Below are 56,431 nucleotides of genomic sequence, written 5' to 3' on the forward strand. Positions count from 1 at the left end.
ATCTCACTGCGTATCTCAGACTCTTCGAACTTCGCCGAGAAATCCTACGCAAACCCGGGCGAGACGCCCTGAAAGAGATTATTCGAACTGTTCTCTGACTCACCAACAATGTCCTTCACAAGAGCGTAACTGTATTCGAAGTTTGCATGTGGGTACGTTCCAGCCGCCACCCGGAATCGTGCCGTCGGGCGTGGTCGCTCCGTCGTTGCGCCTCGCCAGCGCGTGTTTCGGGACACGATCGAGCGCGACCGTCGAGCTCGAAACCGACTGCCGGCCGGAGGTCTCCGGTTCCCCGCTCCCGAACCATTACAGCTGTAGTACTGTAATTTCAGGACGGCTCACCCGGCGACTTTCCGCCTCAGACTCCTTCGAGAGCGCCAGCTTAGTGTAGAAAATTGAATCTTCACCGTCTGTACATCGTAGATTCCGAGCTTTCGCGTGTGCCGAACGACGAATCCGCACCCGACGACGGGACGCCCACCCCGTCGTCGACTCGATAGCGAGACGGAACTGCTCTCAGCAGGTCGGTTCCCAGCACACAGGCTCCCGGGGCGGACGGCGAGGCATCCGTTCCCGTCTCGTCTCCCGCGGTTCCGTCCGTCGAGACGATCTCACCTGTTCCTCTGTGGGGAACGAGACTGTATTACAGAATTCGAGCGATTCGTGCCCTGTACAGGCCATCAAACGTCGATCTCTGGATATTCCTCACCGATCCGATCGGCGGGGTCTCGGAGAGACGTCGGGATCCGGCTCCGATTCCGTTCCCGCTTCCCGAACGCTATCGCGTCGTGTCGTCACGCATGTTTTATGCTCGGCGGGGTGTGTGTACGCGCATGGACATCGCTGCAATCCACAGCTACGCGCTCTCGTCGCCGATCGAACCGCATCAGGACAGACGGTTCCACGGCGGGACGCGGCGGTTACTGAAACGCGACGTGGTCCTCGTCGTCGTCGAGACGGCTGACGGCGCTCGCGGGTTCGCCACCGCGGGCGCGAGCAGTTCGGCGATGACGGAGTACTTCGAGGGCGAATCGCAGGGGACGTTCGCCGACATCATGGAAGGGCCGGTGGCCGACGCCCTCGAGAGTGAGACGATCGAATCGATCCCGGAGGCCCACGAGTTGATCCGGGACTCGGACGTGCCCGCGGGCGACGTGACCGAGGCCATCTCGGCCGTCGACGTGGCGCTCCACGACCTGCGGGGGAAAGAACACGGCGTCCCGGTGTACGAGTTGCTCGCGGAGGAGTACGGCACCGAGCCGACGCTGGAACTACCGCTGTACGCGAGCGCGGGGATGTACATGGAGCCCGACGGGTTCGCCGAGCAGGCCGCCGTCATCGAGGACCTGGGCTTCTTCGGCTACAAGTACCGTCCGGGGATCGGCCCGGACGGCGACCGGCGGACTGTCGAACTGCTCGACAAGGTCCTGGAGGAGACGGAGTTCATGCTCGACACCCACACCTGGTGGAAACTCGGCGAGGCCTACGGCCGGGAGACGGTCCGTGAACTGGTGGCGTACGCGGGTAAGCGGGGCGCCTACTGGGTGGAAGAGCCGGTCGAGCCCGACGACTACGAGGGGTACGTCGACCTGGCGGAGACCGGGACCCCGCTGGCCGGCGGCGAGAGCGAGGAGTCGCCCGCGGGCCTCGTCGAACTGGGCGAGACGGGCGCGGTCTCCTATCTCCAGGGCGACGTGCGCCACCACGAGGGGTTCACGGGCTGTCGCGACGCCGTCGAGTACTGCCGGGGCCGGGACGTCGAGTTCGTCCCGCACAACTTCGGCACCTGGGTGGGGCTCGCCGCGAACGCCCACCTCGTCGCCGCGGCGCCGGAGGTCCGCCTCCTCGAGTACCCGGTGTTCGAGAACGACCCCGCGCTCGACGCCGGTTCCGTCGCGGGGATGTACCCGTTCGACCTCGCCTTCGACGTCATCGAGGGCGAACCCGACGTCGAGGACGGCGTCCTCTCGGTCTCGGACGACCCGGGCCTCGGAATCGACGTCGACCTCGACGTGGTCGAGGAGTACCCGTTCGTCGACGGGCCCTGGACCGAGTTCCACTACGACGACGAGTGAGAGCGGGTCGGGCGACCGGGAGCCGGGACGCTTCCCGGCCGGTGGTGACGAGAGAATTGCTTCGAGAACGAGCCGCAGAGAGACGTCAGTGCCGTAGCCGTCGCGGACTCACTCGATGAGGCGATTGATGTCGTCGTCGAGCTGATCGTAGAGATCGGCTGCGCGGTCGCGCTGGTCGGGCGTGAGCGGTCGGATCGGTTCGCGGACCGTGCCGTTGCCCCCGTTGAGTCCGGCGAGTTTCAGGCCTTCCTTGACGGCGGCGACGCTCGACGCGCCGGCCAGTGTGTTGTCCTGTCCCGTCTCGTCGCGGAACTCCTGGTACGGGAGACAGATGTTTCGGAGCTTCCGGGCGCGTTCCCAGTTCTCGTTCTGCAGCGCGGCGAACAGCTCCAGCCCGACCTCCGGGCGGAAGTTGCTGACGCCGGCGGAGAACCCCTCGACGCCTTCGGCCCAGAAGGCGACGGCGTAGGGCTCGGCGAGGCCGTCGACCCAGACCACGTCGTCGGCGCCGGCGGCGATGCCTGCGCCGAGCTTCACGCAGTCCTCGAGGGCGTACTTGACCCCGATGACGCCGTCGATCCGTGTGAGGTCGGCGAGGTAGTCGACCGAGGGCTCGAACCCGCGGACGTAGGGGACGAGCGGTCGGTCGCTCGCGTCGTCGAGTTCCCGGTAGTAGTCGAGCAGTCCCTGCTCGTGGAGATACGTGTGGTCCGGGGGCATGATCATCATCGCGTCCACGCCGATCTGGTCGTAGCCCTCGATCAGGTCGGTCGCGGTGGCGGTGCTCCCCCCGACGCCGGCGAGCACGCAGGCGTCGTCCGGGAGCGCGTCGACGCTCTGCTCCGCGACGGCGAGCCGTTCGTCCCGCGAGAGCGAGTGATATTCGCTGATGTTCGCAGTAGCGAGAAACGTTCGTATCCCCTCGTCGTAGAGCGCCTCCGCGTTGTGGGCGAGTTTGTCGTATTCGATTTCCAGGGAGTCGTCGAAGGGTGTCAAGAGGCCGACGGCAACCCCTCTGAGACGCTCCCGTATCTCGTCGGCTGACGAACGCATGGTGTGTAAATCCGTGTCCTCTGGTATAAACCCATCGTCTACTCGAACCCGCCGGCGGGCGTTCAGGGCTGGGACGGCGTCCAGGAGTCGAGGTGTTCGAAGTGCGTCTCCATTCGGTCGCGGTCGGACGGCCCCAGATCTGTCAGCGGCGGTCGAACGGACCCGCCCTCGTAGCCCGCGAGGTCGAGTCCGCACTTGACCACCGGGACGTTGTTGCCGTTCGCTATCGTACTCCCCGCGCCGGGTTCGTCTCTGAGGTCCTCCAGCGGTCGAAGGGCCTGCTGTATCCGTCGGGCGCGGTCCCACTGCTCCTTCTCGATGGCCTCGAAGAGCGCGAGCGTCACGCGCGGCACGAAGTTCCCGACCCCGGTCGTGTAGCCCGTCGCGCCCCCGACGGCGAAGGGGATGGCGTAGCGCTCGGCGATGCCGTTGACCCAGGTGACCGCGCCCTCGGCGTCCTCGACGGTCTGTGCGAACTCCTTCACGTCGTCGACGGCGAACTTGACGGCGACGACGGCGTCGTGTTCGGTCAGGTCGACGATCACGTCCCGGGTCAGCGTCGGTCCGCGCTTGTATATCACCACGCCGAGGTCCGTCCCGTCGCAGATCGCTCGATAGTACTCTTTCAGTCCCTGTTCGTGGACGTACGTGTGGTCCGGGTGCATGACCATCAGCGCGTCCGCACCGGCGGCCTCGTACGCGTCGGCCAGGTCGAGCACTTCCTGCACGTTGCCGGCGGCCCCCGCCGCGACGGTCGCCTCGTCGCCCGTCGCCTCGACGTGTGTCGCTGTGACGGCGACGCGTTCCTCGTCCGTTAATGCGTAGTACTCCCCGGTGTTCCCGCAGGCCACGAACAGCCGTGCCCCGGCGTCGTAGATGCCCGAGAGGTTGCCGGCCAGCGCGTCGTGGTCGACTGCGCTCCCCTCGCTCTCGAAGGGCACTGCAGTGGTAAACGCGACTGTCTCGAAGGCACTCCGCAGTCTCGTTCCGTCCATACGTTCGGTTGCACGACGGAGGTAATAAACGTTCACCGCGGTCCCGAACAGTGGGACGCGGCGCCGTCGCCTCGGACGAAAGGGCGGGTCGCGTCGAGTTCCGTCGCCCGTCGCAAAGTATATGCGCCGCGGGACAGGCCTGTCTGACATGGAGATCACCGATCTGGAGGTCGTCGGCCTCTCGCACACGCTCCCCGAGGGCGAGGGCCTCGGCGACGCGCGCGGGTTCGGCCACGACCGTTCGACCACGCTGATCAGACTGGAGACCGCCGACGGGACCGTCGGCTGGGGCGAAGCGTTCGCCCCTGGCCCCATCGTCGACGCCACGGTCGAGGAACTGTTCCGCGACGAGGTCGTCGGGATGGACCCCTTCGACTCGGAGTCGCTCGCCACGCGGTCGTACACCGATCCCTACCACTTCGGCGGGAGCGTCTTCGTCCAGAGCGTCGTCAGCGCCGTCGACGTGGCCTGCTGGGACATCCGCGGCAAGGCGGTCGGCCGCCCGGTCCACCGCCTCCTCGGCGGCACCGAGTGCGAGGAACTGCTCCCCTACGCGTCGACGATGTACTACACCGAGCGCGACCGCCCGATCGAGGAGCCGGTCCGCGAGGCCGTCGACGAGGGGTTCGAGGCGGCGAAGATCAAGATCGGCGCCGACCCGGCGACCGACGAGGAGCGCGTGCGGACGGCACGAGAGATCCTCGGCAACGACGCGCGGCTGATGGTCGACATGAACGGCAACTACCGCCCCGACCAGGCGATCCGGTCGATCCGCGCCATCGCCGAGTACGACCTCATGTGGGTCGAGGAGCCGGTCCCGCCGGAGAACCTCTCGGGCTACCGCGAGCTCAGACAGCGGACCGACGTGCCGCTCGCGGCCGGAGAGGCCCACTACGGTCGCTTCGAGTTCAAGCGGCTCGTCGACGACCGGCTCGTGGACGTCGTCCAGCCGAACCTCGCCCGGTGTGGCGGGCTCTCGGAGGCGCGACGGATCGCCGACCTCGCCTCGACGGAGAACGTCGGCGTGCGCCCGCACATCTGGAACAGCGCGGTCGGGCTCGCCGCGGCGGTCCAGTTCGCCGCCAGCGTCTCCGACTACCCGCACACCCGCAACGTCCCCGACCCGATGATGGTCGAGTTCGACCGCAGTCCCAACCCGCTCCGCGACGATATCCTCGAGACGCCGTTCGACCCGTCCGGTGGCTGCCTCGACGTCCCCCAGGAACCCGGACTCGGGATCACCGTCGACGAGGACGCGATCGAGCGGTTCCGCGCCGACTGAACGGGCGTCGCGGAATTCTCGGGTCGGGCCCACTCGGCGATCCACCAGGTTTTTGCCCCGGTTCGGTCATTGTCAGGGCATGTTAGACGAGAGCGACCGCGGCGACCAGCCGCGGGAGTCGCGTCGGCCGTCCCGCAGACGGGTACTGTCTATGACCGGAACCGCCCTGCTCGGGTCGATCGCCGGCTGTAGCGGCGGCGAGTCCGATGGAACTCCCACCGACGGCGCCGCGGCGCCGACCGCGACGCCGACGGACTCCCCGACCGCCACTACCACCGCGACGGCGACCGACACGCCCTCCCCGACCGCGACCGACCGCGACGTGGAGGCGCTGATGGCCGAGTACGGCTGTCCCGGTGACGGCGACGAGTACGACGCCGTCGTCGCGAAGGACGGCTCCGGCGACTTCGAGTCGGTCCAGGCGGCGATCGACGCGATCCCGGCGGGGACGTTCGACGGCTACCGCGTGTTCATCGAGGCCGGGCGATACAGGGAGAAACTCCGCCTCCCGCCCAACCGGACGGACGTCACCTTCGTCGGCGAGAGCGCGGCGGAGACGGTCCTCACGTACGACGACCACGCGGACAAGATCGGCGACGACGGCGAGGAACTCGGGACGACGGGTTCGTCGAGTTTCTTCGCCCGCAGGATCGACTTCACGGCGAGGAACATCACGTTCGAGAACGCGGCAGACGACGTGGCACAGGCGGTCGCCATCCGGATCGACGGCGACCGGTCGTACTTCGAGAACTGCCGGTTCGTCGGCAACCAGGACACCCTCTACAACTACGGCCGGGGCTCTCGCCAGTACTTCCGGAACTGCTACGTCGAGGGCGACGTGGACTTCGTCTTCGGCCTGGCGACAGCCGTCTTCGACAACTGCAAGATCGTCTGCAAGGACGAGGGGTACATCGCGGCCCCCGCGACGCCGGAAGAGCAGTCCCACGGGTACGTGTTCAGGGACTGCGAGATCACTGGCGACGCGCCGTCCCAGTCCGTGTATCTCGGCCGTCCCTGGGAGCCCTACGGGCAGGCGGTGTACATGAACTGCTATCTCGACGACGTGATCCGGCCGCGGGGCTGGGAACCGTGGGACGAACCGGAGCACGACGACAAGACGAAGACCGCCTTCCTGGCCGAGTACGGCAACGAGGGGCCGGGCGCCCGCCCCGACGAGCGCGTCGACTGGGCCCACCAGCTGAGCGACGCCGAGGCCGACCCCTATCGGTCGCTGGACACGCTGTTCGACGGGTGGGGGATCCGCGAGTGCATCGAGGGCGACGCCTAGCGGGCGGTCGACTCCGGATCCGATATTTTCATAGGGCGACGTGCCCCGGATCGGGTATGGACGTACTAGTCACCGGTGCGTACGGTCGGTGCGGGACGGCGCTGATCGACCATCTCCACGACGAGGACGACTACGACTTCACGTACTACAACCGGTCGGACCGCCCCGACGACCACCCCTACGGCGGCTACGACACGATCGTCGGTAACGTCACCGACGCCGACGCGCTCCGCGCAGCCAGCGAGGGCAGGGACGCGATGGTTCACATGGCCGCCTACCCGAGCCCGAGCGGGGACTGGACGGACGTGCTCGAACCCAACATCGTCGGGACCTACAACGCGCTGGAGGCCGCGAGAGAGGAGGAGGTCGAGTCGTTCGTCTTCCTCTCGACCAACCACGTGATGGGCCTGTACGAGACGGAACACGCGCCGGAACTGTACAGCCGCGACTACAGCCTCGTGGTCGACCACACGGACCCGGTGCGCCCGGACTCGTACTACGGCGCGTCGAAGAGCTTCGGCGAGGACCTGGCCCGCTACTACGTCGAGGAGTTCGAGTACCCGAAGCGCGTGTACAACCTCCGCGTCGGGACGGTCAACATGCCCGAGTACGATCACCCCTACGGAAACGCCGAGTCGGGCGTCGACGACGGCGACTTCGAACGCGGCGACCCCGAGTACGAGCGCGCCGTCGCGCGGATGAAGTGCACCTGGCAGTCCCGCCGGGACTTCGCTCACGAGGTCGAGTGCTGTCTGGCCGACGACGACGTGGAGTACGGCATCTTCTACGGGGTCAGCGACAACCAGCGCCGGTGGTTCGACCTCGAACACGCACGCTCGCGGATCGACTACAACCCGCAGGACGACGGCGACGAGTGGGACGAACCGCCGGCCTGAACGGCCGACACGCGTCTCTTTGTGCGGTAGATGTCCGGTAGAAGTCGGGACGATGCCTCGCGCAGACGCCGACTCGGGCGAGTGGCACAGACCACGGCCGGGTCGGCGTCGGGTCCCGACTCTCGGATCGGGTTCGATGTGGGGTGGTCGACGACGAGGCCCGCGTCGGCCGGAGTGACGGTGGTGGGGTGTATCCGGCCGGCGGGCCCGTGGTCGGGGGATGACAGCAGTGCCGCAGGTGGATCTGTATCGAGTGGATCTGTTGTCTGACAGTACAGTTCTGTCCCGTGTTGCCTCGGGACGTAGATGGCTTCGTGGCAACAGTATATATTTCTATTGAACGAAATATGATGTGTTTCGGGGAGACCGTGACCCAAACGGATAAGTACGAGTCCGCCGCAGATACCGATAATGGCTACCAGCAGTCAAGCGAGCGGCGCGAACAGGCTCTCGACGCGGGCGCTCTCGGAGTTGCGCGACTCGGTGATGGTGAAGCTAGCGACGATGGGCGTCGTCCTCGTCGTCCTCGCGATAGCGATCGAGGCGGCCATCCAGTCGGGCCTCCTCGTCCGCGGCGAGTCCGCGGTCTGGGCGACGATCTTCCTCCTCTGGGGGACCGGGCTCGTCGTCGCGGGCACGGTCGGACGCACGTTCATCTGGTGGCGTCGCCGGTAAGAAGGGACGGGTCGGCCGTTATCGCTCCGTCAGTTGCGAGACGTTGTGTTCTCCGGGCTCGCGCGTCAGCGAGAGCCCCTCGAACTTCTTGATCGTGAACTCGCCGAGGACGTTCACTTCACACCCCTCCTCCAGGTGACCGCCCACGGTCCGCTCGCCGTCGAACGCCGTGACGTGCAGGTGCGGTTCGCCGTCGGCGATCGCGCCGCCGACGTCGGTCACCTCCCAGGCACCCTCCAGTTCGAGGTCGACGTTCCGGTCGCTCTGGTCCTCCGGCAGGTCCGTCCGGTCGACGTAGTGGATGTTGAGGTTGCTGAACGTGCCGATACCGGACACGACCGCCCCGGTGTCGACGTCGTGTTCCTCGCAGGCCGCTTCGATCGATTCCAGCGCCATGTCGCCGCGGTCGAGACGGACCACGACGTGGCCGTCGTCTGATTCGAAGGTCTCCATACGCTCGACGGGAGGGCGGGAACGAGAATAAAACTGCCCCTCTCCGCGGCGAGGGCCCCCGTTCACTCCCGGGCGAGGAACGCGAGACAGGTCGGTTTTGGGACCGTGCGTCGCGCGCGTTCGGCGAGACGCCCGTCGCCCTCGACGGCGAAACTCGCGACGGTGAAGTCGTCGCGGTTCTCGACGAGCAGGTATCTGCCCGAGGGGTCGAGGGCGAAGTCCCGCGGGTTCGCTCCGCCCGTCGGTACGTGACCGAGCGACTGCAGGGTTCCGTCGTCGTCCACCGCGAAGCCGGCGATGCTCTGGTGGCCGCGGTTCGAGACGTACACCCAGCCAGCCGGATGGACGTGGACGTCCGACGGCGCGTTGTCGGCGGCCGCCTCGTCTGGAACTGTGCTGGCGCTCCCGTCGACGGTCAACGCGCCCGTCTCGGGGTCTCGTGACAGTGCGGTCACGGTCGAGTCGAGTTCACCGACGAGGTACGCCCGTTCCCCGTCCGGTCCGAACGCGAGGTGCCGCGGGCCGGTCCCTGGCGGGAGCGTCACGCCCGCGGACTCCGCGGGGACGAGCGAGTCGGTGTCGTCGTCGATCCGATACGCCTCGACGCGGTCCGTTCCCAGGTCGGGAACGTACAGGTATCGGCCGTCGGGCCCGGGAACGGCCGAGTGCGGATGCGGTTCGGCCTGACGGTCCGAGTCGGGACCGCTCCCCTCGTGGCGGACCACGTCGCTCGCCGGCCCGAGGCCGCCGTCGTCGGCCAGTGGATACATGGCGGCCGACCCGCCTCCGTAGTTCGCGACGAACGCGTAGCGTCCGTCGGCGTCGACGCTCACGTAACAGGGACCGAGGCCCTCGCTCGACCGGTCGGCTCGGCGGTCGAGCGACCCGTGGCTCCGGTCGACCTCGAACTCGGTGACGAGGCCGCCGTCGGTCCGGTTGGCGACGTACACGCGGTCGCGATCCGGGTGGACGGCGACGTACATCGGGTGTTCGACGGCGGTGTTCGCCGCGTCCGAGAGCGTCCCGTCGGTCGCGTCGAAGGCGTAGGCGTAGACGCCGGCGTCGCCGTCGCTCGCCGTCGAGCAGACGAGTGCCAGCCGGTCGGAGTCGGTCATCGCTCCGAGGTACGGCCGCCCTCGCCTTGATTCGACCGGTCGGCGCCGTCTCCGTTCGACCGGTCGGAACCGTCCCGGTTCGCTCGGTCGGTGCCGTCCCGGTTCGCCCGGTCGGCAGCGCTCCGATCCGCTCGGACACCGCCCCTCACGGTTCGACCCGGTTGGTTTCGATGTACGACCAGTCGAAGTCGTATCCGAGGCCGGGGGACTGTGGGACGCGGACGTGCCCGTCGTCGTCGAGCGGGTCTCTCGGCGACGCCAGGTACGCCGGGGTGGCGTCGTAGTCGTAGTCGGGGTGGAGCAGTCCGCGCTCGTAGTAGTCGCCCGACTCGGCCATCGCGCCGAGGAGGTGGAGGTTCGGGAGGTTCCCGCCGTGGAGCTCGCACTCGACGTTGAACGCCTCGTAGCAGTGGATCGCCTTCAGCGCGGGCGTGATCCCGCCGACGTCGTGGACGCCGACGCGTCCCACGTCCGCGGCGTCGCGCTTGAGCCACTCGGCACGGGTGTAGATACCGCCCTCGGCCGTCTCGGGGCCGACCACCGGCACGTCGACGTTCCGGGTCAGCCACTCGTACGACGAGACCGAGTGTTCGTCCATCGGTTCCTCGAACCACGCGAAATCCAGTTCCGCGAGCGCGTCCCCGATCCGCTTGGCCTCCGTCCGCGTGTAGAAGTGATGCGAGTCGAGCATCAGCGGCACGTCCGGTCCGACCCGCTCCCTCACGGCGCGACAGGCCGCGACGGTTCGCTCCGGGCCGGCGTCGTACGGCGGCATCCACCCGTGGAGTTTCACGGCCGGATACCCCCGGTCGACCAGCGACTCCGCGAAGTCCGCGTAGGCCTCCGGCGTTCCGAGGCCGTCGGGGTCGTCGTCGCCGACCATCGTGCTGCCGTAGGCCGGAATCCTGTCCCGGTGGCCCCCGAGCAGCCGATACACCGGTTCGCCGTAGTGCTTGCCCGCGGCGTCCCACAGCGCGCAGTCGATCCGCGAGACGGTCGTCTCGCTCAGCGTGTCGCGCCTGAGCCGTCCCATCCGGCGGAGCCTGCGGGCCACCCGCTCGCGCTCACGGGGGTCCTCGCCGGACAGCGTCTCCGACGCGAGGTCGTTCGTCGCACGGTGGCCGCCGAGACAGTGGCCGTCCGGGCCGCCGTCGACGGCCACGCGGGTGATCCGGCGGACCCGCTCACGCGGTGGTCCCGGGTGGGCGTGCCCCTTCTCGTCACTGGTCTTCGTCGTCTCACAGGTGAACTCGATCGTCTCGATATCCGTGATCTCCATCTGGACAGCGACTGTTGTTCCTGTGGCGTGTTAACAGTACGGGCGGACCGAACGAGCGATCCGGTCGAGCGCGCGCGACGGGGGGCATCGAAAGACCCTTACTGTGCCACGGTGACCCACGGGTATGGATCGGCGCGCGTTTCTCGCGACAGCAGCGGCAGTCACGGCCGGTTGCGGTCAGGGCGACTCGGGCCCGGACACCGCGACCGACTCGAACGACACGCCGACGGAGACTCCGTCGAGTGGGGGATCGACCCCGACCGAGACCGAGACACCGGCACCCGCGTCGGTGGCGGCGGTCGACGTCTCGGTCCCGTCGACGATCGAGATCGGGACGCCGGGCACGCTCTCGGTCACGCTCGAGAACACCGGCGGGCAGTCGGGGTCGTTCGAGTCCGAAGTCGAGGCGACGGTCGGGACCGGCGACTGGGAGGGGACCGGAGCGACCGTCGCGGAGACGGTCGACCCCGGCGAGCGCGTGACGGCGCAGGTCGAACTCCCGGCGAATCACTACGTCGAACCGGCGTCGTATCGCCTCGCGGACGCCGAACCGGTCGCGCGGACCCGTTTCGTCGCGCGTGAGATTGCCATCGGTGAGGACCACGAACTCCCGAACGGCGTGGTTCTCTCCGTCGGTGACGTGGCGATCGGGGGCTCGTACACCTACGAGGGGGACGACGGCGAGACGACCGCGGACCCACCGGGCGGCGACAAGTGGGCCGTCGGGACCGTCCGCGCCGAGAACACGAGCGAGGAGGCGGCGCGGGCGCCGCTGGTTTCGGACTTCGCGTTCTACCGGGGCGGAGAGGAGTACTCCTACCGGCACCTCGGCGACAATCGCGACCGCTACCGGGGCGGCGAACTCGCCCCGGGGGCGGTCAGCGAGGGCGACCTACCGACGAACGTCCCGGTCGACGCCGACCGGGCGGACCTCAGAGGCCAGTACAGCGAGGATCTCGAGGGGGGCCGCGTCACCGTCCACTGGCTGCTCGGCGAGTGAGTCCGTAGAACCGGCGACTGCGACTGTCGAATCTCTCTTTCTGTAGGTCGAGTCAGGGAGCGAACGCAGCGACGGAGCGAGAAACGGAACGAACGGTCGAACGGCCGCCCGTCAGTCGTCGGACGGGGCGGTTCCGGTATCGGCCGCCGAGTCGAACGAGTCCTTGGACTCGTCGACGATGGACTCGCTGTGCCAGTACTCGTGGTCGTCGACCATCCGGAAGCAGGTCCCGCGATGGGACGGTGCGTCGGTGTCGGCGGAGTACGACTCGGGCGTCTGTTCGGTGCACACCTCGCGCGCCTCGGGACAGCGGGTGTGGTAGCGACAGCCCGACGGCGGGTTCGTCGGGTCCGGGACGTCGATCTCGCGGATCGGCGACTCCTCGGCGCGCTCCTCCGCGGGGTCTAGCTCCGGCGTCGCCCATCGCAGCGCCTGCGTGTAGGGGTGCTGCGGGTTGTTGATGACCTGTTCGGGCGGTCCGATCTCGACGAGTTCGCCGAGGTAGAGGACGCCGATGCGACCGCCGGTCCGCTCGGCGATGTACCGGGCGTTCGCGAGGTCGTGGGAGATGAACAGGTACGACGTGTCGAACATCTCCTGCAGTTCGATGAGGAGATCCATCATCTCCACGCGCAGGCTCACGTCGAGCGCGCTGACCGGTTCGTCGGCCAGGATGACCTCCGGGTTCATCAGCATCGCGCGGATGAGCGCGACGCGCTGCTGTTCCCCGCCGGAGAGCTGGTGCGGGTAGCGCTCGTAGTAGTCCTCCGGCGGCGTCATCCCGACGTGTTCGAGCATGCTCATGACGCGCTGGCGGCGGTCGTTGCCGTCGAGCTCGTCGTGCCAGCGCTTCAGCGGCGCTTCGAGGATCTTGCTGTTGCGCCGGTGGGGGTTGAGCGCGCTCCCCGGGTCCTGGTGGACGATCTGGAGCGAGCGCCGGATGTGGCCCCACGACACCGACCCGTCGCCGTCGCCGTCGCGGACCTTCCAGATGTCGTCGCCGCGGTACTCGACGCTGCCGCCAGTCGGCCGCTGGAGGCCGACGGCGGTCTTCCCGAGCGTCGTCTTGCCACAGCCCGATTCGCCGACCAGCACGACGACGTCGTTCTCGTAGATGTCGAGGTCGATGCCGTCGACGGCCTTGACCGCCGGCGGGTCACCGAAGAAGTCCATGAAGCCGGTGTCCTTCTCGAAGTGGACCTCGACGTCCTGCATGGACAGGACGGGCTCCTCGCCCTCGTGGTCGGGGGTCGGTTTCGTCGACCGACTCTCGACGCCTTCGTCGGCGAGGCCCGCCGTCTCGGACGCGTCCTCCATCGGGATCTCTTCCGCGGAGTGCTCCCAGTGGTGACAGTGGACGAACCGGCCCTCGCCGGCGTCGTACGGGCCGGGGTCGACGTCGATGCACTCCTCGTCGGCCAGCGGACAGCGCGGGTGGAACGAACAGCCCTCCGGGACGTTGACCGGGTCGGGCGCCGACCCCTCGACGGGGCGCATGTTCTCGATCGACGACTCGAGGTTCGGCGTCGACTTCAGCAACATCCGCGTGTAGGGGTGCGCCGCGTCCTCGAGGATCTCCTCGGTCGGGCCGAGTTCGACGAACTCGAAGGCGTACAGCACGCCGACGCGGTCCGCGATGTCCGCGACCAGCGGCAGGTCGTGCGTGATGAAGACGATCGTGAGGTCGTAGCGCTCCTTGAGGTTCTCCAGCAGCGAGATGATAGAGCGCTGCATGAGGAGGTCGAGCGCGGCCGTCGGCTCGTCCATCACGAGCACTTCCGGTTCGAGCACGAGCGACAGCGCGATGAGCGCCCGCTGTTTCATCCCGCCCGACAGTTCGTGCGGGTAGGAGTCGAGCACCCGTTCGGCGTCGAGGTACAGGTCCGAGAGGATCTGTTTCGCCCGCTGCATGCCCTCGCGGACGTCGTAGTCGTGGGCCTCCAGCGTCTCGACGAAGTGCGTCTCGATGTCCCTGACCGGGTTGAACGAGCTCATCGCGCCCTGGAACACCATCGACACCTCCTCCCAGCGGTACTGCTTGCGTTCCCGCTTGCTCATCTCGAGGACGTCGACCGACTCGCCGTCTCCGGGGTTGTAGGTGATGTCCCCTCTGAGGTAGCCGGGGTCGACGACTGCGTCGAGGAGGGCCGAGGCGAACATCGACTTGCCCGACCCCGACTCGCCGACGACGCCGAGCACTTCGTTGCGCTCGATGTCCATGTCGACGTTGTCGAGGACGCGCGATTCGCCCCGCTCCATGTCGAACGAGACCGTCGTGTCCCGCATCTGCAGGATCGGGTCGCTGTGCGCCACCGTCCGTTCGTAGTCCGTTTCAGATACTGTCATCTCAGACACCTCCGACCGTGGCTTCGGCGGTCATTTCGTCGTCCTCGCCGTCGGCTTCGCTGCCCTCGGACCGCTTCTCGTGACGGGCGCGGACTCGCGGGTTGAACACGCGGTCCAGCGACTGCCCGAGGAGGATCAGTCCGACGGAGAAGACGATGATCGCGATCATCGGCACCAGGAACCAGTGAAGCGCCCCCGGTCGGTAGTGGGCGCCCGAACCGTAGGCGAGGTTCAGGGTGATCCCCCAGTTCAGGTTCTCGAAGGGGAGGATCCCGAGGTAGTACAGCGCGACCGCCGAGAAGATGACCCGGCGGGCGGCGTTGGTCAGGTTGATGACCACGAACGGCATCAGGTGCGGGACGATCTCCTTGAAGATGATCGCCCGCGAGGAGATGCCCATCGCCCGCGAGGCCTCGACGAACGACTCCCCGCGCAGGGTGAGCATCTGCGAGCGGATCGCTCGCGCGAGTCCGCCCCACGCGGCGATGCTCAGCAGGAGGCCGACCACGTACGGGTTGTTCCCGATCGGGAGCAACAGCGCCAGCACCATCACGGTCGGCAGCCCGGGGAGGTTGATGAAGATGTCCGTGATCGAACTGAGGACGGTGTCGATCCATCCGCCCTTGTACCCGGCGATGGCGCCGACCATCGTCCCGACGCCGACGGTCGCCAGCGCGCCGGAGGTGACCATCTTCAGGATCTCCGTCGTCGAGAACACGACCTGTGACAGCAGGTCCCGACCCATGTCGTCCGTCCCGAGCGGGTAGTCCATGTTCTGGAAGGGCTTGGCGAGCGCACCGGCCTCGCCGACCTCCGTGGGCTCGATGATGTGCGGGCCAACGAGACCCATGAAGAGGTACGTGAACACGATCGTGAACCCGATCCGCGCTCGCCAGTCCGTCCAGATGATCAGGAACGGCGCCCGGATGTAGGTGTCGTAGAGCTTCCGGAACCGGTCGAGGCGTGTCTCCTCGACCTGCGAGACGACCTCGAACGGCGAGTCGACGCCGACGTTCCCGCCGTCGGTCCGGGCGACGCCGTCGGCGTCGCTCGTCGACCCGTCGCGGTCCGGGATCGCTTCCAGCGCGTCCGCGTGGTCCCGCTCGCCGGGTCCGTCGTTCGGGTCACTCATCGGTCGATCCCTCCGTTCGCCGTCTCGGTCGCTCCGTGGATGTCCATCGTATCACTCTGTTCGTGTCCGCTCCGTGACGGGACTGTCCCGTCGTCGTGGCCGCGAGCGGCCGTCGACCGCACCGACCGGCCGCGGGACGAGCGCGCGCCCGTCCGCTGGGTCTCAGTACGACTCACTTTCCTGCCCCCGTGCTCGCGGGTCGAGATAGCCGTACGTGAGGTCGGCGATCAGCAGCGCGATGACGACGGCGAGCGTGATGACCACGAACCCGCCCATCATCAGCGGGTAGTCCCGCTGGTACGTCGCCGACAGCATGTACCATCCGACGCCCCGGTACTGGAACACCTGTTCCAGGACGATCGACCCGCCGAACATCTCGCCGATCCCGATGAGCAGCGTCGTGTACATCGGGAGAATGGCGTTGCGGGCCACGTACTGCGTCGAGATGGTCACGTCGGAGAGCCCGCGGAGTCTGGCGACCCGCAGGTAGTCCTCACCGAGCACCCGGATGGCGTTGCCACGCATCCCCAGGGACGCCACCCCCGAGGCGACGATCATCGACAGTATCGGTAACGCCGCGTGGTGTATCACCCCCGATATGAACGGCCACGTCAGTCCGGGTTCGATGCCGGTCGGTCGCTTGCCGCCCGTCGGGAAGAACCCCCATCGATACGACATGAAGATGAGCAGCATGATCGCGAGTACGTAGAACGGGATCGATCCCATGAGGATCGCCCACGACGTCAGTCCCACGTCCAGTTTCCCACCTTCCCAGTACGCCATCAGGGCGCCGACGGAGATACCGATGAAGAAGCTGATGAACGTCGCCCAGCTCAGCACGAACAGCGTCCAGGGCAACGACTGCGCGATGATGTCGACGACGGACTCCTGGTAATACACCGACTGGCCGAGGTTCCCCTGGACCATGTTTACCATGTAGTCGACGTACGCCGCAGGTATCGGTTTCGTCGGGTCGATGCTCAGACGGAGTTCGACGAGTTGTCTCGCCCGCACCGGATCCATCCCGCGCCGCTCGAGCTGCTGGATCATCGCCCCCATCGGGTTGCCCGGCATCATCCGGACGATTACGAACGAGAGCGTGATAACGGCCCACGCGGTGAACGCTGTCTGCCCTAGCCTGCGCAGACGCCAGTCTATGTTTACCATGATCCTACTACTTGATGAGTAGCGATTCCGAGTAACTTGAATCTGTCTCTCCATTGCCCGTGCGCGCGAAGGCACCCTGCCCACTGCGGGCAGTTCCTGTCGCCCGTTCGTCACCCCTGGGGCCTCAGAACGGTTCCCAGCCCGTTCGGATGACGACGGCGCTGGCGACGAACGAGAGGAGCGTCGGGACGAGCGTCAACTGCGCGACGACGTACGGCGCGCTCCCCGGTTCGAGATAGTAGAAGCAGAACGCCAGCAACAGCAAGAAGAGGATGTCGATCCCGAGGATCACCTTCGCGGCGGATTTGAGTAGTCCCATACCGGGCGTCTGACGCCGCGCGGACATAAGCGTTCGCTCGGGCCGTCGATACGCGGTGTCTCGGGCGACACGGCGACCGCTCGCCGTCGTGGAGTCAGCCGAAGAAAAAACGTGAATCGGGGCCGTCGCGGCGTCAGTTACCGGTGTAGCTGATCCCGTCGCCGACCTTCGTGGCGATGAACAGCGCGTCGTCGATCCCCTCGGTGATGGCCGAGTCCGCGTTGAGCTCCCAGTTCGCCGTGTTGAACGCGCCCGCGTCGGGCTCGTACATGTTCTCGTGCTCCGGGACGTGCTGGTTCCACCACCACATCAGCTCCTTGTGGTACTGGCTGTCGCCGGTCGTCTGCCAGCTCTGGATGTGCTCGGCGACGTTGATGTCCTTCGTCCCGTTCTCCCCCTCGGGGTCGCCGATGGGCATCGGGATGGTCTGGTCGAGCGAGAACTGCGCGAGACTGGACAGCCAGTCGACGACGAGGCCCGGCGCCCACATCGCGGTGATCCCGTTGGCCGAGGAGCCGTCGGGGATCATCTCGTACTCGCCGTTCTGTCGGCGCTCGTCGAACGTCGCGGAGTCGACGGAGTTCTGCGTGACGCTGATCCCGAAGTTCTCGAGGTTCTGCTGGAGCACCTGGAAGTCGACGCGCTCCGTCGCGTTCAGGAACTCGAGCTCGAACTGCTCGCCGTCGGGGGTCAGCCAGTTACCGTTGCTGTCCTGCTCGAAGTCCGACCGGCGCAGGTACTCGGCCGCGCGCTCGGTGTCGTTCTGCCCGTACAGCTCGAAGTCCTGGACCCACTCGGTGGACTCGTGCTCGCCGAGCTCCATGATACGACCGGGGACGCGGCACGGCGCCCACTCGAAGCGTCGTTTGACGCCCTGGAGCAGCGGGTCGACCGACTGTCGGTCGAAGACGTGGCAGATCGCCTTGCGGACGTTCCGGTCGTTGACCGGCGTGTCGTAGTCGTTGTTCGCGCCGCAGTTGAACGTGAACAGGCTGTTGGCCGACCGCGCCTCGCGGTACAGCGAGTGCGTGTCGGGCAGCTGCGCCTTGAGGTCGTCCTGGACCGGGAAGCCGCCCGCGGTCGCGTCGACCTGGTCGTTCGAGTACGGCTGGACCGGCTGGTTCGTGTTCGGGAAGTTGCGCATCGCGAACTCCCGGAAGTTGATGTTCTCCGCGTTCGGGTGGTCCTCGTACAGCTCGCAGACGATGATGTTGTCACCGACGTTCTTGATCTGGAAGGGACCGTGACCGATCGCGTTGTCCCCGTTGATCTTCGGGTAGTTCGAGGTCGTGATCTCCTCGATGACCGCCGTCAGCTCGTCGCCCGACGAGTCGCGAAGGCGCCCGTGCCAGTCGCTCCACTGGTCGTCGTCGTGTTTGGTGAAGACCCCACGCGCGAGGTTGCCGTGGTAGTCCGCGATGGTGTTCTGCATCGCGAACTTCGGCGCGTACGGCGTGTGGAGGTTGACGCGGACGAGCTGGTCGTCGACCGCCTCGATGCTCTCCATCGCGACGTGCGCGTTCTCTCCGTCCTCGGCCTGGGCCTTCAGGATCTCCAGTTCGATCTGCTGTTCCATCACGTAGTCCTGGGCGACGAACTGGTCCCCGTTGTGCCACGTGTAGTCGTCGCGGAACGTGGCCTCGAGGGTCGTGTCGTCCGTCATCTCCCAGTCCTCGATCATCACGTTGATGATCTCGTCTGCCGAGGGGCTGTAGGCCGCCGGGCGGTCCATGATCGCCGCACCGGGCCACCAGCAGCCCGTCTGGGCCGGGTTCCACGGGTTCAGGTGCCGCTCGGGCGGCGCCGCGTCGGCGTGGTCGAACAGGCGGAATCGCTCGTCGCTGACGCCGGACATCCCGTCGCCACCGTCGCCGCCTCCGCCTCCGCCACCGCCATCGTTCCCGTCACCGTCGCCCCCGCCGCCGTTTCCATCGCCGTCGCCGTCTCCCGGGGTGGGCGTCCCGTCGTCCCCCGAGCAACCGGCGAGAAGGATGACGCTCCCTGCCGCACCAGCCCTGATGAACTCACGTCTCGTACTCGCTTCTGATCGCCAGTTGTCAAAGTCTGGCATACCCCGACTTTGCACATGACCATATATATAATTAACCATCTTTCAGGCCAAATCTCGCCCTGAGCGGTGCGATCGGTGCTCGAAGACGGCTCGATCACGGCGCAGTCCGAACGTGACGGGGCCACGGGGTCGACTGTCGCCCTCACGGCTGCCGGTCCGGCAAGTTTAACGGATCGTACACCCTCGAAGCGGACATGACGGAGGAGAGCGGAGCGAACAGTGGTAGTGATCGGACTCGCGACCGACCGTCGCGACGGCGCTTCCTGACGCTCGCCGGACTCGGCGGAGCGGCGCTGACCGCCGGCTGTAACGCCATCGGCGGCGACGGATCTGACGGTCCGACCGACGAGCTGACACCGTCCCGATCGGAGACTCCGACGCCCGAACCGACGCCGACAGCGACGCCGGAACCGACGCGGACGGACACGGAAACGGCCGTCGCGCCCGGCTTCGACGCGTCGGTCCTCGCCGACTCGCCGAGTTCGCACGTCGCGCCGACGGACGGCTTCGCCGACGCGTCGTGGCTGTCGGGCGCGATGCCGGAGGTCGTGAAAGTCACGACCCTCGACGCGTCCGGGGAGGGGTCGCTCCGATGGGCCCTCGACCGGCCGGGCGCCCGGGTCGTCGTCTTCGAGGTCGGGGGCGTGATCGACCTCGGTGGCGACTCCCTGACCGTCTCGCGGCCGAACGTCTTCGTCGCGGGCCAGACCGCGCCGTCGCCCGGGATCACGCTCGTCCGCGGCGGTCTCCACGTCAACGCCGACAACGTGATACTTCAGCACCTCCGGGCGCGCCCGGGAGACGAACTCTCGGGCCCCGTCGATGCGATCGGGAACGACGACGGGTCGAACGTGATAATTGACCACTGTACCGCGAGCTGGGGGACCGACGAGGGGATGTCGACGAACTCGCCGGGCGCGCCCGACGTCACGCTCAGCAATAACCTCGTCGCCGAGTGCCTCGTCGACTCCATCCACCCGAAAGGCGACCACTCCATGGGCTCGCTCGTGATGAACAACAGCGACAACGTCACGCTCGCCGGCAACCTCTGGGCGCACAACGTCGGCCGCCACCCGCGCCTGAAAGGCGGGACGAGTTCGGTCGTCGCGAACAACGTCGTGTACGACTTCGACCGCGGGACGAATCTCGGCGGCGGCGTCTCCGACGAGACGACGGCATCGATCGTCGGGAACTACTACCGGGGCGGGATGCTGACGGCCGACACCGAGCCCGTGGTCGGGACGACCTACACGGACGCGGAGGGGACAGTCACCGCGTTCGTCGCCTACAACGCGACCGACCCGTCCACGATGCCGGTCGTGGCCGACGGGACGCGCATCGAGATAGCGAGTCAGCGACCGCTTTGGCCGGAGGGATTTACGGCGGTCGGAGCCGACGAGGCGTACGAGACGGTCCTCTCCTCTGCCGGAGCCCGTCCCGCCGACCGAACGCCGCACGACGAGCGGATCGTCGAGGACGTGCGCGACCGGTCGGGCGGCCCGATCGACAGCCAGGACGACGTCGGCGGCTACCCCGAACTCGAACCGACGACGCGTGAGCTATCCGTTCCCGAGGACGGACTCGGCGCGTGGCTCCGGGAGTTCACCGTCGCCGTCGAAGGGAACTAACCCCCTCGCGCGAACCGGCAGGACCAGCCCGGCGTTCCATTCTGTGAAACCCACGCGGTCAGCAGCGGCCGGTGTTCCACGGATATCCGGTTCTGGGCCACTCTCACGGACGTTTTCGACGATCTGACGACCGCGGTATCGCGCACGAGCCGACGAGGCGACACCTCGGCGTGCGATGTCGTTCGAAAAAATCGACTGCGTCGACCGAGTGGGACCGCCGGTCAGTCGCGGCGGCGTGCGACCAGCGCGGCCGCGAGCAGCGCCACGACTGCCGCAGCGATGCCGAAGCCGGGGCCGTCGCCGGAGGCGGTCGTCTCGACGTCGGGTTCGGGCTCGGTCGTCTCCGTGCCGTCACCGTCGTCGGGCGTCTCGGTCGGTTCGTCGGTCGGTTCGTCAGTCGGCTCTGCCGTGGCCGTCGGAGTCGGCGTCGCCTCGAGCGTGTACGCCGCGCTCGCGGCGACGGTCGACCCGTCGTCGTTCGTCAGCGGGTCGTCCGAGGCCGGGAAGTCGAACTCCTGGTTGTTGTTGGAGTCGACGTGGGCGGTCACGTAGAGGGTCGTGTCCCCGGAGACCGCCTCGTCGAGCGCGATCGAGAGGTCGGAGTGCTCGCCGGACTCGAGGTAGTCGCTCACGCCGATCGTGGGACCGGTCGCGCTCCCGGTGTGGACGGAGACGAACCCGCCGTCGCTCAGTTCGAGACTGTCGACGGTCACGCTCTCGCCGTCACCGGACTGATCGCTCATCTCGATCGACCCGCTGGGCGGGGCGCGGATGGTACCGTTGATCGTCTCGACGGTCACGACGTCGCGGTCGGGGACGTCGGCGACGATCCGGGCGGAGGCGGTGATCTCGGTGCCGACGGGCAGTTCGCTCGTGTCGAACGTCGCGGAGAGCGACCCCCACGGGTTCGTCATCCCGCCGTCACAGCAGATCTGCGGGCCGAGACCGCGGAGGCCCATCTCGCCCGTGTTCTCGTCCATGATGACCTCGCCGTCGTCGTTCCGGGCGACGAGGCGGATGCCCATGGCCGTGCCGCGGGCCTGCGTGGAGTTGAACGTGATCTCGGTCTCCTCGGACTGCGGGAGTTCGAGTTCGTCGGCGTTCGCGAGGACCGTCTCACCCTCGACGAAGCGGAACTGCGTCGACTCCTCGCGAGTGCCTTGCTCGGTCTCGATCGTCAGGGTCGCCTCGAAGCGGTCGCCCACTTCGGGTTCGACCGCTTCGCCGTCCTGGTACAGCACCATGTCGTTGGGGAGCATCGAGAAGAAGATGCCCGTCATCTCGGAGCTGTTGTAGATGCGCTGGTCGGACTCCTCGTCGTCCGGGGCGATGAACACGCCCGAAGCGTTGCGCGAGAGGTTCAGCACTTTGGGCTCACCGTCGGCGTTGACCTGCTCGACCTCGAGCGAGAGGGGCGAACTCTGGAACTTCGCGACCTGACTGCGACCGGGCGACCGGTCGATGGCCTCGAAGATCTCGTCGCTGGTCTCGAAGTGGACCCACATCTCGTCGAACATGCCGTGGCCGTCGACGTTCTTGGCGATCGACGGGTCGCCCGACGCGTGGCCGTCACCGACCTGTTCGCCGACCCCGAACGCCGTCTCGTGGTCGGGGTTGTGGTAGGCGATCGTCATCACCTTCGAGTCACGGATCGTCGCGTTCTCGATGGTGTACTCGGGGTCGATCACGTCACGCACTTCGCCGGACCCCTCGGCGACCTGGATCCGGTGTTCCTCGTCGAGGTAGTCGTCGTCGTCGCGGGCCGGTTCACCGTCGACCGTGGCGTTCTCCGGACCGGGCGCGTACGCGGTGACCGTGAACTCCTGGTTCTCCTTGCCGGAGAGGTCGAAGTTCCCTTCGACGGTCCCCCACGGCGCGGACGCCTTGGAGTCGCTGTCCATCAGCGTCTGGTCGCCCTCGACCTCGACGGTCGTGGACTGGGTCTCGCCGTCCTCCGTCTCGAGGACGAGTTCCACGTCGGTGCCACCGGCGAACGTCGACTCGCCGCCGACGGGCGTCCCGAATGTGTTGGCCGGGGAGAGGGAGTCGTTGAAGCGGACCTGACCGTCGACCATCTCGAAGGTCGTCGTGTCGGTCTCGCCGTCGACTGTGAACGTCGCTTCGAACTCGTCGCCCGGCTCGAAGCTGGCTTCCTCGCCGTTCTGGGAGAGAGTCGCCCTGTTGGGGTCGACCCAGACGAAGATGCCCGAGTCGGGTTCGCTACCGACCGTGAAGTCGTCGTCGATCTCCTCGGTGTCGGCGAAGACCATCACGGGCGGGATGTCGCGTTCGGTCCCCTGCGAGACCGGCGGGTTCTCGAACCCGTCCTGGTTGTCCTCGACGTTCAGAACCTTGTCGCCGTTGGTCTGGGTGATCTCGACGTCCCAGTTCTCGTTCTCGACGAAGTTCTGGGTGACGAGGCCCTTGTCCGGGCCCTCGGTGGGCGGGTTCAGGGCTTCGAGCCCGTCGGTCTCGACGTGGAGTGCGAGCATGTCCCACTGGCCGTTGGGGTTCCGAGCGGTCGAGTTGTCAACGCGCAACTGGGCGTCGCCTTCCGCGTTGGTGAACATCTCGATCCCCTCGGACTCGTTCCCGTCGTACTCGTTCGGCGGGACCGGGTACGGGCCGTTCGCGTCACCGTCGTCCCGGAACCACGATATCGTCAGGGGCTTGGCACTCCCGTTCTCGAGCGCCGCGACCGACTCGGCGCTGTCGACGGCCGACTGGTCTCCGGCGTCTGTGTTCGTCTGTGCTCCCGCGACCGCGACGGTCCCTGCACCGACCGACAGGACCATCACCATCGCGAAAAATACGGCTCCTATCGTATTGAGTCGCGTTGTCATGTCTGAACCACCTGAATATGCGTCCCAAAAATTGATACACCGGCATATATATGTTTGTGATCTTTACGCACGGATCCGACGGGATCGATGGCGACTCGTCGGCCGAGGGACCGTTCGGCACGCAAGCGGCGACTACTCGAAGACGCCGTCGAGGAACGGGAACTCGTCGACGATGGAGAGCCGTTCGTTCCGGCGGCCCGACTCGTAGGCCGCCATCGTCACGACCACGGCCTTGAGGCCGTCCAGCGCGGTCGCGGGCGGTTCGTCGCCGGTCTCGACCGCGTCGAGGAACGCGTTCCCCTTGCTCAGTCGGCGGTCGTAGCCGGAGTAGGGGTCGTGCTCGGTCCCGTCGGCGTCGATGGTCATCCCGGTGCGGTCGTCCCACTCACGACCTTCCAGATAGACGGCGCCCTCCTCGTCCCAGATGTGGACGTGCTCGCGCGTCCTGGCCACGATCCCCGTGTCCGAGACGTTCGCCATCGCGCCCTCCTCGAACTCGATGATGGTAGAGGACTGCCTGTCGAATATCTGGTCGTCGTCGTGGAAGTCGACGTAGGCGTTGACGTGCGTCGGCGTCAGTCCCGTCGTCCACAGGATGGCGTCGACGACGTGCGTCCCGACGTTGAGGAGGTGTCCGCCACCGGAGAGTTCGGGGTCCATCCGCCAGTCCTCCATCGTCTCGTAGTAGGACTGCCAGTCGTGCGTGATCTCGCCGGTGATGAAGCGCGGTTCGCGGTCGCCGAGCGCCCACCGCTCGCGTGCGAGGTCGTACGCCGGGTTGAAGTGGCGCTGGTAGCCGACCATGAACGTGCTGTCGCTCGCTTCGGCCCGCTCGTAGAGGGCGTGCGCGTCCTCGACGCTCGTCGCGAGCGGTTTCTCGCAGAGGACGTGCAGGTCGCGGTCGAGGGCCGCGGTCGCCTGTCGGTAGTGCAACCCGTTCGGCGTCGCGATGCCGACCGCGTCCAGCGGCTCGTCGTCCAGCATCCGCTCGTAGTCGAGATACTGCGCGGACGCGGGGACGGACAGCTCCTCCCCCGCCGCGGCGAGGCTCTCCTCGCTCACGTCGGCGAGCGCGACCAGTTCGCTCCCGGCCAGCTCCTCGAACTGCCGAGCGAGCCGGACCCCGAGACTCCCGACGCCGACGACGCCGACGGTAACCGCATCTGAACCTGTGACCATAGTGGCCGTGAGTAGACGCAAACCGACATTAACTGTTTCCCTCGAGGTACCGGCCCACCGTCGGGTCACAGCCCCGTGCGACCGCCTGAAACCGCCGATATCGGACGGCGACGATCGTTCGCCAGGGGAGAACGTAGAATCGTAGAAATAGCGTCCCTCCGAGACCTTAGTCCGTGAATTTCTGGAGTTGGAATCCCGAACCGAGGGTTTCGCCTCTCGGGAACGGCATCTGAGACGGGAGCCGACAGTCCTTGCATTTCAAAGCCGAAGTCGATCGGCGTCACCCAGCGCCACACTGTTGGCGAGATTCCGTCAGGGACGGAATAATTACAGTGGTAGTACTGTAATACTGCACGTTCGGGCCGGGTGGGACGTGGTGCGACCGCCGGAGAATCCGTCGCTCCTCGACGACGGGCGCCGAAGTTTGCCTCCGGGGTCACGACGGAGAGAGGCCGATCTCGGCGGCGAACCCGGCCGAACACGTTTCGACCTCGGGAACGGTCGCTGAGAGCGGTTCCGTCACGACCGCGTCGAGAACTGGGTCGAGAGCGGCGGAATCGGCCATCTCTCGATCGGAAGCGGGGAACGGGGACGACGGAGCCGCTCGTAGCTGTTCTCTTCTCGGGAACGGATTCCGGGTCGGGCGCGAAGCGCCGCCTTCGGAGGCTCTGCGCGCAGTTCTGTCGCGTCTAGCGCGACCAGCCCAGCGCCGGAGGGCCCCGGTCTCAACGGACGGCCCGTGTTCGAAACGGCGGCCAGCGGGGTGACGGCGGTCGAACGACCAAAACCGTTAATACGACCCATCCAAACTTCATATAACAGACGACATGAGCCCCGATAGACGAACCTTTATTCGGACGCTGGGAGCCGGCACTGTCGCCGGCCTCGCCGGCTGTTCGGCGTTCTCCGACGGCGAGGAGTCGACCCCGACGGAGGAGCCCGAACCGACCGATACCGACGGCGAGAGTACAGCGACACCGGACGAGACGGAGACGGAGACGGACGTATCGACCGACGCCGACGGATCGGCCGGCGGCGACGGGCCGACGATCATCACGCTGAAAGCGGCCGGTGCGGACATCTGGAACTCGACCGACCTCGGACACATCTACTACGCGGAGGTCAGCGGCGACTTCGACGCCCGCGTACACGTCACGTCGCTCGAGAACACCAATCCCCACGCGAAGGCGGGACTGATGGCGCGCGCGTCGCTCGAACCGGACTCCCGGAACGTGATGGTACGCAAGCGCGCTGGATTCGGGATCTCCCCGCAGTGGCGTCCACAGGACGGTGCGTCGACGACGAGTACGACCTCCGAGCAGGGCGCCCCGCTCAGCAGAGTCGAGGGCGGCGTCATGGAGGACGCGACCTGGCAGCGCCTCCAGCGTGTCGGTGACACGATCCGGGCCTACGGGTCCGAGAACGGTGAGGACTGGACGCTGATGGTCGAGCTCACCGCCGACCAGATCGAGTTCCCGGACACGGTCGTCCTCGGGCTGGCAGCGACGAGTCACGACAACGCTAACGCCACGACGGCCAAGTTCCGCGACCTCTCCGGCGTCGAACCGACGGACAACCAGGACCTCGGGAGCCCGATCATCTCCGGGAGTGTCTCGGTCGCGCAGGCCGCGGTGGTCTCCGACCTCGGCGCGGAGTCCTCCCCGGAGGCGGCCACGCTACAGGGGACGCTCGAGAGCATGGGCGGTGCAGACAGCGTCGACGTGCGCTACGAGTACCGCGAGGCGACGACCGACGAGTGGACCGCGACGGACGCGACGAGCGTCTCCGAACCCGGGTCTGTCGAAATCGACGTCTCCGGGCTCACGCCGCGTCGGTACTACGAGTTCCGCGCCATCGCGGACACCGGCGACGACGAGTTCGGTACCGTCGCCCAGCTGTTCTCGACGCCCAGCGGCTCGGACGGGAGCTCCGAGAGCGGGCCCGAGAGCGCCTCGCAGTTCGACCCCTCGGACGGGTTCGCCGACCTGGCGCCGTGGCTCGACGACGACACGCCGCTCGCCGTCGTCGACGAACCGACCCGCGAGTCGCTCGCGGCCGCGACGAGTATCCCCGGACCGCGCGTCGTCGTCTTCGAGACCAGCGGGACGATCGACCTCGGCGCGGAGGACCTCAACGTCCGCAACGACAGGTGCTGGATCGCGGGCCAGACCGCGCCGTCCCCGGGGGTCACCCTGACCCGGGGCGGACTCTGGTTCTACGGGAACGAGTGCGTCGTCCAGCACGTCCGCGTCCGGCCCGGAGTCGCCGGCCAGGAACAGGGCTGGCAGCCCGACGCCATCGAGGTGGCCGACGACACGACCGGCAACGTCGTCGACCACTGCACGGCCACGTGGGGCGTCGACGAGAATCTCAACGTCGGCTACGACACGAGCGACTCCACGATGACCAACTGTCTCGTCGCCGAACCGCTGAACGACGCGACGCACGCGAAGGGCGAACACGGTTACAACTCCATCATCGGCGACCGGGCGAAGAACGTCACCCTCGCCGGCAACGTCTGGGGGCTCGGGACCGACCGCAACCCGCGTCTCAAGCAGGGCACGGAGACTGTCGTGGTCAACAACTTCGTCCACCACTACCACGACGGCATGTGGGCCGACCCCGAGACGAACCACAGCATCGTCGGCAACGTCTTCGAGGACCCGCAGACCGACCAGCCCAACGTCTTCGGCGAGGGCAGCGTCTACGCCGAGGACAACGTCCAGCGCGACGACGCCAGCGTCCCGATGATCGGCGACGGCATCACGCAACTGGACTCCGAGCCGCTGTGGCCGGAGGCGCTCGAGGCCGTCTCCTCGTCGGAGGTCCGCGCGCACAACCTCGAGAACGCCGGCGCACGCCCGGCCGACCGCACCGAGACCGACGAGCGGATCATCAGGCACATCCGCAACGGCGAGGGCGGCGTCATCGACCACCAGGACGAGGTCGGCGGCTACCCCGACCTCGACGAGAACACCCAGTCGCTCGACGTGCCGACGACGGGACTGCGCGCCTGGCTCCGCGAGCAGGCTCGCGCCGTCGAACCGTAACGGCCCGCTGTCGCCGTTCTCCGCAGTTTGCGAACTCTTCTCCCGCCGTCGCCAGTCCGAAACCACCCAAAACACTAAGCCGGTGGCATTTCACCGCTCAGTCGGCATCGATCATGGAGCAAGACAGACGCGCGTTTCTCAGAGCCATCGGTATCGGAACGGCCGGCGGACTCGCCGGGTGTTCCGCGCTATCGGGCGGAGAGACGGCGACACCGGAGGAGAGCGAGAGCGACGAATCGACTGACCCAGGGACGGAGACGCCGACCGACGCTCCGGCGGCGACGGACACACAGGCCCCGACCGAGGCGGCGCCGGAGGCGTCGGGGGGTCAGACGCTCGTGACCGTCTCGGGCGGCGGCGAGGACATCTGGAACTCGAACGACTTCGGGCACTTCTACTACGAGTCGCTGACGGGCGATTTCGACGTCCGCACCGAAGTCGTCTCGATCCAGAACACGGACACGTACGCGAAGGGCGGGCTGATGGTACGGGCGAGCCTCGACAGCGGCTCGCGCAACGTGTTCATGCGCAAGCGGCCGGGAGACCTGCCCGTCTCGCCCCAGTGGCGCCCCAAAGACGGTTCGAGCTCCGCGAGCGTCACGTCGGACGCGGGCAAGGAACTCGCGCGCAACGGCGGGGTCTTCGAGGGGAACTGGCAGCGCATCGAGCGCGTCGGGGACACGATACGGACCTACGGCTCCGCCGACGGCGAGAACTGGACGCTCCTGCTCGAACTCGGGGCGAACACCATCGAACTCCCCGACGAGGTGCTGGTCGGGCTCGCCGTCACGAGCCACGACCGGGCGTCCGTCTGCGAGGGGCGGTTCCGGAACCTCGACGGGTTCTCGCCCGACCGGAACAACGACATCGGCGGTCCGATCATGAGCGGGGACGTATCCGTCGTCGAGGACGTCCCGGTCGTCGAGACCGGGGAGGTGTCCGACGCGTCCGCGACCGGCGCGACGCTCAGGGGAGACGTGACGAGTCTCGGCGCTGCGGACTCGGCGGATCTGACCTTCGAGTACCGCGAGATCCCCGACCAGGAGTGGTCGGAGGCGGCCACGACGACCGTCTCCGAGTCGGGGGAAGCGACGGTCGATGCGTCCGGCCTCACGCCCCGGCGCTACTACGAGTACCGGGTCACGATCGACAACGGCGAGGTGACCTCGACGAGTCCGCCGGGCCTGTTCTCGACGCCCGGCCCGGGGAGCGGCGACGCGGGCGGCGGCCCGCGCTCCGCCGCGGCGATCGACCCGTCCGACGGCTTCGCGGAGATGGCGTCCTGGCTCGACGACGACACGCCGGTCATCGTGATCGACGAGCCGTCGGTGCCGAAACTCAAGACGGCGTTCAACGTCAACGGACCGCGAGTCGTCGCCTTCGAGACCAGCGGGACGTTCGACCTCGACCAGTCGCATCTCGCGATCCCCTACGACGAGTGCTGGGTCGCCGGCCAGACCGCGCCGTCGCCCGGGATAACCCTGATCCGCGGCGGGATCCAGATCAACGGCGACGACTGCGTCGTCCAGCACGTCCGCGCCCGGCCGGGCGACGTCGGACTCGAAGAGACGTGGCAGAACGACCCGATCCGGACCGCCGACGGCTCCGAGAACAACGTCGTCGACCACTGTACCGCGACCTGGTCGACCGACGAGAACCTCTCGGTCGGTTACGACACGGACGGGACGACGGTGACCAACTGCCTCGTCGCCGAACCGCTCCACGACTCCATCCACCCGAAGGGACCCCACGGCTACAACTCCCTCATCGGGAACAACGCGAAGAACGTCACGCTTGCCGGCAACGTCTGGGCGTTCGTGACGGACCGCAACCCGCGTCTCAAGCAGGGCACCGAGACGGCCGTCGTCAACAACCTGATCCACCACCACAGCGACGGCATGTGGGCGGACCCGGACACCCGACACAGCATCGTCGGCAACGTCTTCGAGGACCCCCAGAGCGGCAAACCCAACGTCTTCGGTCAGGGCGAAGTCGCGGCCGAGGACAACGTCCAGAACGACGACGCCGACGTCCCGATGATCGGTGACGACGTCGCGCAACTGGATTCGCGCCCGCTGTTCCCGAGCGAACTGACACCGATCGCCTCGGGCGAGACGAAGGCGCACAACCTGGAGAACGCCGGCGCGCGTCCGGCCGACCGGACCGACCACGACCGCCGGATCGTCTCGAACATCCGCAACGGCGAGGGCGGCGTCATCGACAGCCAGGAGGAGGTCGGCGGCTACCCCGACCTCGCGGAGAACACCGACGAGATATCGGTTCCCGACTCCGGCCTCCGGGTCTGGCTCCGCGAAGAGGCTCACGCCGTCGAACCGTAACTCCGGCACTCCGTTTTCACCTTCCGTTCGTGAGCGGCTGTTCGAACCGGCTCGGACAGGTCGGGTAGAAAGCGGGACGGCGAGTCGGCGGGTCGGCGAGTCGGCGAGTCGGCGGCGCCTCAGTCGGCGTTTCAGTCGATGCTTCAGTGGGCGTCGACGGAGAAATTCTCGCTGTCCGGCGCGACGACGTGCTCGTTCAGGTCCCCGTGGTTGCCTGCGAACGAGACCCGTCCCGGGTCCTCGCCGCGGACGCGGAGGAACGCGCCCGAACCCTGCCAGTCACAGCCGCTGACGAGCGTTTCGTCGACGTCCCGGACGTCGAGCACCGGCGCCTCCTGATCGGCGTCCACGTGGAGTCCGTCGACGGAGACGCGACCGGTCTCCTCGAAGGCCAGCGCGGGTGCCTCGTCAGTCCGGATCCGCACGTCGGAGAAGGAGATGTCGTCGATGGACTTGCAGAACAGCCCGTGGCGCTGTTCGATCCCGTCGGCCATGGCCGGCGAGAGGTCCGTCGCGTCGAGCGACCGGGTGGCGTCGATCTCGACGTTCGAGAGGGTGATGTTCTCGAAGCGCTGTTCCGGGAGTCCGGCGAAGAACCCGGCCGTCTCGACCTCGCGGGCGGTGATGTTCGAGTAGTGGACGTTGCGGACCAGCGGCGTCCCGTCGTCGACCGGGATCGGCTCGCTGTCGATGTCCATGAAGTAGTAGCCGTTGATGGTGAACGGACAGGCGACCCGACGCATGACGAGCGAGTCGAAGCGCAGGTCCTCGACGCACCCCCCGCGGCCTCGCTGGGTCTTGATGCGGATCCCTCGGTCGGTGTCGGTGAACGTGCAGTTGCTGACGGTCACGTCGCGGACGTCGCCGGACATCTCGCTGCCGACGACGACGCCGCCGTGTCCGGCCTCGACGGTGCAGTTCGTCACCGTGATCTGCGAGGCGGGCCGGCCGACGCGTCGCCCCTCCTCGTCCTTGCCGGACTTGATGCAGATGGCGTCGTCGCCGGCGTTGATGTAGGTGTCGCTGATGCGGACGTACCGCGAGGAGTCGATGTCCATCCCGTCGCCGTTGGGGGCGTCGTGGGGGTTCTCGATGTTCACGTCGTGGAACGTGACGTTGTCGGAGAAGACCACGTGCGTGTTCCAGAACGGCGAGTTGCGGAGCGTGATCCCGGAGACGGAGACGTTCTCGGACTCGTAAATCTGGAACAGCGGCGGCCGGAGCGTGAAACTGCTCACGTCGTCGGACTTGTCGTTCTGTTCGTCGAAGTAGTCGAGCCGTTCGACGAGTCCGTCGGGGAGGTCGGCGTCGTCGACGCCGTAGAACTGCCACCAGTACTCGCCCTGGCCGTCGACGGTGCCGCGGCCGGTGATCTCGACGTTCTCGGCGTCCTCGACCAGCAGACAGGGGTGGAAGCCGGTCTTCGACCAGCCCTCCCAGCGGCTCTCCTTGGCGGGGAACGCCTCGTGGTCGCGGACGAACGACAGCGTCGCGCCGGCCTGGAGTTCGAGCGTCGTGTCGTTCCCGACCGTGAGCGGCCCCGTCAGGTACTCGCCCGGTGTGACGACGACCGTTCCACCCGTCCCGGCGCACTCGTCGAGCGCGGACTGGAGCGCCTCCGTATCGCGTTGCTCGCCGGTTCCAGTCGCACCGAAGTCTCTCACGTCGCGGCTCCCGTCGCTATCGGACATGGCTCGACTATCACCGACGCAGTCGATAAGTCTTCCCACTCCACGCCGCCTCGACGGCCGCCCGTACCCCGCCCGACATCTCGCTTACTCGCCCGACCCACTCGCCAGATTATAAATAAGATAAATTATGATTGGTTCGAACGGTACGATACTATACACCATCTGGAAACGGATTCGTCTGTTCGAGTGTGATTCGACGGACGAAAGGAACGGATTCGATTCAGGTCACAAATATGCAGATACTAGCCTTTGAAGCTGTAATTAGGGACATTTAGAAATGAGGGGTGCCGCAGGTAGAACCGGATAGCCAGTGGGACCAGTTCGAAGCGACTCTAGTTGCAGTGTCGCCCGATATTCCCCGATTTGCGCCCTTTACGACCATATTCCGCACGGAAGGTTCGTCGACATGCCGAGGAACGCGGACGAGATCGCGTTAGATCGCTGAGCAAATAGCATCGGAATACGATGTATTATTGAAATCCGATACAAATTCGATCGTCTCGATCTCGGCGGACGGTCGCGTCGCTACGGGGTAGCTCGTCGCGGCTTCGCGCTCGCCGGCGGGCGTCGGAAGAGAGTTAGTCGATGTGACCTTCGTCGCGCAGCTGCTCGGCGTCCTGCTCGTCGTAGCGCCACTCGATGTTGGCCTTCTCGTCCTGCCAGTCCCACGGTTCGACGAGGACGACGTCGCCCTCGCTGATCCAGGTGCGGTACTTCATTCGACCGGGGATACGGCCCATGCGGTCGACGCCGTCCTCGCACTGGACTCGGACGTGGTTTCCGCCGTTGTGCTGTGTCACTACCGCGAACAGTTCGTCGTTCGAGGGCATCCGAAGGTTCCGACGCCCGCTGTTGTCGCTCTCGCTCACAGGATAGGTACGTGCTCGCCACGTTTAAATTACCTGAGAATCGCGGTACCACGTGACACGACCATCGAAAGCCGCTGCGATCGACTCGCCAGCCCCGCAGACGCCGATCCGGAGGGCAAGGTGAGGTCAGACGTGTCGGGCGATTGCCGGGAGTTTCGACAGGTCGCTCGGGTCGAAGGGGTACAGGTCGAGGTAGTCGCCGACGGTCAGTTCGTACGCCTGCAGCCGCCCGACCTGTGCGTCGCTCAGTCGCCCCGCGCTGGTGACGAACCGGCGCTGTTGCTCGGGCGTGAAGTCGTAGAGCAACTCACAGACGATCCGCTGGATCCGCCACTGAAGCCCCTTCTCGTCGTTCCAGGCGTCCTCGTACACCGAGAGGCGCTCCCGAGAGGTGTCGCCGCGGTCGAGCGCCGCCAGGGCGACGTTCGCGGCCATCTCCGCGGACTCCATCCCGGGACGGATCCCCTCGCCGAACAGCGGGTTGATGCTCGACACGGCGTCGCCGACGGCGACCAGTCCGTCGGTCGCCCGCTGGTTGATGGAGTTGTTCGAGACGGCGTCGCCCGCGTGGACCGCCCGGCGGTCCTCGGCCTCCCAGCGCGGATCCCTCGTCAGCCACTCCGCGACGTACTCGTCGATAGTGCCGTCGTCGGGGGCGCGGTGAGTGTCGTAGAAGTCCTCGATCCAGCAGATACCGACCTTGAACACGTCGTCGCCGGCGGGGAACGTCCACGCGTACCCGCCGGGTGCGACCTCGTGGTCGAATCGGAACAGCATCGAGTCGAGGTCGTAGCGGCCCCTGACCTCGTACTCCTTGCCGATGCCCCGCTGTGCGCTAGCGGGGTCGAACATGTCCAGTTGCTTGGCGAGGACGGCCCGCGGCCCGGTCGCGTCGACGACCAGGTCGGCGTCGAATCGCCGCTTCTCCCCGTCGTCCCAGTACTCGACGCCGACGACCCGCCCCCGTTCGACGACGGGTTCGGCGACCCGCGCGCCGGTTCGGATCTCGGCGCCGTGCGACTCGGCGTCTTCCCCGAGGAACTCCAGGAACGCGGGGAAGTCGAGCACGTAGCCGGGGATCGGGAGCCGGGAACTCGCGCCGGGCGCCTCGAACACGACGTCCTCGTTCTCGGCCATCACCACGCTGTCGGGGATGCCGTAGCGCTCGATCACCTGGTCGAAGGTCCCGCCTGTCGACTTGTCGTTGTCCGAGAGGCGGTCGTTCGCTTCCAGGACGGTGACGGAATACTCGGAGCGTGACGCGATCTCGCGGGCGAACTGGAGGCCGGCCGGCCCGCCACCAGCGACGACGACGTCAGCGTCTGCCGACATGGCCGGCGCTATGGATCAGTGCGACTAATCCGTTCCGGTATCGCCGCACGGAGTCGAGGACGACCGGGAAACTACCACGTCAGTACTCGTCGAGCGGGCGCTGACGGATCTTCGTCCGGAGTTCGGCCAGCGACGGGTCGTCCTCGCGGGCGAAGGTCGCGAAGATGGTGGTGACCTCCGAGCGCGACACCTTGACGTTGCCCTCCTTGATCACGTCCTCGGGGCGCTCTTCGAGTTCGCGGATCGTCCCGACGGCGAGGAGGAAGGGGATCGCCCACGCCGAGAGCGTGTTACCGCGGATCTCTGGCATGGCTTCGAGCCAGGTCTGGGCGCCGTCGAGGTACCCCTCCGCGCGGTCGACGACACGGCGGATGACGGGGACGAACGCTTCGCTGTTGTCCTCGTCGGGGATGTCCGCGGTGTCGAGTTCCTCGGCATCGAGCAACTCCTGGGGAATGTAGACGTTGTTCTCCTCCTCGAAGTCGGTGGCCACGTCCTTCGAGACGTTGACTAGCTGGAGGAGCATCGCGAACGAGCGAGCGTTGTTCTGGAGGGTTTCGCGGACGGAGTCGTCGACGTTGCGCGAAAGGAGGCCGGTGACGAGCGTCCCGACGGTGCCGGCGGCGTACCAGCAGTACTCCTCGAGTTCACCGAACGTCTCGAGGCGCAGGCCACCCTGCTCGGCGTAGCGCTCGACGAACATCGCCATCCCGCCGACGAGTTCGCGCACGGGCGGCCGGATCGCCGCCTGCGAGTCCTCGTCGAGCCCCTCGAAGGTGCGGAACACCCGCTCGCACTCGGCGACGACCTGCCAGTCGTCGTTCGGGTCTTCGGGGATCCACTCGTCGATCGCCGCCCGGAACTCGGCGCTGGTCTCGTCGTCGTCCGGGTCGAGCACGCGGTCGTACTGCTCCAGGAGCGCCCGCTGCTCGGCGGGCGGGATATGCCCCGCGTCCTCTATCGTGTCGGCAACCCGACAGAGGAGGTATCCGACACAGATGTCGCGCGACATGGGCTCGTCTAACTCCGCAACCGTCAGGGCGAACGTGCGTGAGACGTCTTCGACGGCCTCGTAACAGTAGTCGAGGTCGTCCTGAAACACCTGTTCGGTCTGGTTTCGTGACATTCCCGATACAGTCCCTTAACCCTTCCACAAGTAAAAAGTTCGCCTACCGACCGCGCAGTCGGTCCCGCCGACACGTCCCTCGATTCCGAGCGGTTCCTGTCTCCGAACCGTCACCGGCCCACCACGTCGCTGTCGGAGGGGCCGGGACCGCCCAGCGACGACACGAACTCGTCGAGCAGAGCGGGGTCAGACGCGCCGGGGAGTTCCGTCTCGGCCGTTCGGCAGGGCTCGTCGACGCCGAGTCTCTCACAGACGGCGTCCGCGGTCGCCTCGGCCATCAGCCGGTAGGTCGTCAGTTTCCCGCCGACGACCGAGAGGAAGTTGTCGACTCCCTCGTCGGCGTGGTCGAGCAGGAAGAAGCCCCGCGAGATGCCGCGACCGCCGCGGTCGGCCTCGTCCGGTTCGTACAGCGGGCGGACGCCCCACCACTCCCGGACCGCCGCCGCATCACTGACGGCAGGATACATCGTCGCGCACTCCTCGCGAACGCGTTCGCGCTCCCAGTCCGCGCGCTCGAACTCGTCGGGGTCGTCGACGGGTTTACTGGTCGTCCCCAGCACGGCCTCGTGCTCGTGGGGTACGACGATGTCGCCGTCGCCCGGTTCTCGGCTCCGGTTCACGACCGTCTCCAGGTCGGCGTGGTCGACCGACACCATCAGCCCGCGGGTCGGGCGCATCTCGACGGTCGCGCCGGCCATCGCCGCGAGTTCGCCGGCCCACGCGCCCGTCGCGTTGACGACGACCTCCGGGCTGACCGTGTCGTCGACCTCGCCGCCGACGGCGACGCCGACGACCTCGCCGTCCTCGACGCGCATCCCCTCGACCGGGGCGTGGGAGAACGCGTCCGCGCCCCGTTCGGTGGCTCCCCTGACGTTCGCGGCGACGAGACGCGACGGCGAGACGACGGCGTCCGGGACGCGCATCGCCCGTTCGACGTCGTCGGAGAGTCCCGGCACCGCCTCCCGCGCGTCGTCGCCGTCGACGACTTCGACCGGGATCCCGATCTCCTCACAGGCGCGTCGCTTGGCGTCGAAGTACGCGGGGTCGTCCTCGGCAAGCTGGACGAACAGACCGCCGGTCTCGTCGACACAGGCGTCCGCGATCTCTCTGAGCGTCCGGTTCTCTTCGAGGCACTCCGTGGCGCCGGCAGCGTCGGCCTCCGCGTAGCGTGCGCCGCTATGGAGGAGGCCGTGCGACCGGCTGGTCGTCCCGTGAGCGAGCCCCTCCCGGTCGACGAGCGTCACGTCACAGCCGCGGAGCGCGAGGTCGCGGGCGGTGCCGGCGCCGGTCGCGCCGCCGCCGACGACGAGGACGTCGGTTTCGACTGGCATACGGATCGCTCGGGAGCGGAGACGTATGTGTGTGATGGCGTGCCGGAACACGCATGAGAAACCCTTATTTTCGAACCGGCAAACTGCCGAACATGGAACGACTACAGACACGTCTCCGTCGGCACTGGCGCGAGACGCGACCCTGGATACTGATCGGTGCCGGCGTCTATACGTTCTACTTCGGTGCGGCCCTGCTGGTGGTCGTCGCGTACTACGGCGTCGACGTCGCGGCCAGCGTCGCCGGGTCGGCCGCTGGGGTGCTGTTCGTCCTGTCTGCGGGGGCGGTGGCCGTGGTCACCGGGCGGTGGCTGATCGACTGGTATCAGCCGAACTTCGAACCCGGCCACCCCCGCGACGAGTACCTCTCCTCGACCCAGCTGTGGTTCGACGAAGAACAGTGAGGATGTAATTCCCCGCTCCCGGTCCCGCGTCGGCCAGAACAATGATTAGCGCGGCCGACGGAGGGTCGCCAACGGCCGATGACTCGCTACAACCACGCCCGGGTGCAGGAGTACTGGCAGTACGTGTGGGACGCCGAGGGGGTTTACGAGGTCCCCGACGACGCGACGGACCCGACGTACGTCCTCGGGATGTTCCCCTACACCTCCGGGACGCTGCACATGGGCCACGTCCGAAACTACGCTATCACGGACGCCTACGCCCGCTACCGCTCGCTCCGGGGCGACACCGTCCTCCAGCCGATGGGCTGGGACGCGTTCGGCCTCCCGGCCGAGAACGCCGCCTACGAGCGAAACACCGACCCGGAGTCCTGGACTCGCTCCTGCATCGAGCAGATGCGCGAGGAACTGGAGACGATGGGCTTCGGCTACGACTGGTCGCGGGAGGTCACGACCTGCGACCCCGAGTACTACCGCTGGAACCAGTACCTCTTCAAGCGCTTCCACGAGGAGGACCTCGTCGAGTACACCGGCGCGCGCGTCAACTGGTGTCCCGACTGCGAGACGGTCCTGGCCGACGCACAGGTCGAACACCCCACCGAAGCCGACGCGGCGGCCGACGGCGGTACGGCCAGCGGGGCCGCCGCGGACAGCGGAGCGGTCGAGGGCGGTCACGGCGCCGGCGTCTGCTGGCGCTGTGAGACGCCCGTCGAGCGCCGCGAACTCGACCAGTGGTTCTTCACCATCACCGACTACGCGGACGAACTCGACGCCGGCCTCGACGATCTAGAGGGGTGGCCCGACAGCGTCCGGGACATCCAGCGCAACTGGATCGGCCGCCAGGAGGGCGCCCACGTGTCGTTCGCGGTCGACGCCGCGGAGGGAGAGTTTGACGAGGTCGACGTGTTCACGACGCGCCTCGACACGGTGTACGGCGCGACGTACGTCGCGCTGTCGCCGGGCCACGACCTCGCGGCCGCAGTCGCCGAGCGCGACGACGACGTGGCCGAGTACGTCGAGGATGTCACCAGCGCCGGCGCCGACGCGAGCGGTACCTCGGGCGTCGAGACAGGGCTCACGGCGACTCACCCGATCACGGGCGACGAACTGCCCGTCTACGTCGCCGCGTACGTCCTCGACGACGTGGGCACTGGGGCGGTGATGGGCGTCCCCGCGCACAACGAGCGCGACCACGCCTTCGCCGCGGCCCACGACCTCTCTGTCGAGCAGGTCGTCGAACCCGTCGACGGGAGCGGAACCGACCTGCCGGACGCCCCCTACACGGACGACGGCATGTTGACCGACAGCGGCGAGTACGACGGCCTCGCCAGTTCCGCCGCGCGCGAACGCCTGCTCGGCGCCGACGGCGTCGAGTCCGCGACGGAGTACCGCCTGCGCGACTGGCTCATCTCCCGGCAGCGCTACTGGGGCACCCCGATCCCGATGATCCACTGCGACGACTGCGGTCGCGTGCCGGTGCCCGACGAGGACCTCCCCGTCGAACTGCCGCCGTACGTCCGCACGGCGGGCAATCCGCTCGAAGAGAGCGAGGAGTGGAAGTCGGTCGAGTGTCCCGAGTGTGGTGGGCCCGCCGAGCGCGAGACGGACACGATGGACACGTTCGTCGACTCCTCGTGGTACTTCCTGCGCTTCCTCTCGCCGGACCTCGATACGGCCCCGTTCGACACCGAGCGGGCGAACGACTGGCTCCCCGTCGACGTGTACGTCGGCGGCGAGGAACACGCCATCCTCCACCTCCTCTACATCCGGTTCTTCACTCGCGCCCTCGCAGATCTGGACCTGCTCGACACCCGCGAACCCGTCGAGCGCCTGATCAACCAGGGAACCGTCCTCTACGACGGCGAGAAGATGTCCTCCTCGAAGGGCAACGCCATCGCGCCCCACGAGTACGGCGCGGAGACGACTCGTCTCTTCCTGCTGTCGGCCGCCCACCCGGCACAGGACTTCGAGTGGACGGTGAAGTCGGTCGGCGACGTGTACGACTTCCAGCAGCGGCTCTTCTCGATGGTCGCGGACCGCGACGAGGTGGAGACGCGCGATGGGGGCGCCCTGCGTGACGACTACCTCCAGCGCGAGATCGACCGGACGGTGACGGCTGTCGCCGAGGAGTACGAGCGGTTCCGCTTCCACCGCGTCGTCAGCGAGACACAGCGGTTCGCCCGCCTGCTGCGCCGGTACGCCGAGTACGGCCCGGTCGACGAGGCGACGTATCGGCGCGGCCTGCGCGCCCTGACGCGCTTCGTCGCGCCGATGGCCCCCTACCTCGGCGAGGAGATGTGGAACCTGCTCGACACCGAGGGGATGGTCGTCGAGGCCGACTGGCCGACGGTCCGGGAACCGGTCGAGGACTACGAACTGGAGCGCCAGCTCGTCGAACGGACGCTCGACGACGTGCGCGACATCACCGAGGTCGTCGACATCGACGACCCCGAGACCATCGAGATCGTCGTCGCCGAGGGCTGGAAGTACCGCGCCTACGACCACGTCCGACGCGCAGACCCGGGCGACGCCGTCGTCGGGTCGGCGCTGGACGACGAGTCGATCGGCGACCACGGCGACCGCGCCGCGGAGTACCTCGGCGAACTGGCCTCTCGTGCGGGCGCGCTCGAACCGGTCCTGGACGCGGACCGCGAACTCGACGTGCTCGGGGAGGCAGCGTGGCTGTTCGGCGACGAGTTCGGGGCAGCCGTCGAGGTCCGCCGCGCGAGCGCGGACGACGACCTCGCGGACAAGGCCGACCCCGCCAAGCCCGCGATCCACATCGACTGAGGACCGACGCCGACCACACCGAACAGCATGACACCGACCCGTCGCGCCGTCCTCGCGGGGTCTGCGGCGTCGGTCGTGGCGCTCGCCGGCGTCGCCGGGTCGGTCCGCACCCGTCCGCGCCGTCCCGTCCCGGCGACGGTCCCGGGGAGCCCGGACGCGCGCCTCGGGTTCGTCGGCGACGTGATGCTCGGCCGCAACGTCGACGACCGCTGGTCGAAGGAGGACCCCGCCGGCGTCTGGGGGTCGACGCTCGACTCCCTGCGCGCGCTCGACGGCCTGTTCCTGAACCTCGAGTGTTGCCTCTCGGCCCGGGGCGAGCGCCGGCCGAACCAGACGTACTACTTCCGGGCGGATCCGGAGTGGTCGCTCCCGGCGCTCGACGCGGCCGGGACCGCGTTCACGTCGCTCGCCAACAACCACCTCCTCGACTACGGCCCCGTCGCGCTGCTGGACACGGTCGGCCACCTGAACCGGGCCGGAATCGCGAACGCCGGCGCCGGTCACGACCGCGGGGCGGCGACGCGACCGACGGTGGCGAGCGCCGGCGACGTCGACGTGGGCGTGATCGCCCTGACCGACCAGTCGCGGTCCTATCGAGCGGGTCCCGACAGCCCCGGGACGGCGTGGACACCGCTCCGACGGGGGGATCCCCGGACGCGACAGCGGGTGACGGACGCGCTCCGGGTACTCGACCGGCGCGACGCCGACCTCGTCGTCGCGTCGCTCCACTGGGGACCCAACTGGGAGGTTCGACCCGCCGGGGGCCAGCGGCGCTTCGCCCGCTGGCTGATAGACCGGGGCGTCGACGCGGTCCACGGCCACAGCGCCCACGTGCTACAGGGTGTCGAGGTGTATCGCGGCCGTCCCATCGTCTACGACGCCGGCGACTACGTGGACGACTACGTCGTCAAACCGGACCTGCACAACGACCGGAGCGTCCGCGCCGAACTCGTGATCGAGGACGGACGGCTCGACCGCTTGCACCTCGCACCGGTCGAAATCGTCGACGAGCGCGTCGAACGGGCGACGGGCGAGGTGGCCGCCTGGGTCCGCGAGCGGGTCCGTTCGCTCTCGGGCGAGTTCGGGACGACTGTCGAACGAGCGGGTCGGGGCGTTTCGATACCGCTCGCGCCGGACTGACCGGTGAGCGGGCACAGCCGTCGGATCGTCTCGGTGGAAGTAGCGCAGGTAGCGGTGCGGTGGCGCGCGCTGGAGCGCGCTTTCATGCGCGCGACGAAGCCGTGCGAGGGACGAGAAGCGCAGGGAGCGGAGCGACCGAGCATCGCAGTCGGTTGGGGAGGCGTGAGGCTGTCTGCGGTGCTGTGCGGTACGGTCGTCGTTCTGGCGGACTGAAAGGGCGAGGCGCGGTCGCGCCGACCGGAGAGACGGGAGTCACTGAGTCGGCCCTATTCGAGTGAGCGGAGCGAACGAGAATATCCGGCTCAGTGACCGCGAGCGGGCCGAGGGCTTTCAACGCTTGCAGTCTCCTGCGGACGATCCATCTCGTAGCGAGCGGGGCGAGGGCTTTCGTCGCCAGCCGTCGAGTGAAGTCGAAGTAACTCCTAACGAGCAGGTCGTAGCCCGCCAGCGCACACAGTCGACAGGAGATGCGACTCGTTTTGAGCGAGGAGGCCGAACGGCCGCCATGACACGGATCGGAGTCGTCGGCGCGGGCGCAGCGGCCGCGGCCGCGACGTACGTCCTCGACGGGGCGCTCCCGTCGGCCGAGATCACGGTGCTGGAGAAGTCACGGGGCGTCTGCGGCCGCGCCGCGACGCGTCGCCGGGGCGACGTGACGTACGACTACGGCGCCAACTACGTCAAGAGCGACGACGAGCGGGTCGTCGAACTGCTCACCGAGACGCTCGACTCGGACGGGCTGGTCGACGTGACCGACCCGATCTACACCTTCGACGCGGACGGAACCGTCTCGGAGGGCCGCGACGCCGACGACCACAAGTGGACCTACCGCCAGGGGCTCACACAGGTCGCGAAACGACTGTTCGGCGAGACCGACGCGACGGTCCACAATTCGACGCGCGCCGAGACGCTCGTCCGCGACGACGAACAGTGGCGCGTCGTCGATTCCGATGAGACCGAGTGGGGTCCCTTCGACGCGCTCCTGCTGAACCCGCCCGCGCCGCAGTCCGCGGAACTCCTCCGCGACGCCGAGTGGGAGTCGGGGGCGCGAACGGCGCTGGCCGAGGCGGCCGAGGCCGTCCCCTACCGCACGATCTGGACCGCAGTGCTGGGCTACGAGTTCGAACTCGACCGGCCGTACTACGCGCTCGTCAACCCGGACCGCGACCACCAGGTCGGCTGGTTCGCCCGCGAGGCGTGCAAGGCCGGTCACGTGCCCGACGGCGAGTCAGTGCTCGTCGTCCAGGCTAACCCCGACTGGTCGGTCGCGCACTACGACGACGACCCGGCGGAGAACGTCGCGAAACTCGCCGACCTGTCCGCCGACGTGCTCGGCGACGAGCGACTGGCCGACCCGGCGTGGACCGATCATCAGGGCTGGCGCTACGCGCTTCCGGACGAGGGCGTTCGACGGGGCGCCGTCGACGACGTCGCGGACGCGGATCTCTACCCGATCGGCGACTGGGTCGCCGGCGAGGCCCGACTCCACGCCGCGCTCCGGAACGGACTGGACACCGGCGAACGAGTCGCGTATTCGCTGTAACCGTCCCGGGTCGGGGCGTCGCGGTCTCTCCTTGCACGTGCAGGCCCCGGTAGTTCCCTCGATGGGGCCCTCAGCACCGGCATGGACAGTTCGCCGTCGCTCGTCGAGGACCGGTCGCGAAACGCCGTCGTCTCGTGGTCCCTCGTCGCCGTCCTGTCAGTCGTCGTCGTGCTGGACGTCCTGCGAGGGGACCTCCTGTGGGCGGTCTTCACGGCGGTCGTCGTCGCGGTCGCCGCGCTCCCCGCCGTCGTCACCCGCGATCGGTCGGTCGTGGTCTCGTGGGAGGCGCTCGCGCTGGCGACGGTGCCGCTGGTCGCCAGACTCGCCGGTCGCTCCGTCGAACTGCTGACCTACGTCTCCGTGGCGACGCTGGCACTGCTGGTCGCGCTGGAGATCGTCGCGTTCACCGACGCCGAGATGCCGCCGTGGTTCGCCGTCACCTTCGTCGTGATGACGACGATGACAGTCGCGGCGCTCTGGGCGGTCGTCCAGTACCACGCCGACGCGCTCCTCGGCACCGAGTTGCTCTCCAGTCGGACGGCGCTGATGTGGGACCTCCTCGGGGCGACCGGCGTCGGCATCGCCGCGGGCGTCGTCTTCGAGTTCTACTTCCTGCGCACGACCGTCCCCCGGGACGGCCGCGTCACGAGCGGGGGTGAGACGGATGGCTGAAGCCGGCCGGAGCGAAGACGGCGGCGACTCCGCCCTCGGGCGCGCACTCCGCGTGTTGGCCCGTCTCGGACAGCTGGCACTCGTCGGTCTCGTCGCCTACGCGGTGTTCGTCGAGCGGAGTGTCGGGCTGGTGATCAACACGTCGCTCCCGCTCGCTATCGCGCTGATCCCCGTGTACGTCCACCGCCGCTACGACTTCCGGTTCAACCCGGTCCTGACGCTGTTCGTCGTCGTCGCCGCCGCGTTCCACAGCGTCGGCGCGCTGGGGCTGTACCGGTCGATCGGCGCGTTCGACCAGATAGCCCACGGCGTCGCCGGGGCGCTCATGGCCGGGATCGGCTACGCGCTCCTCCAGGTCGTCGAGTCCGAGTACGACTCCGTCGTGATCCCGCCCCGGCTCCGCTTCGCCTTCGTCGTCATCTTCGCCGTCGCAGTCGGCGTCGCCTGGGAGGGCGTCGAGTTCAGCCTCGAACTCGCGGCGACGACGCTCGGCAGCGAGGACGCGCTCCTCTCGCAGTACGGCCTCGCCGACGTGGTACTCGACCTGCAGTACGACCTGTTCGGCGCCGTGATCGTCGCGCTCTGGGGAACCGGGTACTTCGACGGCGTCAGAACGGTCCTCGACGAATACGTCGGCCCGTCGGGCGGGTGACGACTCCCGCGCCGTTCACGCGCCCGCCTACAGCACTGCCTCGACGCCCGGAACGGACTTCCCCGTGACGTGAGCGTTGAGCTTCGCGGCAGCCGGCGACTCGCGGACCGCCTCGTCGTCGTACCCGGCGTCCTCGAACGCCGACTGGATCGCTCGCTTGCTCCGCAGGTTGAACTTCTGGTGGTACGGCTCCGCGGCGTGGAACCCCGCCAGCGGTTCGACTCGCGTCTCGACCCGGTCGAGGTCCAGCCGCCCGAGTCGCTCGTCGATCGCCTCGCGCTGTTCGGCCGCCTCGAAGAAGAGGACGCGCTGGTACTGGCGCTTCTCGGGCTGGTTCCGGGGGTCGTGGTTCGCAATCGCGAGGTCGACCAGCTCCTCGAACGAGACGGTCTCGGGGTCGAAGTCGACCTGCACGGCCTCGCTGTGCCCGCCGAGGTCGTGATAGGTCGGGTCCGCTTTCTCGCCGCCCGCGTAGCCGACTCTCGTCCTGACGACGCCCTCCCGCGCGCCGAACGTCGCGTCGGGTCCCCAGAAACAGCCGAGCGCGAAGGTGGCCGTCTCGGTCTCCGCGGGACTCGGCGCCCGTTCGTCGTACGCGACGATCCGGTCGGGGTCGGTCACCGGTCGCCACTCCCGACGACGACAGCGGCCGTCACTCGTCGGCCTCGAAGGTCAGGCCGTCGCCGTTGATGCAGTAGCGTTTCCCCGTGGGCTTCGGTCCGTCGTCGAAGACGTGGCCGAGGTGGCCCTCACAGCGACTGCAGAGCACTTCCGTCCGCGTCGAGAGGAGGCCGCGGTCCGCCCGCGTCGCGACGGCGTCCTCGTCCGCGGGCGCCCAGAAGCTCGGCCACCCCGTCCCGGAGTCGAACTTCTCGTCGCTCGTGAACAGCGTCTGTCCACAGCCCGCACAGCGGAACTCTCCGTCTCCCTTCACGTCGAGCAGGTCCGACGAGTAGCGCGGCTCCGTCCCCGATTCGCGGAGGATCCGGTAGGCGTCCGGCGAGAGTCGCTCGCGCCACTCCGCCTCGCTCTCCGGGAGGGCGTCCGTGGCGTCCTGTTCAGACATAGTCGCCGGTTAGGACTGGTCGCTCTTGAACGTCTCGGGGGCGTTCACTCCCTCGGAGGCGGGGCTCAGTAGACGCGATCGTCGTCTTCGGGCCGCGCGACCGTGTGGTGTTCCTCGCGTTCCGGCGGACCGAGGTGGGCGCGGTGCCACTCCTTCAGACTCCCCTCGGCGTCGGCCACCCACGCGGTCTCGCCGGGTTCGACGTCGAGCTCCAGTTCGTACTCGCGTTCGTCGACGAGGTCGGCGTCGCCGGCGCGGGACTCCGCGCGCGGTTCCTCGGCGACGAGATACCGCTCCTCGACGGACGCGGCGACGTCGTCGGTCGCCTCGTCGCCGACGACGGTGAAGTCCCGTTCGAGGACGTGGACGCGGCCGGTTTCGTCGGCGAACGTGTGCGAGGCGTTGAACGCGGCGTCCGCGTCGGCGTCGTCGAGGAGGTTGCGCTGCTGGAACTCGGTGTGGCGGTGGTCGAACCCCGGCGGGAGGTGGTGGCCGGCGGTCAGGTCCTCCGGTTCGTGGGCCGGCGTGTCGAGGTGCTCGCGCGCGAACGAGGAGAGCCAGGTCCAGTCGTGTTCGTCTCCGAGGTCGACGAGGTGGTCGCCGAGCGACTCGTCGTCCTCGACGCGGCGGTGCTCGGTGTCGTCGTCGACGACGACCCGTTCGTTCTCCCGGTCGATGCGGCCTTCGTGGACCACCTTCTCGCCGGGTTCGTAGAGGAGCGGGCCGGCTGCGGACCCGGAGCCCTCCCCGGGGAACCCGACCCACTCCACGCGGTCGACCGGTTCGGTCTCGCGGTCGGGGGTCGCGCGCTCGACTGGCCACTGTTCGTACGCGTCGTAGCGCCGCACCGGCCAGTTGTCGAAGCGCGGGTCCGTGTGGTGGTCGGACGCCGCGTCGGTGTCGCGGTCGGACATCGTTCGACGGAGTAGGTGGCTCGGACGCAAAGGAAACAGGCGCCTATCGGCGGACGGCGTTCGAGTGACGCCGTCGGCCGCCGATATGGCCGGCCTACCGGGGCTCGCTCCCGTTCTCAGGCGTGTTCGGGAACCGATCCGTCGCCGGTGACCGACGCGAGCGCCGCGTCGGCGTGCCAGAGGACGGAGAAGTCCTGCGGGCTCGGGAGCGCACAGGCCATCCAGCCGAGGACGGCGAAGCGCGCGACCCCCTCGACGGCGAAGGGGTCAGAGACGACACCGGCGGGTATCAGGGCCAGCGGCGTGACGAGCGCGAGCGGCATCATCGCGGAGAGGCGGAGGAGCCACGTCGGCGTCTCCGCACCGGGCCGGGGCCGGACGACGGCCCACTGCCCGCGCAGTCCCGCGTGGAGGACGCCGCCCGTCTGGCCGGGGAACCAGTCGATCTCGTGCGGGACGCTCGCCGCGCGCAGGACGGCGGCGTGCGCGAGTTCGTGTGCGACGAGGCCGAGGCTCACTGTCAGCGCCAGCACGACGGCCGCCGCGATAAGTTCGATAGGCGTCATCTACTCCTCGTACGTTGGTCTTACCAGACCGGTAGGGCGGTATCAATCTATCGGTCCCGGTCATCCCTGTCGGGCTGAGACCTTTGTGTCTCACTCCCCTATGGGGGGTATGACAACGGACGACAGCCCGGAGATAACCGCGGAACCGCCGAACAGCCCGGTTCACACGACGGGGACGGACCACATCACGCTCATCGGGAGTAACGAGGCCGACACGATCGAGTTCTACCGCGACCTGCTGGGGATGCCCCTCGTGCTCCGCCAGCCGAACCTCGACGACCCGGACTCGACGCACCTGTTCTTCGACACCGGCGACGGCCGGATCCTCACGTTCTTCGTGACCGACGACCGCGACTCGAACGCGGCGCCCCTGCGCCACCAGATTGGGTCGGTCCACCACCTCTCTTTCAGTATCGACCCCGAGCGGTTCGCGGACGTGAAGGCGGCGCTCGACGAGTTCGGGCACGGTTACAACGAGTTCGACAGGGGGATCTTCCACTCGCTGTACACCCGCGACCACAACGGGCTGACAATCGAACTCGCGACCGACAAGTACGACGTCCCCGACGACCGGCGCGGCGAGGTCCTCGCGACCGTCCAGCGCATCCGCGTGCAGGACGGCGCCGACTACGCCGAGGCCGAACACTTAGAACGGGCCCTCGACGAACTCGGCATCGACAGCGACCCCGTCGAACTGCCTGACGCGCCGACGGGCGCCGGCGTCGACTGAGGCGAGGCCGCGTCGCTCCCTGCGACGGCAAGTCGGCCCCTTTTGCGCGTTCCCGTCCAACTCGGCCCATGGCAAACGAGGAAGAACGAGACGACGACGAGGACTCGGACGACCCGGAACAGGGACAGGGGCAGTACGGCGGCGGCGAGGGCGACATCGACGCCGTCGAGCAGACCGAGATGATGGAGGACGACGAAGACGAGGACGACGAAGACGACGCGGAGTAACGGACGACGACGCGGACGATAGAGCGACGCGGGAGAGCGGGCGACGACGACCGGACGGGCGCCGCTACGGGTCGTCGGTCGGATTCGAAGACGCCGAGCGGTCGCGCTCGGTCTCGTCGGATTCCGAGACTGGTACGTCTGATCGCGACTCTGCCTCCGTCGGCGAATCGGAGCGCGGTTCCTCCGCTGATCCGCCGACGAAGAACTCCCCGTCGGACCCCGGCCGGGAGACGAACGGGCCGACGCCGATGGTGCGTTCCGAGACGGCGGCCACGCGGAGGATGTACGACGAGAGGAGCGCCAGCGGCGAGAGCGCCGCGGTCAACAGGAGGCTCACGACGACGACTCGCTGCCAGCCGTCGACGCCGGGGAACGTCGACAGTCCGAGGACGAACGTCGCCAGTATCGCGGGGAGCCCGGTGTAGAGCAGCAGGCGCGAGAGCCGCGCGAGCGTCCGCTGTGTGTACGTCGTGCGGAAGTGCGTTCGCGCCACGTCGAACAGTTCGAGCAGTTCCTGGAGGGCGTGTATGGTCTCCCGTGCCTCGGGCGAGAGCGCGTCGCCGTGGTCGGACAGGAGTCGCCGCGCCTCGTACAGCTGGCGCGAGTCGTCGAAGTCGAGCAGGGAGATGACCGCGTTGACACGTCCGGGGTCCGCCCCGCTCACCCGGCGGTCGGCGTGCTCGGCGGCGGCGCGGACGGCCGTCGCGTACTCGACGACGGCGCCGTCTGCCGGGGCGTCGTGCTCGGACGCCGTCGTCTCCAGCGTGTTCGCCTTCTGGACGATGGTCTCGACGAGGACCGAGAGGAACCCCGTCGGAGCGAGCGGCGAGGGCGCCTCGTGGGACCGCCGCTCTACCTCCTCGCGGAACTCGCGTACGTCAGCGACGCGCTCTCTGACCTGATCCACTGTCCCCGTGGACTGGGACAGCACCAGCTGGTTGATCGCGAGGACGATAGACAGGAACGTGAACAGCCCCGGGACGAGGCCGCCCGCGATCGTATCGACGGCGTCGGCGTCGGCGAGTTCGAGGACGCCGACCTGTCCGAGCGCGACGAGGAACGCGAAGACGCCGGTCAGGAACAGGAGCGCCAGCGTCTCGCGGTCGCCGTCGAACAGCAGCCAGCGAGTGAGCGGGCTATCAGTGTCCATCGGGGGCCGCCAGCGAGGACCCTCCGCCCGTCTCCTCGGACCGGTTCGCGTTCCCGCCCGAGCGGTCGAAGTCGAGGTACCGGACCTGGACGGAGACGTTCTCTCCGGTTTGTTCGGTGATCTGTCGGTCGAGCGTTCCCGGGAGATCCGGGTACGACTCGCCGTCGGTCCGGCTGAGGACGACGGTCACCAGCGACGGGTCCCCCAGCGGACCGACCGCCGTGTACTCGGTCGAGACGTCCGTGATACCGAGGTTCTGGTACTCGGACTGCTGGAGGACGCCGGTGGCGGCGTCGTTGACGGACCGCTCGAAGGAGACGTGCTGGTAGGAGCCGACGGCGACCGTCCCGACGAGCGCGGCGACGAGAAGTGCCGTCCCGGCGAGGACGACCGCGTCTCGGCCGGTGGGGATCTCGAACAGCCCCTCGTCGACCTCGTCGGGCCGGTAGCCGAGATAGCGGAGCATGAGGTAGCCGCCGAGGTTGACGGCGACCATCGTGATGACGAGCAGGACGATCGACCCGACGGCGACGACGGACTGTCCCCAGGCGACGCCGATCCCCGTCACGGCGGCGGTCGGGATGAGCGCCGCCGCGATCATGACGCCGACGATGGTCACCGACCCCTTGGTCGCGAGGCCGTAGGCGCCGGCCGCGCCCGACGCGAGGCCGATGACGATCGAGAGGAGGCTGGGCGCGACCCGACCGGAGACGAGGTTCATCGCCGTGATGTCGAGCGCCGTCGGCACGGCGAAGAACTCCTTGGCGAGGTAGCTGAAGGCGACGGCCGCGAGGACCGCGACCCCGAGTCCGAGCATCTGCTGGTGGACGCTGTCGACGAGCATCTCGCGGTCGTCGCGGACCGCGCCGATGCTCGCGGTCAGCATCGGGCTGACGATGGGCGCGATCACCATCGACCCGACGACGACGGCCGGCGAGGCGATGAGGATGCCGGAGACGGCCACGGCGGCGCTCAGGACCATCATCCACAGGTACGAGCGCGTGTTCAGCCGCATGTCCTTGGCCTTCGAGCGGAGCGTGGCCGGGGAGATCTTGTTCGGCGTCTTCGCCCACTCGTCTTGCACCTCGTCGATGTTCTCCAGGTCGGCGAACTGCGTCGCGATCGAGACGGTGTACGTGCCCTTGTCGTACCCCTCGGCTTTCAGGTCGTCGAGGACGTGTTCGACCGCGTCGGCCGGCACCACGAACGAGACCAGGTCGTGACCGTCTTTCGCGCCATCGCCGTCGGCGACCGAGTACGTGAGCCCGTAGTCGTCGAGGACAGAGAGGACCGCATCGCGTTGCTCGCCGGGCACCGAGAGCTGGAGCAACCGCATGGTTCGACAAGGATCGGCGGCCTGAAAAGCCCAGAGCCGGCAATCGCGGGGGTCGAGACGGTTGCAGGTGGGGCCCTACAGATCCGCCGGGAAACCAACGCCTAAGCGACCGGCCGCCCAGTGGCCGGTATGGAGTACAGACGACTCGGAGAGACCGGTCTGCAGGTATCGCCCGTCTGTTTCGGGACGTGGCGCTTCGGCAAGGAACACGACGGCGTCGTCGAGACCGACCGCGAGGACGCACACGAACTGCTCGACGCCTACGCCGAACGGGGCGGCAACTTCATCGACACCGCGAACGGCTACGGCGGCGGCGATTCCGAACGCTGGATCGGCGAGTGGCTCGAAGACGAGGACCGCGAGGACTACGTCATCGCCTCGAAGTGCTTCTGGTCGACGGTGTCGCGCTTCCAGGAGAACCTCTCGAAGAAGAACGTCCGGGCGGAGGTCGAGGGGTCGCTCGACCGCCTCGGCACGGACTACCTCGACGTCCTCTACCTGCACAGATTCGACGACGAGACGCCCATCGAGCACACCCTCCGTGCCGTCGACGACCTCGTCAGCGAGGGGAAGGTCCATTACGTCGGCATCTCGACGTGTGACGCCTGGAAGCTCACCAAGGGCCTCTGGAAAGCCGACGTGAACAACTACGAGGCGTTCAGCCTCACGCAGCCGCTCTTTCACGCGGCCTACTACGAGGACGTGGCGGAGTACCTCGACGTCTGTGCCGATCAGAACCTCGCCGTCTGCCCGTACTCGCCGCTCGCCGGCGGGTTCCTCACTGGCAAGTACGAACGCGTCGGCGACGGCACCTACGACCTCGACGCCGACGAGGGGACCCGAGGGGACCTCGATCCGATGTTCGAGGACTGGTACGTCTCCGAACGGGGCTGGCACGTCCTCGACGCCGTCCGCGAGGTGGCCGACGAGGTGGACGCGACGCCCGCGCAGGTCGCGCTCCGCTGGCTGATCGACCAGCGCGACTTCACTTGCGTCCCCATCGTCGGCGCTCGAACTGTGGAACAACTCGACGAGAACTTCGGCGCTGTGGACGTCGAACTGTCCGACGACCAGTTCGACCGTATCTTCGAAGCGCGGTACGACGAGGACGGCGACCTCTACGAGACGAACGCGTGAGAGGACGTTCGTGGTGATTCTCGTGCGGGTTGCGTAGTCGGTCCGCGCCGAACCGACTGGGGAGTCGATTACTGAAAGCCCTCGACCCGCTCGCTCACGGGTCGCTTCGCTCCCCGTTCGGGTCGAGGCCTCCCTCCGGTCGGCCTCGCTCTCGCGGTCGCTGAGCGGGATATCCGCGCTCGAACAACAGCACCGCCCCGCACTCGCGCGGATAGTGCCCGCTCAGACGACTACAGTGAACGCGAGCGCGTCTCGCCCTTTCAGTCCACCAGGACAGCACGGCAGACCGCACCGCACGGTACCGCAGACAGCCACACGCCTCCCCAGCCGATTCGCTCGGTCGTCCCTCCCTCGCTCATCCCTCGCACGGCTTCGTCGCGCGCATGAAAGCGCGCTCCAGCGCGCGCCACCGCACCCTACCACCCACACCACGCCGCACCCCCACCGCCCACACCACACCACCACGCCGCACTCCTCCCTCACCCGACTGAGGTGGATTCCCTCGCGGGGTCAGGTCCGTGCGCTTATCCGTCGCCCGCTGTTTCTGACCGTATGGCTATCGCAACTGGTGACACGGTCACCATCGAGTACACCGGTCGACTCGACGACGGCACCGTCTTCGACACGTCGCTCCAGTCGGTCGCGGACGAGGAGGGACTCACCGAGGACCAGCCCCAGCGGGAGTACCAGCCGCTCACGGTCGAGATCGGCGAGGGACGCATCATCGAGGGCCTCGAGGACGCACTCGTCGGCATGGAGGCCGGCGACGAGGAAGACGTGACCATCGAGCCCGAACGCGCCTACGGCGAACGCACCGACGACCGCGTCGTCGAGTACGACACTGCCGAGTTCACCGAGATGCTCGGCGGCCGCGAGCCCACCGAGGGAATGGAGATCCAGACCGAGGACGGTCTCCCGGGCGAAGTCGTCGACGCCGACGCGGAGACGGTCGAGGTCGACTTCAACCACGAACTCGCCGGGAAGACGCTCACCTTCGAAGTCGAAGTCGTCTCGGTCGAATAACCCGAGCTTTGCGCCCCTAGCCGAGGGGATCGCTTCGGGATGCCGTCGCTCTCGTTCGGTGGATCGACTACCGTATCCTGTGATTAAACGTAGCCTCTAGGCCTGTTATGTGGAAAATAACAACAAGATATCGTGTTTCACAGTGAGACATGTCTGGGACGAGGGACGGTCGAGCGCGAGACCAGCCACTCGGGCGGTGTCCGATCTGTGAGTCGATGATACCCCCGGGGAACCTCCTCATCCGGTACGAGTCGGCCGACGGATGGCCGAAACTGTTCGCCGAATGTCCCGGCTGCGAGGACCCGGTGCATCCGCAATGAGGGCGATGAGCTTCCTCGGGGCGCTGGTACCGGGCGACGAGACGGTCGTCGCGGAGTGTCGGCGCTGCGGGACCACCGTCGACCGAAACGCGTCTGGGTGTTCGATGTGCGACTCCGAGGACATCGTCAGATACGAGATCAGCTGATCGGTCGCAGACGAGTTCCGCCCCGCCGCGTTCAGTCCCATCCCGTTCTTCCCGTCCCGTCCCATCCCGTTCTTCCCGTCCCGTCCAGGCCCGTCCGGTCCCGTCCCCCTTCCGTTCCGTTCAGTCGTCGACTGCGGCCGCGAACGGAGCCGTCGCGTCCCGCCAGGCGTCGATAATCTCGTCGTCGTTCTCCGCGTCCCAGTCGTCGATAGCGTCGCGTTCCTCGAGGTCCGCGATAGTTCGCTCGACTCCCTCTCGGAAGGAGATGGTGTACTCGAAGTCGAGGTCGCGTTTGGCCTTGCTGTTGTCGAACACCGTCGAGTACTGGAAGTGGTCGAGGAGCGGGTCGGTCCGGTCGGGCGCGGCCGCGACGAGCTGGTCGGTCGGGATGGAGACGAGGTCGGGTTCGGGCGCGTCCATCGCGTCGGCGACGTACTCGTGGTACTGCTTCCAGGAGATGACCTCCTCGCTGGTCACGTGGTACGCCTCGCCGTAGGCGGTCTCGTTGCCGACGGCGTTGACGAACGCGACCGCCACGTCGTCGCGGTGGCAGGGGCCCCACAGCGTCGCGCCGTCGCCGTGGACGATGATCGGCTCGCCCTTGCGGACGCGGTCGAGGTAGTACGTTCCCCAGCCCATCGTGTGGATGACGGGGCCGCCCTCGCCGTAGGTGCTCCACGGACGGATCACGGTCGTCTCGAAGGCGTCGCCGTGGGCGTCCATGAAGACGTCCTCGCACTCGGCCTTGTCCTCGCCGTAGTCGCTGACCGGCGGGTGACGGGCGGCCTCTTCGGTCGCCGGGTTCCGGTCCAGGGGTCTGTGGTACACGTCGACCGTCGAACAGAAGATGTACTGGTCGACGCCGGCGAACGCCTCGACGGCGTTCTCGGCCTGTTCCGGCGAGAAACACACCATGTCGATCACGACCGCCGGGTCGACGTCGGCGGCGACTTCGGCGAGGCGCTCGTCGTCGTTGCGGTCGCCGTGGATATGCGAGACTGCGTCCGGGAGGTCGGCGTCGGTCTCGCCGCGGTGGAACGCGGTCACGTCGTGACCGGCGTCGACCGCCTGCCGCGCGATGCCGGTGCTGATCAGCCCTGTACCGCCGATGATGAGGACGTCCATGCCCACGGGTGGGCGAGGGCGCGGATAAAACGTCCCTTCGCGGAAGCCCGCGCCGCGAGGCCGAATCGCTGCCACCCGGACTCGGTCCACCGTCTGCCCCGACGAACGACAGGCTTTCGACCGGTCGGGACCGCATCCGTGGATATGAGTGATTCGGACGGGTCGACGGCCGACGAGTCGGCCCCGCCGTCGAAGTCGACGGCGCCGCTGCCGCCGTCGCCGCCTCGACTCCCGGTAGTCGGCCACACCCACCGCTACGCCCACGACCCGTTCGCGTTCGTGGAGTGGGCGACCGATCGCGTGGGCGACTGCCTGCTCGCCAGTGTCCTCGGGGAGGGCGACGTCTGCGTACTGGCCCATCCCGACTACGTCGAGCAGGCGCTGGTGACCGACCGCGATGCGTTCGCCAAGAGCCAGGGGTTCACCGTCGCCTTCGGCGAGAGCATCGTCACCGTCGAAGGCGAGCAGTGGGAGCGCCAGCACGACGCGATGCGGGAGTTTTTCTACCCCGGCACGATCCGCGGCTACGCCGAGGAGATGGTCGCCCTCACCGAACGCCGCGTCGACCGCTGGAGCGACGGCGAGCGCCTCTCGCTCCACGAGGAGATGCAGGCGCTCGCGCTGGAGAACCTCTTCGGGACGCTGTTCGACCGCGAACTGGCCCTCGACGGCGACGACGACCTCCGCCGCGCGGCGTCGAATCTCAACGAGTGGTTCGACCCCTCGTCGTGGGTGCTCCCGCGGTGGGTTCCGACCCCCGCCCGCCGCCGCTTCGCCCGCGCGGCGGACACGCTCGACGCCGAGGCCCGTCGACTGCTCGCCGAACGCGAGAGGGCCGTCGAAGCCACCGGTGCGACGGACGCAGACGGCGGGCCTCCCGGCGACGACCTGCTCTCGACACTGGTCGCGCTCCGCGAACGCGGCGACGCCGACCTCACCGACGACGAGATCGTCGACCAGGTGGTCGGGTTCATCTTCGCCGGACACGACACGACCGCGCTCGCGATGACCTACGCCTGGCACCTGCTCGGGACCCATCCCCGGATTCGCGAGCGCTTCCACACGGAACTCGACGACGTGCTGGGCTCGGATGTCGATGACCGCGACGCTCGTCGGAACGGGACCGACGGTCCGACGCGCCCGTCGCTCGCAGACGTGGGCGACCTCGAGGTGACCGAGCGGGTCGTCCTCGAGACCTTGCGCCTCTACCCGCCCGTCCACACTATCCCGCGCGTAACCACTCGCGACGCCCGTATCGGCGAGTACCGCGTCCCGGACGGGACCACGACACACGTCTCGGTCCGCGCGATCCATCGGGACGAGCGCTTCTACGACGACCCCGACACCTTCCGGCCGTCGCGGTGGCGCGACGCCAGCCCGCAGTCGAAGGGGTACGCCTTCGTCCCGTTCGGTGCCGGCCCGCGTAACTGTCTCGGGCGCCGATTCGCGATGCTGGAGGCCACCCTCGTCCTCGCGACGGTCGGCCGGCGCTACCGGCTCGACCCGCTCGGCGACATCGAACTCTCGCCGCAGATGACGACGCAACCCGCCGACGGCGTCCCCGCTCGCGTCGTCGAGCGGTAGCTGCTGGGCCGATACCGCCGCGGAGCGAACCCGAGCAGTCCCGGCCCGAACTTCCCCCGGCGGAATCCTTTTGCCCGCGTCACGCCATCGGGTGGCCATGGCTCGGGATTTCGATATCGGCGTCCAGACCGTCGTCTACAGGGACTTCTCGCTCGCCGCCCTGCTCGCCGAACTCGAGACGACGGGCGTGACCGAGATCGAACTCTGGGGACACCACCTCTCGCCCGAACACGACGACGCGACTGTCGCCGTCGCGCTCGACGTGCTCGACGACGCCGGTGCGTCCGTCTGTGGCTACGGGGTCGTCGACCTCGAAGACACCGGCGAGGCCCGTGACCACTTCGAGTTCGCGGACCGACTCGGTGCGGAGTACGTCACCGTAAACTACCCCCCGGCCGCCGACGCGATCACCGAGGAACTGGTCGACCTGGCCGAGGAATTCGCCCTCGACGTGGGCATCCACAACTACTCGTCGGTCCACCACGACGACCTCTCGCAGGTCTTCTCCACCATCGACGACGTCCGGTCCGTGCTCGATCGCTACGACCACGACCGCCTCGGCCTCTGTCTCGACACCGGCCACTTCCTCGTCGAGGACGTCGTCCCGGAGGACGTGGTCCGCGAATTCGGCGACCGGATCAACAGTTGCCATCTCAAGGACACCTCCGAGGCCGAGATCGAGGACGTCCCCGGCGCCGGCCAGCTGGACGTCCCGACGTTCGTCGACCTGCTCGACGACCACACCGGCCTCGACGCGCCGCTGGTGATCGAGTACGAACTCCCGCAGGACCGCGCGACCGACGCGCTCGACGAGGCTGTCGGGACGCTACGGGACGCGATCGACGACTGACGGCGGAATATCGCTTTCCTACTCGCATCCCGCGGTTTGAATGGGCAATAATCGACTAAATCCGGGCTCACGACGACGCCGGTTTACGGTGGTGGCTTCCCGAGGGCGAGTATGAGTTCCACCGAGCAGGTCCCCGACGCTCTCCCGATAGCTCGTACCGCGATCGAGGACGAGGAGGAGGCCACCGACGCGCTCCTGCGCGCGGCCCGGCGCGCCCACGTCGAACTGGACGGCACCGACCCGCGCCTCTACGACCAGATCGACGCCGGCGCCCTCGACGCCCTCACCGACCACAACCGGTCGCGCGAGACGAGCGGCGACTTCGTCCTCGTCGCCGACCTCTGGGACCGCACGTTCGTCGTTCGACCCACCGCCATCGAAGTGTTTCCCTGATTGCGACCCGTCCCACGACGGCATCCGTAGCGTAAGGTGTTTGCGAGCGCCGCGCCCAGTCGGTGGTATGAGCCTCGACGATCTGCAGGACGACGTCCAGTCCGAGTACGGCGACCTCGACGCGGAACTGGCCGT

At 67.8% G+C, this 56,431-nt stretch carries 51 protein-coding genes and 1 pseudogene (1 of these 52 cut by a window edge); 26 read left to right on the top strand and 26 right to left on the bottom strand.

Annotated features, from left to right (window positions below; translation table 11 throughout):
• Positions 1-98: pseudogene (locus D1409_RS21895) on the top strand (IS1595 family transposase); the annotation flags it as partial.
• A gap of 735 nt (positions 99-833) precedes the next feature.
• The gene (locus tag D1409_RS21900) at positions 834-2,075 is read left to right on the top strand and encodes a mandelate racemase/muconate lactonizing enzyme family protein (protein ID WP_123539100.1); all 1,242 of its coding nucleotides are present in this window, start codon (positions 834-836) and stop codon (positions 2,073-2,075) included.
• 108 nt (positions 2,076-2,183) lie between these two features.
• Here the strand turns inward: D1409_RS21900 and D1409_RS21905 are convergent, their stop codons facing one another.
• Both D1409_RS21905 and D1409_RS21910 read right to left on the bottom strand, forming a co-directional pair.
• Positions 2,184-3,128, bottom strand: coding sequence for a dihydrodipicolinate synthase family protein (locus tag D1409_RS21905; protein ID WP_123539101.1), 945 nt, complete (start codon positions 3,126-3,128; stop codon positions 2,184-2,186).
• 62 nt (positions 3,129-3,190) lie between these two features.
• Positions 3,191-4,123: a dihydrodipicolinate synthase family protein gene (locus tag D1409_RS21910; RefSeq protein WP_123539102.1), complete on the bottom strand. Its 933-nt coding sequence runs from the start codon at positions 4,121-4,123 to the stop codon at positions 3,191-3,193.
• Between the two features lie 148 nt (positions 4,124-4,271).
• Between D1409_RS21910 and D1409_RS21915 the strand changes: the two genes are divergently transcribed.
• The 4 genes from D1409_RS21915 (at position 4,272) to D1409_RS21930 (ending at position 8,264) form a co-directional block, all read left to right on the top strand.
• Entirely contained in the window at positions 4,272-5,405 is a 1,134-nt protein-coding gene (locus D1409_RS21915; protein WP_123539103.1) for a mandelate racemase/muconate lactonizing enzyme family protein, read from the top strand.
• 79 nt (positions 5,406-5,484) lie between these two features.
• Entirely contained in the window at positions 5,485-6,693 is a 1,209-nt protein-coding gene (locus D1409_RS21920; protein ID WP_123539104.1) for a pectinesterase family protein, read from the top strand.
• A gap of 56 nt (positions 6,694-6,749) precedes the next feature.
• Positions 6,750-7,589: an NAD-dependent epimerase/dehydratase family protein gene (locus tag D1409_RS21925; RefSeq protein WP_123539105.1), complete on the top strand. Its 840-nt coding sequence runs from the start codon at positions 6,750-6,752 to the stop codon at positions 7,587-7,589.
• A gap of 411 nt (positions 7,590-8,000) precedes the next feature.
• A complete protein-coding gene (locus D1409_RS21930) occupies positions 8,001-8,264 on the top strand; it encodes a hypothetical protein (RefSeq protein WP_123539106.1) in 264 nt (87 codons plus the stop codon).
• 18 nt (positions 8,265-8,282) lie between these two features.
• On the opposite strand, the gene D1409_RS21935 is transcribed toward D1409_RS21930, so the two are convergent.
• The 3 genes from D1409_RS21935 to D1409_RS21945 form a co-directional block, all read right to left on the bottom strand.
• Positions 8,283-8,717, bottom strand: coding sequence for a PPC domain-containing DNA-binding protein (locus tag D1409_RS21935; RefSeq protein ID WP_123539107.1), 435 nt, complete (start codon positions 8,715-8,717; stop codon positions 8,283-8,285).
• Positions 8,718-8,779: 62 nt separating this feature from the next.
• Positions 8,780-9,832, bottom strand: a complete 1,053-nt coding sequence (locus D1409_RS21940; RefSeq protein WP_123539108.1) for a lactonase family protein — start codon at positions 9,830-9,832, stop codon at positions 8,780-8,782.
• A 145-nt stretch (positions 9,833-9,977) separates the two neighbouring features.
• On the bottom strand, positions 9,978-11,111 hold the full coding sequence (locus D1409_RS21945) for an enolase C-terminal domain-like protein (protein WP_123539109.1): 1,134 nt from the start codon (positions 11,109-11,111) through the stop codon (positions 9,978-9,980).
• A gap of 124 nt (positions 11,112-11,235) precedes the next feature.
• On the opposite strand from D1409_RS21945, the gene D1409_RS21950 reads away from it, so the two are divergent.
• A complete protein-coding gene (locus D1409_RS21950; protein WP_123539110.1) occupies positions 11,236-12,111 on the top strand; it encodes a COG1361 family protein in 876 nt (291 codons plus the stop codon).
• A 111-nt stretch (positions 12,112-12,222) separates the two neighbouring features.
• Here the strand turns inward: D1409_RS21950 and D1409_RS21955 are convergent, their stop codons facing one another.
• From D1409_RS21955 to D1409_RS21980, 6 genes are all read right to left on the bottom strand, one after another.
• Positions 12,223-14,457: a dipeptide ABC transporter ATP-binding protein gene (locus D1409_RS21955; RefSeq protein WP_123539111.1), complete on the bottom strand. Its 2,235-nt coding sequence runs from the start codon at positions 14,455-14,457 to the stop codon at positions 12,223-12,225.
• Between the two features lies 1 nt (position 14,458).
• Positions 14,459-15,589, bottom strand: coding sequence for an ABC transporter permease (locus D1409_RS21960; RefSeq protein WP_123539112.1), 1,131 nt, complete (start codon positions 15,587-15,589; stop codon positions 14,459-14,461).
• On the bottom strand, positions 15,586-15,765 hold the full coding sequence (locus tag D1409_RS21965) for a hypothetical protein (protein ID WP_123539113.1): 180 nt from the start codon (positions 15,763-15,765) through the stop codon (positions 15,586-15,588). The genes D1409_RS21960 and D1409_RS21965 overlap by 4 nt, the downstream gene beginning before the upstream one ends.
• A complete protein-coding gene (locus tag D1409_RS21970; RefSeq protein WP_206425153.1) occupies positions 15,752-16,756 on the bottom strand; it encodes an ABC transporter permease in 1,005 nt (334 codons plus the stop codon). The genes D1409_RS21965 and D1409_RS21970 overlap by 14 nt, the downstream gene beginning before the upstream one ends.
• Before the next feature lie 124 nt (positions 16,757-16,880).
• Positions 16,881-17,075, bottom strand: coding sequence for a hypothetical protein (locus tag D1409_RS21975; protein WP_123539114.1), 195 nt, complete (start codon positions 17,073-17,075; stop codon positions 16,881-16,883).
• A gap of 133 nt (positions 17,076-17,208) precedes the next feature.
• On the bottom strand, positions 17,209-19,146 hold the full coding sequence (locus D1409_RS21980) for an ABC transporter substrate-binding protein (protein WP_235853683.1): 1,938 nt from the start codon (positions 19,144-19,146) through the stop codon (positions 17,209-17,211).
• A gap of 194 nt (positions 19,147-19,340) precedes the next feature.
• On the opposite strand from D1409_RS21980, the gene D1409_RS21985 reads away from it, so the two are divergent.
• Positions 19,341-20,774 (top strand): pectate lyase family protein, encoded by a 1,434-nt coding sequence (locus tag D1409_RS21985; RefSeq protein ID WP_123539115.1) that lies wholly within the window; start codon positions 19,341-19,343, stop codon positions 20,772-20,774.
• A 221-nt stretch (positions 20,775-20,995) separates the two neighbouring features.
• Here the strand turns inward: D1409_RS21985 and D1409_RS21990 are convergent, their stop codons facing one another.
• The 3 genes from D1409_RS21990 to D1409_RS25625 form a co-directional block, all read right to left on the bottom strand.
• Positions 20,996-23,617 carry a DUF7282 domain-containing protein gene (locus D1409_RS21990; RefSeq protein ID WP_123539116.1) on the bottom strand — a complete coding sequence of 874 codons (2,622 nt, stop codon included), beginning with the start codon at positions 23,615-23,617 and terminating at the stop codon, positions 20,996-20,998.
• A gap of 132 nt (positions 23,618-23,749) precedes the next feature.
• Complete coding sequence (locus D1409_RS21995) at positions 23,750-24,796, bottom strand: Gfo/Idh/MocA family protein (protein WP_123539117.1); 1,047 nt, start codon at positions 24,794-24,796, stop codon at positions 23,750-23,752.
• Between the two features lie 436 nt (positions 24,797-25,232).
• Positions 25,233-25,361: a hypothetical protein gene (locus D1409_RS25625; RefSeq protein WP_268895835.1), complete on the bottom strand. Its 129-nt coding sequence runs from the start codon at positions 25,359-25,361 to the stop codon at positions 25,233-25,235.
• Positions 25,362-25,623: 262 nt separating this feature from the next.
• Between D1409_RS25625 and D1409_RS22000 the strand changes: the two genes are divergently transcribed.
• The gene (locus D1409_RS22000) at positions 25,624-27,846 is read left to right on the top strand and encodes a DUF1349 domain-containing protein (protein ID WP_123539118.1); all 2,223 of its coding nucleotides are present in this window, start codon (positions 25,624-25,626) and stop codon (positions 27,844-27,846) included.
• 113 nt (positions 27,847-27,959) lie between these two features.
• On the top strand, positions 27,960-30,185 hold the full coding sequence (locus tag D1409_RS22005; protein ID WP_123539119.1) for a DUF1349 domain-containing protein: 2,226 nt from the start codon (positions 27,960-27,962) through the stop codon (positions 30,183-30,185).
• 143 nt (positions 30,186-30,328) lie between these two features.
• Here D1409_RS22005 and D1409_RS22010 read toward each other — a convergent pair whose 3' ends face one another.
• The 5 genes from D1409_RS22010 to D1409_RS22030 all read right to left on the bottom strand — a co-directional run bounded on the left by D1409_RS22010 (position 30,329) and on the right by D1409_RS22030 (position 36,534).
• Complete coding sequence (locus D1409_RS22010; protein WP_123539120.1) at positions 30,329-31,876, bottom strand: glycoside hydrolase family 28 protein; 1,548 nt, start codon at positions 31,874-31,876, stop codon at positions 30,329-30,331.
• A 578-nt stretch (positions 31,877-32,454) separates the two neighbouring features.
• Positions 32,455-32,745, bottom strand: a complete 291-nt coding sequence (eif1A, locus tag D1409_RS22015) for a translation initiation factor eIF-1A (protein WP_123539121.1) — start codon at positions 32,743-32,745, stop codon at positions 32,455-32,457.
• A 126-nt stretch (positions 32,746-32,871) separates the two neighbouring features.
• Complete coding sequence (locus D1409_RS22020) at positions 32,872-34,077, bottom strand: NAD(P)/FAD-dependent oxidoreductase (RefSeq protein WP_123539122.1); 1,206 nt, start codon at positions 34,075-34,077, stop codon at positions 32,872-32,874.
• Between the two features lie 79 nt (positions 34,078-34,156).
• On the bottom strand, positions 34,157-35,203 hold the full coding sequence (locus tag D1409_RS22025; RefSeq protein WP_123539123.1) for a phytoene/squalene synthase family protein: 1,047 nt from the start codon (positions 35,201-35,203) through the stop codon (positions 34,157-34,159).
• Positions 35,204-35,313: 110 nt separating this feature from the next.
• Complete coding sequence (locus D1409_RS22030) at positions 35,314-36,534, bottom strand: FAD-dependent oxidoreductase (RefSeq protein WP_123539124.1); 1,221 nt, start codon at positions 36,532-36,534, stop codon at positions 35,314-35,316.
• A gap of 92 nt (positions 36,535-36,626) precedes the next feature.
• Here D1409_RS22030 and D1409_RS22035 point away from each other — a divergent pair, with 92 nt between their 5' ends.
• The 6 genes from D1409_RS22035 to D1409_RS22060 all read left to right on the top strand — a co-directional run bounded on the left by D1409_RS22035 (position 36,627) and on the right by D1409_RS22060 (position 43,729).
• The gene (locus D1409_RS22035; RefSeq protein WP_123539125.1) at positions 36,627-36,935 is read left to right on the top strand and encodes a hypothetical protein; all 309 of its coding nucleotides are present in this window, start codon (positions 36,627-36,629) and stop codon (positions 36,933-36,935) included.
• 78 nt (positions 36,936-37,013) lie between these two features.
• Complete coding sequence (gene leuS, locus D1409_RS22040) at positions 37,014-39,722, top strand: leucine--tRNA ligase (RefSeq protein WP_123539126.1); 2,709 nt, start codon at positions 37,014-37,016, stop codon at positions 39,720-39,722.
• 27 nt (positions 39,723-39,749) lie between these two features.
• Positions 39,750-40,862: a CapA family protein gene (locus D1409_RS22045; RefSeq protein WP_123539127.1), complete on the top strand. Its 1,113-nt coding sequence runs from the start codon at positions 39,750-39,752 to the stop codon at positions 40,860-40,862.
• 505 nt (positions 40,863-41,367) lie between these two features.
• Positions 41,368-42,405: an NAD(P)/FAD-dependent oxidoreductase gene (locus D1409_RS22050; RefSeq protein ID WP_123539128.1), complete on the top strand. Its 1,038-nt coding sequence runs from the start codon at positions 41,368-41,370 to the stop codon at positions 42,403-42,405.
• Between the two features lie 81 nt (positions 42,406-42,486).
• On the top strand, positions 42,487-43,077 hold the full coding sequence (locus tag D1409_RS22055) for a hypothetical protein (RefSeq protein WP_123539129.1): 591 nt from the start codon (positions 42,487-42,489) through the stop codon (positions 43,075-43,077).
• Positions 43,070-43,729, top strand: a complete 660-nt coding sequence (locus D1409_RS22060; protein ID WP_123539130.1) for a hypothetical protein — start codon at positions 43,070-43,072, stop codon at positions 43,727-43,729. The genes D1409_RS22055 and D1409_RS22060 overlap by 8 nt, the downstream gene beginning before the upstream one ends.
• A 27-nt stretch (positions 43,730-43,756) precedes the next feature.
• Here D1409_RS22060 and D1409_RS22065 read toward each other — a convergent pair whose 3' ends face one another.
• The 4 genes from D1409_RS22065 to D1409_RS22080 form a co-directional block, all read right to left on the bottom strand.
• Positions 43,757-44,350, bottom strand: a complete 594-nt coding sequence (locus tag D1409_RS22065; protein WP_123539131.1) for a peptide-methionine (S)-S-oxide reductase MsrA — start codon at positions 44,348-44,350, stop codon at positions 43,757-43,759.
• Positions 44,351-44,381: 31 nt separating this feature from the next.
• Complete coding sequence (gene msrB, locus D1409_RS22070; protein ID WP_123539132.1) at positions 44,382-44,795, bottom strand: peptide-methionine (R)-S-oxide reductase MsrB; 414 nt, start codon at positions 44,793-44,795, stop codon at positions 44,382-44,384.
• A gap of 65 nt (positions 44,796-44,860) precedes the next feature.
• Positions 44,861-45,709, bottom strand: coding sequence for a hypothetical protein (locus D1409_RS22075; RefSeq protein ID WP_123539133.1), 849 nt, complete (start codon positions 45,707-45,709; stop codon positions 44,861-44,863).
• Between the two features lie 116 nt (positions 45,710-45,825).
• Positions 45,826-46,275: a hypothetical protein gene (locus D1409_RS22080; RefSeq protein ID WP_123539134.1), complete on the bottom strand. Its 450-nt coding sequence runs from the start codon at positions 46,273-46,275 to the stop codon at positions 45,826-45,828.
• A 109-nt stretch (positions 46,276-46,384) separates the two neighbouring features.
• On the opposite strand from D1409_RS22080, the gene D1409_RS22085 reads away from it, so the two are divergent.
• Together D1409_RS22085 and D1409_RS24935 are read left to right on the top strand one after the other, a co-directional pair.
• The gene (locus D1409_RS22085; protein ID WP_123539135.1) at positions 46,385-47,005 is read left to right on the top strand and encodes a VOC family protein; all 621 of its coding nucleotides are present in this window, start codon (positions 46,385-46,387) and stop codon (positions 47,003-47,005) included.
• Positions 47,006-47,073: 68 nt separating this feature from the next.
• Entirely contained in the window at positions 47,074-47,232 is a 159-nt protein-coding gene (locus D1409_RS24935; protein ID WP_164471849.1) for a hypothetical protein, read from the top strand.
• Positions 47,233-47,296: 64 nt separating this feature from the next.
• On the opposite strand, the gene D1409_RS22090 is transcribed toward D1409_RS24935, so the two are convergent.
• On the bottom strand, positions 47,297-48,382 hold the full coding sequence (locus D1409_RS22090; RefSeq protein ID WP_123539136.1) for a hypothetical protein: 1,086 nt from the start codon (positions 48,380-48,382) through the stop codon (positions 47,297-47,299).
• Entirely contained in the window at positions 48,372-49,718 is a 1,347-nt protein-coding gene (locus D1409_RS22095) for a DUF389 domain-containing protein (RefSeq protein ID WP_123539137.1), read from the bottom strand. Before D1409_RS22095 ends, D1409_RS22090 begins: the two co-directional genes overlap by 11 nt.
• 129 nt (positions 49,719-49,847) lie before the next feature.
• Here D1409_RS22095 and D1409_RS22100 point away from each other — a divergent pair, with 129 nt between their 5' ends.
• From D1409_RS22100 to D1409_RS24940, 4 genes are all read left to right on the top strand, one after another.
• Positions 49,848-50,855 (top strand): aldo/keto reductase, encoded by a 1,008-nt coding sequence (locus tag D1409_RS22100; protein WP_123539138.1) that lies wholly within the window; start codon positions 49,848-49,850, stop codon positions 50,853-50,855.
• A gap of 552 nt (positions 50,856-51,407) precedes the next feature.
• The gene (locus tag D1409_RS22105) at positions 51,408-51,878 is read left to right on the top strand and encodes an FKBP-type peptidyl-prolyl cis-trans isomerase (RefSeq protein WP_123539139.1); all 471 of its coding nucleotides are present in this window, start codon (positions 51,408-51,410) and stop codon (positions 51,876-51,878) included.
• 149 nt (positions 51,879-52,027) lie between these two features.
• Positions 52,028-52,198, top strand: a complete 171-nt coding sequence (locus tag D1409_RS25860) for a DUF7837 family putative zinc-binding protein (RefSeq protein WP_449404910.1) — start codon at positions 52,028-52,030, stop codon at positions 52,196-52,198.
• 5 nt (positions 52,199-52,203) lie between these two features.
• The gene (locus D1409_RS24940) at positions 52,204-52,344 is read left to right on the top strand and encodes a hypothetical protein (protein WP_206425158.1); all 141 of its coding nucleotides are present in this window, start codon (positions 52,204-52,206) and stop codon (positions 52,342-52,344) included.
• Positions 52,345-52,464: 120 nt separating this feature from the next.
• On the opposite strand, the gene D1409_RS22110 is transcribed toward D1409_RS24940, so the two are convergent.
• Positions 52,465-53,469: an NAD-dependent epimerase/dehydratase family protein gene (locus tag D1409_RS22110; RefSeq protein WP_123539140.1), complete on the bottom strand. Its 1,005-nt coding sequence runs from the start codon at positions 53,467-53,469 to the stop codon at positions 52,465-52,467.
• Between the two features lie 144 nt (positions 53,470-53,613).
• On the opposite strand from D1409_RS22110, the gene D1409_RS22115 reads away from it, so the two are divergent.
• The 4 genes from D1409_RS22115 to D1409_RS22130 form a co-directional block, all read left to right on the top strand.
• Positions 53,614-55,053, top strand: a complete 1,440-nt coding sequence (locus D1409_RS22115; protein WP_123539141.1) for a cytochrome P450 — start codon at positions 53,614-53,616, stop codon at positions 55,051-55,053.
• 97 nt (positions 55,054-55,150) lie between these two features.
• Positions 55,151-55,903, top strand: coding sequence for a sugar phosphate isomerase/epimerase family protein (locus D1409_RS22120; protein WP_206425154.1), 753 nt, complete (start codon positions 55,151-55,153; stop codon positions 55,901-55,903).
• A gap of 111 nt (positions 55,904-56,014) precedes the next feature.
• On the top strand, positions 56,015-56,296 hold the full coding sequence (locus D1409_RS22125) for a hypothetical protein (RefSeq protein WP_123539143.1): 282 nt from the start codon (positions 56,015-56,017) through the stop codon (positions 56,294-56,296).
• 67 nt (positions 56,297-56,363) lie between these two features.
• A protein-coding gene (locus D1409_RS22130; RefSeq protein WP_123539144.1) for a hypothetical protein crosses the window boundary here: on the top strand, positions 56,364-56,431 show its start. Its footprint extends 268 nt past the window's final position; 68 of the gene's 336 nt are visible here — the first part of the coding sequence; its start codon is at positions 56,364-56,366; its stop codon lies off the right edge, out of view.

Origin of the sequence: Halosimplex salinum (assembly GCF_003730195.1) — an archaeon.
Lineage (GTDB): Archaea > Halobacteriota > Halobacteria > Halobacteriales > Haloarculaceae > Halosimplex > Halosimplex salinum.

What these genes read in the sequence shown, in the direction of transcription:
- D1409_RS22125 (WP_123539143.1), top strand. Translation starts at nt 56,015, where the DNA reads ATGAGTTCCACCGAGCAGGTCCCCGACGCTCTCCCGATAGCTCGTACC.
- D1409_RS21910 (WP_123539102.1), bottom strand. Translation starts at nt 4,123, where the DNA reads ATGGACGGAACGAGACTGCGGAGTGCCTTCGAGACAGTCGCGTTTACC.
- D1409_RS22010 (WP_123539120.1), bottom strand. Translation starts at nt 31,876, where the DNA reads ATGTCCGATAGCGACGGGAGCCGCGACGTGAGAGACTTCGGTGCGACT.
- D1409_RS22095 (WP_123539137.1), bottom strand. Translation starts at nt 49,718, where the DNA reads ATGCGGTTGCTCCAGCTCTCGGTGCCCGGCGAGCAACGCGATGCGGTC.
- D1409_RS21960 (WP_123539112.1), bottom strand. Translation starts at nt 15,589, where the DNA reads ATGAGTGACCCGAACGACGGACCCGGCGAGCGGGACCACGCGGACGCG.
- D1409_RS21945 (WP_123539109.1), bottom strand. Translation starts at nt 11,111, where the DNA reads ATGGAGATCACGGATATCGAGACGATCGAGTTCACCTGTGAGACGACG.
- leuS (WP_123539126.1), top strand. Translation starts at nt 37,014, where the DNA reads ATGACTCGCTACAACCACGCCCGGGTGCAGGAGTACTGGCAGTACGTG.
- D1409_RS24935 (WP_164471849.1), top strand. Translation starts at nt 47,074, where the DNA reads ATGGCAAACGAGGAAGAACGAGACGACGACGAGGACTCGGACGACCCG.
- D1409_RS21980 (WP_235853683.1), bottom strand. Translation starts at nt 19,146, where the DNA reads ATGCCAGACTTTGACAACTGGCGATCAGAAGCGAGTACGAGACGTGAG.
- D1409_RS22075 (WP_123539133.1), bottom strand. Translation starts at nt 45,709, where the DNA reads ATGTCCGACCGCGACACCGACGCGGCGTCCGACCACCACACGGACCCG.
- D1409_RS22000 (WP_123539118.1), top strand. Translation starts at nt 25,624, where the DNA reads ATGAGCCCCGATAGACGAACCTTTATTCGGACGCTGGGAGCCGGCACT.
- D1409_RS21915 (WP_123539103.1), top strand. Translation starts at nt 4,272, where the DNA reads ATGGAGATCACCGATCTGGAGGTCGTCGGCCTCTCGCACACGCTCCCC.
- D1409_RS22110 (WP_123539140.1), bottom strand. Translation starts at nt 53,469, where the DNA reads ATGGACGTCCTCATCATCGGCGGTACAGGGCTGATCAGCACCGGCATC.
- D1409_RS21900 (WP_123539100.1), top strand. Translation starts at nt 834, where the DNA reads ATGGACATCGCTGCAATCCACAGCTACGCGCTCTCGTCGCCGATCGAA.
- D1409_RS22005 (WP_123539119.1), top strand. Translation starts at nt 27,960, where the DNA reads ATGGAGCAAGACAGACGCGCGTTTCTCAGAGCCATCGGTATCGGAACG.
- D1409_RS21955 (WP_123539111.1), bottom strand. Translation starts at nt 14,457, where the DNA reads ATGACAGTATCTGAAACGGACTACGAACGGACGGTGGCGCACAGCGAC.
- D1409_RS22105 (WP_123539139.1), top strand. Translation starts at nt 51,408, where the DNA reads ATGGCTATCGCAACTGGTGACACGGTCACCATCGAGTACACCGGTCGA.
- D1409_RS21950 (WP_123539110.1), top strand. Translation starts at nt 11,236, where the DNA reads ATGGATCGGCGCGCGTTTCTCGCGACAGCAGCGGCAGTCACGGCCGGT.
- D1409_RS22050 (WP_123539128.1), top strand. Translation starts at nt 41,368, where the DNA reads ATGACACGGATCGGAGTCGTCGGCGCGGGCGCAGCGGCCGCGGCCGCG.
- msrB (WP_123539132.1), bottom strand. Translation starts at nt 44,795, where the DNA reads ATGTCTGAACAGGACGCCACGGACGCCCTCCCGGAGAGCGAGGCGGAG.
- D1409_RS21975 (WP_123539114.1), bottom strand. Translation starts at nt 17,075, where the DNA reads ATGGGACTACTCAAATCCGCCGCGAAGGTGATCCTCGGGATCGACATC.
- D1409_RS22020 (WP_123539122.1), bottom strand. Translation starts at nt 34,077, where the DNA reads ATGTCGGCAGACGCTGACGTCGTCGTCGCTGGTGGCGGGCCGGCCGGC.
- D1409_RS24940 (WP_206425158.1), top strand. Translation starts at nt 52,204, where the DNA reads ATGAGCTTCCTCGGGGCGCTGGTACCGGGCGACGAGACGGTCGTCGCG.
- D1409_RS25860 (WP_449404910.1), top strand. Translation starts at nt 52,028, where the DNA reads ATGTCTGGGACGAGGGACGGTCGAGCGCGAGACCAGCCACTCGGGCGG.
- D1409_RS22080 (WP_123539134.1), bottom strand. Translation starts at nt 46,275, where the DNA reads ATGACGCCTATCGAACTTATCGCGGCGGCCGTCGTGCTGGCGCTGACA.
- D1409_RS22085 (WP_123539135.1), top strand. Translation starts at nt 46,385, where the DNA reads ATGACAACGGACGACAGCCCGGAGATAACCGCGGAACCGCCGAACAGC.
- D1409_RS21985 (WP_123539115.1), top strand. Translation starts at nt 19,341, where the DNA reads ATGACGGAGGAGAGCGGAGCGAACAGTGGTAGTGATCGGACTCGCGAC.
- D1409_RS22045 (WP_123539127.1), top strand. Translation starts at nt 39,750, where the DNA reads ATGACACCGACCCGTCGCGCCGTCCTCGCGGGGTCTGCGGCGTCGGTC.
- D1409_RS21990 (WP_123539116.1), bottom strand. Translation starts at nt 23,617, where the DNA reads ATGACAACGCGACTCAATACGATAGGAGCCGTATTTTTCGCGATGGTG.
- D1409_RS22120 (WP_206425154.1), top strand. Translation starts at nt 55,151, where the DNA reads ATGGCTCGGGATTTCGATATCGGCGTCCAGACCGTCGTCTACAGGGAC.
- D1409_RS21940 (WP_123539108.1), bottom strand. Translation starts at nt 9,832, where the DNA reads ATGACCGACTCCGACCGGCTGGCACTCGTCTGCTCGACGGCGAGCGAC.
- D1409_RS21970 (WP_206425153.1), bottom strand. Translation starts at nt 16,756, where the DNA reads ATGGTAAACATAGACTGGCGTCTGCGCAGGCTAGGGCAGACAGCGTTC.
- D1409_RS21935 (WP_123539107.1), bottom strand. Translation starts at nt 8,717, where the DNA reads ATGGAGACCTTCGAATCAGACGACGGCCACGTCGTGGTCCGTCTCGAC.
- D1409_RS22060 (WP_123539130.1), top strand. Translation starts at nt 43,070, where the DNA reads ATGGCTGAAGCCGGCCGGAGCGAAGACGGCGGCGACTCCGCCCTCGGG.
- D1409_RS22100 (WP_123539138.1), top strand. Translation starts at nt 49,848, where the DNA reads ATGGAGTACAGACGACTCGGAGAGACCGGTCTGCAGGTATCGCCCGTC.
- D1409_RS22030 (WP_123539124.1), bottom strand. Translation starts at nt 36,534, where the DNA reads ATGCCAGTCGAAACCGACGTCCTCGTCGTCGGCGGCGGCGCGACCGGC.
- D1409_RS22090 (WP_123539136.1), bottom strand. Translation starts at nt 48,382, where the DNA reads ATGGACACTGATAGCCCGCTCACTCGCTGGCTGCTGTTCGACGGCGAC.
- D1409_RS22025 (WP_123539123.1), bottom strand. Translation starts at nt 35,203, where the DNA reads ATGTCACGAAACCAGACCGAACAGGTGTTTCAGGACGACCTCGACTAC.
- D1409_RS21995 (WP_123539117.1), bottom strand. Translation starts at nt 24,796, where the DNA reads ATGGTCACAGGTTCAGATGCGGTTACCGTCGGCGTCGTCGGCGTCGGG.
- D1409_RS22055 (WP_123539129.1), top strand. Translation starts at nt 42,487, where the DNA reads ATGGACAGTTCGCCGTCGCTCGTCGAGGACCGGTCGCGAAACGCCGTC.
- D1409_RS22035 (WP_123539125.1), top strand. Translation starts at nt 36,627, where the DNA reads ATGGAACGACTACAGACACGTCTCCGTCGGCACTGGCGCGAGACGCGA.
- D1409_RS21925 (WP_123539105.1), top strand. Translation starts at nt 6,750, where the DNA reads ATGGACGTACTAGTCACCGGTGCGTACGGTCGGTGCGGGACGGCGCTG.
- D1409_RS21920 (WP_123539104.1), top strand. Translation starts at nt 5,485, where the DNA reads ATGTTAGACGAGAGCGACCGCGGCGACCAGCCGCGGGAGTCGCGTCGG.
- D1409_RS21905 (WP_123539101.1), bottom strand. Translation starts at nt 3,128, where the DNA reads ATGCGTTCGTCAGCCGACGAGATACGGGAGCGTCTCAGAGGGGTTGCC.
- D1409_RS22115 (WP_123539141.1), top strand. Translation starts at nt 53,614, where the DNA reads ATGAGTGATTCGGACGGGTCGACGGCCGACGAGTCGGCCCCGCCGTCG.
- D1409_RS21930 (WP_123539106.1), top strand. Translation starts at nt 8,001, where the DNA reads ATGGCTACCAGCAGTCAAGCGAGCGGCGCGAACAGGCTCTCGACGCGG.
- D1409_RS25625 (WP_268895835.1), bottom strand. Translation starts at nt 25,361, where the DNA reads ATGGCCGATTCCGCCGCTCTCGACCCAGTTCTCGACGCGGTCGTGACG.